Origin of the sequence: Micromonospora sp. NBC_00617 (assembly GCF_045161355.1) — a bacterium.
Lineage (GTDB): Bacteria > Actinomycetota > Actinomycetes > Mycobacteriales > Micromonosporaceae > Micromonospora.
Genome location: NZ_CP107751.1, coordinates 5,724,404 through 5,782,074, shown reverse-complemented (window position 1 = coordinate 5,782,074; position 57,671 = coordinate 5,724,404). Strand labels below are relative to the sequence as shown.

At 71.7% G+C, this 57,671-nt stretch carries 48 protein-coding genes, 2 tRNA genes, 2 pseudogenes and 1 riboswitch (2 of these 53 running past the window's edge); of the genes and pseudogenes, 31 read left to right on the top strand and 21 right to left on the bottom strand.

The features are described 5' to 3' along the window. Positions 1-380 carry the 5' portion of a hypothetical protein gene (locus OG505_RS26640; protein ID WP_405428647.1) on the bottom strand. The gene continues 220 nt to the left of window position 1, outside the view, so only the first 380 of its 600 coding nucleotides appear in the window; its start codon is at positions 378-380; its stop codon lies beyond the left edge, outside the window. 195 nt (positions 381-575) lie between these two features. Here OG505_RS26640 and OG505_RS26635 point away from each other — a divergent pair. Then, positions 576-1,220, top strand: a pseudogene (locus OG505_RS26635) (S8 family serine peptidase); the annotation flags it as partial. Positions 1,221-1,305: 85 nt separating this feature from the next. Here the strand turns inward: OG505_RS26635 and OG505_RS26630 are convergent. The 3 genes from OG505_RS26630 to OG505_RS26620 form a co-directional block, all read right to left on the bottom strand. Continuing rightward, positions 1,306-2,112 (bottom strand): WecB/TagA/CpsF family glycosyltransferase, encoded by an 807-nt coding sequence (locus OG505_RS26630; protein ID WP_405428645.1) that lies wholly within the window; start codon positions 2,110-2,112, stop codon positions 1,306-1,308. After that, complete coding sequence (locus tag OG505_RS26625) at positions 2,109-3,224, bottom strand: NAD-dependent epimerase/dehydratase family protein (protein WP_405428643.1); 1,116 nt, start codon at positions 3,222-3,224, stop codon at positions 2,109-2,111. The genes OG505_RS26630 and OG505_RS26625 overlap by 4 nt, the downstream gene beginning before the upstream one ends. A gap of 65 nt (positions 3,225-3,289) precedes the next feature. Then, positions 3,290-3,375, bottom strand: a tRNA-Leu gene (locus tag OG505_RS26620). A gap of 207 nt (positions 3,376-3,582) precedes the next feature. Here OG505_RS26620 and OG505_RS26615 point away from each other — a divergent pair. The 8 genes from OG505_RS26615 (at position 3,583) to OG505_RS26580 (ending at position 13,305) form a co-directional block, all read left to right on the top strand. After that, the gene (locus OG505_RS26615; protein ID WP_007454122.1) at positions 3,583-4,371 is read left to right on the top strand and encodes a DUF3662 and FHA domain-containing protein; all 789 of its coding nucleotides are present in this window, start codon (positions 3,583-3,585) and stop codon (positions 4,369-4,371) included. Between the two features lie 6 nt (positions 4,372-4,377). After that, the gene (locus OG505_RS26610; RefSeq protein ID WP_007454124.1) at positions 4,378-4,863 is read left to right on the top strand and encodes an FHA domain-containing protein; all 486 of its coding nucleotides are present in this window, start codon (positions 4,378-4,380) and stop codon (positions 4,861-4,863) included. Further along, entirely contained in the window at positions 4,860-6,326 is a 1,467-nt protein-coding gene (locus OG505_RS26605; protein ID WP_405428641.1) for a protein phosphatase 2C domain-containing protein, read from the top strand. Before OG505_RS26610 ends, OG505_RS26605 begins: the two co-directional genes overlap by 4 nt. Before the next feature lie 30 nt (positions 6,327-6,356). Continuing rightward, entirely contained in the window at positions 6,357-7,847 is a 1,491-nt protein-coding gene (locus OG505_RS26600) for an FtsW/RodA/SpoVE family cell cycle protein (RefSeq protein WP_405428640.1), read from the top strand. Continuing rightward, positions 7,844-9,349, top strand: coding sequence for a peptidoglycan D,D-transpeptidase FtsI family protein (locus OG505_RS26595; protein WP_405428638.1), 1,506 nt, complete (start codon positions 7,844-7,846; stop codon positions 9,347-9,349). The genes OG505_RS26600 and OG505_RS26595 overlap by 4 nt, the downstream gene beginning before the upstream one ends. A 1-nt stretch (position 9,350) precedes the next feature. Beyond that, positions 9,351-10,763, top strand: a complete 1,413-nt coding sequence (locus OG505_RS26590; RefSeq protein ID WP_405428636.1) for a protein kinase domain-containing protein — start codon at positions 9,351-9,353, stop codon at positions 10,761-10,763. Next, positions 10,760-12,583: a Stk1 family PASTA domain-containing Ser/Thr kinase gene (gene pknB / locus OG505_RS26585; RefSeq protein WP_405428634.1), complete on the top strand. Its 1,824-nt coding sequence runs from the start codon at positions 10,760-10,762 to the stop codon at positions 12,581-12,583. The genes OG505_RS26590 and pknB overlap by 4 nt, the downstream gene beginning before the upstream one ends. A 95-nt stretch (positions 12,584-12,678) precedes the next feature. Further along, a complete protein-coding gene (locus OG505_RS26580) occupies positions 12,679-13,305 on the top strand; it encodes a vancomycin high temperature exclusion protein (RefSeq protein ID WP_405428632.1) in 627 nt (208 codons plus the stop codon). A gap of 15 nt (positions 13,306-13,320) precedes the next feature. Here OG505_RS26580 and OG505_RS26575 read toward each other — a convergent pair whose 3' ends face one another. From OG505_RS26575 to OG505_RS26560, 4 genes are read right to left on the bottom strand one after another with little or no spacing between them, the layout of a single operon-like run. Next, the gene (locus OG505_RS26575) at positions 13,321-13,971 is read right to left on the bottom strand and encodes an aminodeoxychorismate/anthranilate synthase component II (RefSeq protein ID WP_405428631.1); all 651 of its coding nucleotides are present in this window, start codon (positions 13,969-13,971) and stop codon (positions 13,321-13,323) included. Positions 13,972-13,973: 2 nt separating this feature from the next. Further along, on the bottom strand, positions 13,974-14,258 hold the full coding sequence (locus tag OG505_RS26570; RefSeq protein WP_405428629.1) for a hypothetical protein: 285 nt from the start codon (positions 14,256-14,258) through the stop codon (positions 13,974-13,976). Between the two features lie 4 nt (positions 14,259-14,262). Then, positions 14,263-15,885: a class E sortase gene (locus tag OG505_RS26565; protein ID WP_405428627.1), complete on the bottom strand. Its 1,623-nt coding sequence runs from the start codon at positions 15,883-15,885 to the stop codon at positions 14,263-14,265. Next, positions 15,882-16,685 (bottom strand): DUF881 domain-containing protein, encoded by an 804-nt coding sequence (locus OG505_RS26560; RefSeq protein WP_405428626.1) that lies wholly within the window; start codon positions 16,683-16,685, stop codon positions 15,882-15,884. Before OG505_RS26560 ends, OG505_RS26565 begins: the two co-directional genes overlap by 4 nt. Positions 16,686-16,907: 222 nt before the next feature. On the opposite strand from OG505_RS26560, the gene OG505_RS26555 reads away from it, so the two are divergent. The 5 genes from OG505_RS26555 to OG505_RS26535 all read left to right on the top strand — a co-directional run bounded on the left by OG505_RS26555 (position 16,908) and on the right by OG505_RS26535 (position 23,291). Next, positions 16,908-17,171 (top strand): cell division protein CrgA, encoded by a 264-nt coding sequence (locus OG505_RS26555; protein ID WP_405428624.1) that lies wholly within the window; start codon positions 16,908-16,910, stop codon positions 17,169-17,171. A gap of 315 nt (positions 17,172-17,486) precedes the next feature. Beyond that, positions 17,487-19,685: a (Fe-S)-binding protein gene (locus tag OG505_RS26550; RefSeq protein WP_405428622.1), complete on the top strand. Its 2,199-nt coding sequence runs from the start codon at positions 17,487-17,489 to the stop codon at positions 19,683-19,685. A 105-nt stretch (positions 19,686-19,790) separates the two neighbouring features. Then, on the top strand, positions 19,791-21,116 hold the full coding sequence (locus tag OG505_RS26545; protein ID WP_405428620.1) for a hemolysin family protein: 1,326 nt from the start codon (positions 19,791-19,793) through the stop codon (positions 21,114-21,116). After that, entirely contained in the window at positions 21,109-22,110 is a 1,002-nt protein-coding gene (locus OG505_RS26540; RefSeq protein WP_405428618.1) for a hemolysin family protein, read from the top strand. Before OG505_RS26545 ends, OG505_RS26540 begins: the two co-directional genes overlap by 8 nt. 167 nt (positions 22,111-22,277) lie before the next feature. Further along, positions 22,278-23,291, top strand: coding sequence for an NlpC/P60 family protein (locus OG505_RS26535; protein WP_405428616.1), 1,014 nt, complete (start codon positions 22,278-22,280; stop codon positions 23,289-23,291). 56 nt (positions 23,292-23,347) lie between these two features. On the opposite strand, the gene OG505_RS26530 is transcribed toward OG505_RS26535, so the two are convergent. Then, the gene (locus OG505_RS26530) at positions 23,348-25,324 is read right to left on the bottom strand and encodes an N-acetylmuramoyl-L-alanine amidase (protein WP_405428615.1); all 1,977 of its coding nucleotides are present in this window, start codon (positions 25,322-25,324) and stop codon (positions 23,348-23,350) included. Positions 25,325-25,558: 234 nt separating this feature from the next. After that, positions 25,559-25,695, top strand: a riboswitch (cyclic di-AMP (ydaO/yuaA leader). A gap of 13 nt (positions 25,696-25,708) precedes the next feature. Between OG505_RS26530 and OG505_RS26525 the strand changes: the two genes are divergently transcribed. Then, a complete protein-coding gene (locus OG505_RS26525) occupies positions 25,709-26,749 on the top strand; it encodes an NlpC/P60 family protein (protein WP_405428613.1) in 1,041 nt (346 codons plus the stop codon). Between the two features lie 88 nt (positions 26,750-26,837). On the opposite strand, the gene dcd is transcribed toward OG505_RS26525, so the two are convergent. Next, positions 26,838-27,416 (bottom strand): dCTP deaminase, encoded by a 579-nt coding sequence (gene dcd / locus OG505_RS26520; RefSeq protein WP_405428611.1) that lies wholly within the window; start codon positions 27,414-27,416, stop codon positions 26,838-26,840. 99 nt (positions 27,417-27,515) lie between these two features. On the opposite strand from dcd, the gene OG505_RS26515 reads away from it, so the two are divergent. Continuing rightward, positions 27,516-28,073, top strand: coding sequence for a pyridoxamine 5'-phosphate oxidase family protein (locus OG505_RS26515; protein ID WP_405428609.1), 558 nt, complete (start codon positions 27,516-27,518; stop codon positions 28,071-28,073). A gap of 78 nt (positions 28,074-28,151) precedes the next feature. Here the strand turns inward: OG505_RS26515 and OG505_RS26510 are convergent, their stop codons facing one another. Continuing rightward, positions 28,152-29,135 carry a zinc metalloprotease gene (locus tag OG505_RS26510; protein ID WP_405428607.1) on the bottom strand — a complete coding sequence of 328 codons (984 nt, stop codon included), beginning with the start codon at positions 29,133-29,135 and terminating at the stop codon, positions 28,152-28,154. A gap of 245 nt (positions 29,136-29,380) precedes the next feature. On the opposite strand from OG505_RS26510, the gene OG505_RS26505 reads away from it, so the two are divergent. Further along, positions 29,381-29,454: transfer RNA gene (locus OG505_RS26505), tRNA-Gly, on the top strand. A 341-nt stretch (positions 29,455-29,795) separates the two neighbouring features. Here the strand turns inward: OG505_RS26505 and OG505_RS26500 are convergent. Beyond that, the gene (locus tag OG505_RS26500) at positions 29,796-31,655 is read right to left on the bottom strand and encodes a cell wall-binding repeat-containing protein (RefSeq protein ID WP_405428605.1); all 1,860 of its coding nucleotides are present in this window, start codon (positions 31,653-31,655) and stop codon (positions 29,796-29,798) included. A gap of 518 nt (positions 31,656-32,173) precedes the next feature. On the opposite strand from OG505_RS26500, the gene OG505_RS26495 reads away from it, so the two are divergent. Together OG505_RS26495 and OG505_RS26490 are read left to right on the top strand one after the other, a co-directional pair. Then, entirely contained in the window at positions 32,174-32,719 is a 546-nt protein-coding gene (locus tag OG505_RS26495; RefSeq protein WP_405428603.1) for a hypothetical protein, read from the top strand. 8 nt (positions 32,720-32,727) lie between these two features. Next, positions 32,728-33,192 (top strand): cell wall-binding repeat-containing protein, encoded by a 465-nt coding sequence (locus tag OG505_RS26490; protein ID WP_405428601.1) that lies wholly within the window; start codon positions 32,728-32,730, stop codon positions 33,190-33,192. A 73-nt stretch (positions 33,193-33,265) separates the two neighbouring features. On the opposite strand, the gene OG505_RS26485 is transcribed toward OG505_RS26490, so the two are convergent. Further along, complete coding sequence (locus OG505_RS26485) at positions 33,266-35,224, bottom strand: cell wall-binding repeat-containing protein (protein WP_405428600.1); 1,959 nt, start codon at positions 35,222-35,224, stop codon at positions 33,266-33,268. 351 nt (positions 35,225-35,575) lie between these two features. Here OG505_RS26485 and OG505_RS26480 point away from each other — a divergent pair, with 351 nt between their 5' ends. The 3 genes and pseudogenes from OG505_RS26480 to OG505_RS26470 all read left to right on the top strand — a co-directional run. Continuing rightward, entirely contained in the window at positions 35,576-37,594 is a 2,019-nt protein-coding gene (locus tag OG505_RS26480) for a cell wall-binding repeat-containing protein (protein WP_405428598.1), read from the top strand. Between the two features lie 328 nt (positions 37,595-37,922). Next, a complete protein-coding gene (locus tag OG505_RS26475) occupies positions 37,923-39,947 on the top strand; it encodes a cell wall-binding repeat-containing protein (protein WP_405428595.1) in 2,025 nt (674 codons plus the stop codon). Positions 39,948-40,034: 87 nt separating this feature from the next. After that, positions 40,035-40,172: pseudogene (locus tag OG505_RS26470) on the top strand (LLM class flavin-dependent oxidoreductase); the annotation flags it as partial. Between the two features lie 227 nt (positions 40,173-40,399). Here the strand turns inward: OG505_RS26470 and OG505_RS26465 are convergent. Beyond that, entirely contained in the window at positions 40,400-41,104 is a 705-nt protein-coding gene (locus OG505_RS26465) for a dihydrofolate reductase family protein (RefSeq protein WP_405428593.1), read from the bottom strand. 218 nt (positions 41,105-41,322) lie between these two features. Between OG505_RS26465 and OG505_RS26460 the strand changes: the two genes are divergently transcribed. Beyond that, complete coding sequence (locus tag OG505_RS26460) at positions 41,323-42,201, top strand: LLM class flavin-dependent oxidoreductase (protein WP_405428591.1); 879 nt, start codon at positions 41,323-41,325, stop codon at positions 42,199-42,201. A 7-nt stretch (positions 42,202-42,208) separates the two neighbouring features. On the opposite strand, the gene OG505_RS26455 is transcribed toward OG505_RS26460, so the two are convergent. Genes OG505_RS26455 through OG505_RS26445 form a run of 3 tightly spaced genes read right to left on the bottom strand, consistent with a single transcriptional unit; the run spans position 42,209 to position 44,344 of the window. Next, positions 42,209-42,640: an ASCH domain-containing protein gene (locus tag OG505_RS26455; protein ID WP_405428588.1), complete on the bottom strand. Its 432-nt coding sequence runs from the start codon at positions 42,638-42,640 to the stop codon at positions 42,209-42,211. Between the two features lie 57 nt (positions 42,641-42,697). Further along, complete coding sequence (locus tag OG505_RS26450; RefSeq protein WP_405428585.1) at positions 42,698-43,759, bottom strand: hypothetical protein; 1,062 nt, start codon at positions 43,757-43,759, stop codon at positions 42,698-42,700. 33 nt (positions 43,760-43,792) lie between these two features. Further along, positions 43,793-44,344, bottom strand: coding sequence for a phosphoribosyltransferase family protein (locus OG505_RS26445; RefSeq protein ID WP_405428583.1), 552 nt, complete (start codon positions 44,342-44,344; stop codon positions 43,793-43,795). Positions 44,345-44,531: 187 nt separating this feature from the next. Here OG505_RS26445 and OG505_RS26440 point away from each other — a divergent pair, with 187 nt between their 5' ends. From OG505_RS26440 to OG505_RS26425, 4 genes are all read left to right on the top strand, one after another. Beyond that, complete coding sequence (locus tag OG505_RS26440; RefSeq protein ID WP_405428581.1) at positions 44,532-45,176, top strand: septal ring lytic transglycosylase RlpA family protein; 645 nt, start codon at positions 44,532-44,534, stop codon at positions 45,174-45,176. Positions 45,177-45,277: 101 nt separating this feature from the next. Beyond that, positions 45,278-46,405, top strand: coding sequence for a PP2C family protein-serine/threonine phosphatase (locus OG505_RS26435; RefSeq protein WP_405428579.1), 1,128 nt, complete (start codon positions 45,278-45,280; stop codon positions 46,403-46,405). Positions 46,406-46,533: 128 nt separating this feature from the next. After that, on the top strand, positions 46,534-48,390 hold the full coding sequence (locus OG505_RS26430) for an acyl-CoA dehydrogenase (RefSeq protein WP_405428576.1): 1,857 nt from the start codon (positions 46,534-46,536) through the stop codon (positions 48,388-48,390). A gap of 209 nt (positions 48,391-48,599) precedes the next feature. Further along, entirely contained in the window at positions 48,600-48,869 is a 270-nt protein-coding gene (locus OG505_RS26425; protein WP_007454197.1) for a DUF6458 family protein, read from the top strand. A 55-nt stretch (positions 48,870-48,924) separates the two neighbouring features. Here the strand turns inward: OG505_RS26425 and OG505_RS26420 are convergent, their stop codons facing one another. Continuing rightward, positions 48,925-49,464: a SixA phosphatase family protein gene (locus OG505_RS26420; RefSeq protein WP_405428574.1), complete on the bottom strand. Its 540-nt coding sequence runs from the start codon at positions 49,462-49,464 to the stop codon at positions 48,925-48,927. A gap of 112 nt (positions 49,465-49,576) precedes the next feature. On the opposite strand from OG505_RS26420, the gene OG505_RS26415 reads away from it, so the two are divergent. Next, positions 49,577-49,864: a DUF6458 family protein gene (locus OG505_RS26415; RefSeq protein ID WP_405428572.1), complete on the top strand. Its 288-nt coding sequence runs from the start codon at positions 49,577-49,579 to the stop codon at positions 49,862-49,864. Positions 49,865-49,933: 69 nt separating this feature from the next. On the opposite strand, the gene OG505_RS26410 is transcribed toward OG505_RS26415, so the two are convergent. Next, a complete protein-coding gene (locus OG505_RS26410; protein ID WP_357491528.1) occupies positions 49,934-50,611 on the bottom strand; it encodes a hemolysin III family protein in 678 nt (225 codons plus the stop codon). A 106-nt stretch (positions 50,612-50,717) separates the two neighbouring features. On the opposite strand from OG505_RS26410, the gene OG505_RS26405 reads away from it, so the two are divergent. Genes OG505_RS26405 through OG505_RS26395 form a run of 3 tightly spaced genes read left to right on the top strand, consistent with a single transcriptional unit; the run spans position 50,718 to position 53,006 of the window. Further along, a complete protein-coding gene (locus tag OG505_RS26405; protein WP_405428570.1) occupies positions 50,718-51,410 on the top strand; it encodes an allophanate hydrolase subunit 1 in 693 nt (230 codons plus the stop codon). Beyond that, positions 51,407-52,270 carry a biotin-dependent carboxyltransferase family protein gene (locus OG505_RS26400; protein ID WP_405428568.1) on the top strand — a complete coding sequence of 288 codons (864 nt, stop codon included), beginning with the start codon at positions 51,407-51,409 and terminating at the stop codon, positions 52,268-52,270. The genes OG505_RS26405 and OG505_RS26400 overlap by 4 nt, the downstream gene beginning before the upstream one ends. Further along, positions 52,254-53,006, top strand: coding sequence for a LamB/YcsF family protein (locus tag OG505_RS26395; RefSeq protein WP_405428566.1), 753 nt, complete (start codon positions 52,254-52,256; stop codon positions 53,004-53,006). The genes OG505_RS26400 and OG505_RS26395 overlap by 17 nt, the downstream gene beginning before the upstream one ends. Here the strand turns inward: OG505_RS26395 and OG505_RS26390 are convergent. Beyond that, on the bottom strand, positions 53,003-54,841 hold the full coding sequence (locus OG505_RS26390) for an NHL domain-containing thioredoxin family protein (protein WP_405428564.1): 1,839 nt from the start codon (positions 54,839-54,841) through the stop codon (positions 53,003-53,005). The genes OG505_RS26395 and OG505_RS26390 overlap by 4 nt on opposite strands. Positions 54,842-55,226: 385 nt before the next feature. Further along, on the bottom strand, positions 55,227-57,671 hold the 3' portion of the coding sequence (locus OG505_RS26385; protein ID WP_405428561.1) for a hypothetical protein. 144 nt of this gene lie beyond the right edge of the window; only the last 2,445 of its 2,589 coding nucleotides appear in the window; the start codon falls outside the window, past its right edge; the stop codon is at positions 55,227-55,229.

Below are 57,671 nucleotides of genomic sequence, written 5' to 3'. Positions count from 1 at the left end.
GGCAACCCGATGAGCGGGTGTGCCGCGGCGGCGCGCAGCCCGTGCGGGGCGGGTGTCCCCGGTGCGGTGTCGAACGCGCCGGCCCCGGCCCGCAGGCGACGGATCCGTCGTACGGAGCAGACGGCCACCACGAGCGCCGGCCCGGTGGCGAGGGTGAGCCCGGCGGCGGCCCGGTCGAGCGGCGCGGTGCCGGCGCTCAGCAGCCCGCCGATGGACACGGCCGCGACCAGCGCCACGCCCGCCAGCGCGAGCGCCAGCAACCATCCGGTACGCCGACGAAGCGCACGCGCGTCGCGCAGCCGGGGCAGTCGATCGGCCAGGACCCCGGCGGCCAGCCAGACGGCGGCGACCGGCAACAGGATGGTGAGCTGACTCTCCATGTCGGAGAGTCTTTCCCGTCTCCGAGCGCGGCGAATCCGGGTTGGACCCCCGTTGCCCCCGGAAGCCGGGCCCGTAGGGGACATCCCATCAACCTGATGGACGTTTCGACATGTTCATCTGCCCGGCCTCATCGATCTACTCTCGGCTCGATCGGCAAGTGTCGATCAGTGTGGTGCCGGTGGTCGCGCTTCGCCGCCGGTCGGAGGGAGGTAGGGAGATGGGTCGGTGACACCGCACAGCGGCTGACCGGACGGCACGGCGGAAAGGTCGCCCGCACCTACGGGACGGCGCTGCGTGGCTTCGAAGTCACCGTCAGCGCGGGCGCGGCGGCACGGATCGCCGCCGACCCGGCCGTCGCGTACGTCGAGCAGAACCACACCGTGTCGATCTCCGGAACGCAGGCCAACCCGCCCTCCTGGGGCCTGGACCGCATCGACCAGCGCAACCTGCCGCCGGACAGCTCCTACACCTACCCCAACACGGCGAGCAACGTGCACGCCTACATCATCGACACCGGCATCCGCTTCAGCCACAACGACTTGGGCGGCCAGGCGACCTCCGGCTACGACGCCGTGGACGGCGGGTCGGCCGACGACTGCAACGGGCACGGCACGCACGTCGCCGGCACCGTCGGCGGATCCTCGTACGGGGTGGCCAAGGGCGTCCAGCTGGTCGGCGTACGGGTGCTGAACTGCTCCGGCAGTGGCACCAACGCCGGTGTGATCGCCGGCGTCGACTGGGTCACCCAGATCGCGAACGTGTCCGGGGAGGCCGCCGACGGCACCTGGCGACTCCAGGTGCGCGACATCTACTCGGCCGACACCGGCTACCTCAACAGCTGGACCCTGACCGTCTGACCGGCCCTCACGAGCGAGGCCCCACCCGGCTGTCCGGGTGGGGCCTCGTGTCGTACGGGATCGGGGGTCAGACCGCGAAGGTGGCCGGCCGCTCGGTGGCCGGGGCCGGCGGGCGGGCCTTCCACAGACCGGTCTTCTGACCGGCGAGCCGGGTCAGGTAGGCGGGGTTGAGGATCACATAGCGGCGCCAGAGTCGTTTCGGCTCCAGACCGAGCCGCCAGAACCACTCCAGGCCGGCGCGCTGCATCCACGGCGGGGGCTGGCGCAGCAGCCCGGCGTGGTAGTCGAAGGCCGCGCCGACCGCCATCAGCGGCATGTCGAGCAGCGGGCGCATGGCGTACGTGAAGACCTCCTGGCGCGGGCAGCCGAGCCCGACCAGGACGAGCCGGGCGCCGCTGGACCGGATCCGGTCGGCGATCTCGGCGTCCTCACCCGGCTGGACCGCACGGAACTTCGACGGCTCCACACCGGCGATCTTCAGCGCGGGGAACATCCGCTCCAGCGCCGGGATCAGCTTGGCCAACGTCTCCTCGGTCGAGCCGTACAGGTAGACCGGCAGCCCCTCGTCGGCGAAGCGGGAGAGCACGTGCAGGGTCAGCGTCGGCCCGTAGACGCGGTCGGTGAGCCCGGCGTGGTGCAGCAGGTTGAGCGCCCAGCGCACCGGCTGTCCGTCCGGGGTGACCACGTCGAAGGAGTTGAGCCGGGCGTTGTGCGCGGGGTCCAGCACACCGGTCATCACGCCGTGCACGGCCAACGCGGTCAGCGCGAGTGGCCGCCGCTCGTGCGCCGCGGTCACCACCGCGTCGGTCGCCGTGGTGTAGTCGGTGGCGTCGACGAGGACGCCGAGCACGTTGCGCTTGGTCTTGGCCGTCATGACTGTGGCACCCACTTGTCCACGTTGGCCTCGTAGATCTCCCGCAGGATCGTCGGCACGTCGTACGTGATCTTCCACTCCGGGTACTGCTCCTCGAACCGGGCCATGCTGCTCACGTACCACTGGTGGTCGCCGGTGCGGTTCTGCTCGACGTAGTTGATCTGCGCCTCGCGGCCGGTGATCTCCTGGGCGATCGCGAACGCCTCGATGTGCGAGGTGTTCGAGTGCCGGCCGCCGCCGAGGTTGTAGACCTCGGCGGAGCGGGGCGACCGGAAGAACGCCTCGAACGCGGTCAGCACGTCGTGGGAGTGGATCGCGTCGCGGACCATCTTGCCCTTGTAGCCGAACAGGTTGTACGTCCGGCCTTCCATCACGCAGCGCATCAGGTAGGCCAGGAACCCGTGCAGCTCGGCGGCCGAGTGGGCCGGGCCGGTCAGGGTGCCGCCCCGGAAACAGGCGGTCTTCATGTCGAAGTAGCGGCCGTACTCCTGCACCATCACGTCCGCGGCGACCTTGGAGGCGCCGAAGACCGAGTGCAGCGAGTGGTCGATCGACATCTCCTCGGTGATGCCCTGGTACCAGCGGTGGTCCTCGGGCAGCTCGTACCGGGTCTCCAGCTCGGTCAGCGGCAGGCTGTTGGGCCGGTCGCCGTAGACCTTGTTGGTCGAGCAGTGGATGAACGGCGCGTCGATCGCGTGGCGGCGGGTGTTCTCCAGGATGTTGAGCGTGCCCCCGGCGTTCACGTCGAAGTCCGTGTACGGCTCCTTGGCGGCCCAGTCGTGGCTCGGCTGGGCCGCGCTGTGGATCACCACGGCGATGTCCGAGCCGTACTTCTTGAACACCTGCTCCAGACCGTCCCGGTCCCGGATGTCCACAGCGAAGTGGGTGTAGGAGTTACCCAGGTCACGGCCGAGCCGTTCCAGGCTCCACGAGGTGGAGCCGTCCTCGCCGAAGAAGTACCGACGCATGTCGTTGTCGATGCCGACGACGTCCAGACCGAGGCCGGCGAAGTGCCGGACCGCCTCGGAGCCGATCAGACCGCCCGACCCGGTCACCAACGCGACACTCACACGCCACTCCTGGTCCATCGGAGGCAGAAACCATCGGAGCATAGCGTGACGCCCGGCCCGCCCCGATATGACGGAAGGGCCCCGCGATTCGCGGAGCCCTCGTCTTTTGGTGGGGATGGGGGGAGTTGAACCCCCACGCCCTTTCGGGCACACGGACCTGAACCGTGCGCGTCTGCCATTCCGCCACATCCCCGTGGCACGACCCGGGACACTGTACTCGCCCCGGACCCGCTGTCTCCAACAGGCCCCGGGAATACTACGCTGTCCCAGACGCTCGCCACGAGCGGTTACCGTTCGTGGCGGACGAAAGATTAGCACGGCGGTCCCGGTCCTTCCGAACGGGCCAGGAGCAGCCGGCCGAGCGGCGTGTGAGCTGCGCGCGCGCCGGCCGGATACCATCATGTCCTCGGGACCCGAGGAGGAGCCGGTGAGCGTGCTGCAACGCTTCGAGAAGCGTCTGGAAGGCCTGGTCGAGGGGGCCTTCGCCAAGGTCTTCAAAGGGGTGGTCCACCCCGTGGAGATCCTCAACGCCATGCAGCGGGAGGCCGAGGCGCACAAGGCGATCCTGGCCGGTGGGCGCACGTTGGTGCCCAACCGCTACGTGATCGATCTCTCGCCGTTCGACCACAGTCGTCTGGCGCCGTACGCCGCCGCGCTGGCCCAGGAGTTGGCCCAGTCGCAGGCGGAGTTCATCGGCGAGCAGGCCTGGACGGTCTACGGCGACGTGATCGTCGAGATCGAGCGGGGCGAGGGCCTGGACACGGGGATGTTCCGGGTCACCGCCGAGGTCTACACCGGCGGCGAGGTCGCCCCCGTGTCGGCACCCGGCTACGACGCCGGCCCGCCCGCCTACCCCGCGTACGACCAGGGTGGCGGCTACGGCCCGCCGCCCGGGCACGGTGGCGGCCGCAACGTGCGGCTGGTCTCCGGTGACGGCCGCACCTACCCGCTCCAGATGGGGTCGACGGTGATCGGTCGCGGCGACCAGGCGAACCTGCGCCTGCCCGACGTCGGCATCTCCCGGCGACACGCCCGGCTGGATTTTGATGGCGGCCAGGTTGTGCTGACCGATCTGGGCTCCACCAACGGCACCATGGTCAACGGGCAGCGGGTCTCCGCCGTCGCCCTCAACCCGGGTGACATGGTCCAGCTCGGCACCACGACGCTGACCTTCCGCGTGGACGGCTGAGCCGCCTTGCCGGCACTGGTCATCACCGTTGCCCGGTTCGGGTTCCTGATCCTGCTGTGGATCTTCGTGTTCACAGTGGTCGGCGTGATCCGTCGGGATCTCTTCGCGGGGGCCCGGTCCGGTCGCCTGGTGGCGGCACCACGCGCGGTTGGCGCCTCGACGGGGCAGGCGGCCAAACCGGCGAAGGTGAAGCGGGGCAGGGCGGCCCACCAGTTGGTGGTCACGGCAGGTCAGCTGGCCGGCACCCGCATCACCCTCGGTGAAGCGCAGATCACCATCGGTCGGGCCGAGGACTCCACCCTGGTCATCACCGACGACTACGCCTCCGCGCGGCACGCGAGACTCGTGCCGCGCGAGGGTCAGTGGTTCGTCGAGGACCTCGGCTCGACTAACGGCACGTACCTAGATCGCGCTAAGGTCACCGGACCAACCCCCGTACCCCTCGGCGTGCCGATCCGGATCGGCCGCACTTCCCTCGAATTACGGCCATGACTCTGACCCTGCGCTATGCGGCCCACAGCGACCGCGGTCTGATCCGTGACGGCAATCAAGACTCCGTCTACGCCGGGCCGCGGCTACTCGCCGTTGCCGACGGCATGGGCGGCATGGCCGCCGGTGACGTCGCCAGCAACATCGTCATCGGTGCCATGGCGCCGCTCGACGAGGACGTCCCAGGGGACGCTCTCGTCGACGCGTTGCGTTCGGCCGTGGGCACCGCCAACCAACAGCTCCGCGACACGGTGGACGCCAACCCGCAGTTGGAGGGGATGGGCACCACGCTGACGGCGACCCTCTTCTCCGGCAGCAAGCTGGGGATGGTCCACATCGGCGACTCGCGGGCCTATCTGCTGCGCAACGGTGAGTTCGCCCAGATCACCAAGGACGACACGTACGTCCAGATGCTCGTCGACGAGGGCCGCATCAGCGCCGAGGAGGCGAGCAGCCACCCGCAGCGGTCGCTGCTGACCCGGGCCCTGGACGGCCGGGACATCGACCCGGAGTACTCGGTGCGCCAGGTGCTGCCCGGCGACCGATACCTGATCTGCAGCGACGGCCTCTCCGGCGTGGTGAGCGCCGAGACCATCGGCGAGACCCTGCGGGAGTACACCGACCCGCAGCAGTGCGTCGAGCGGCTGGTGCAGCTCGCGCTGCGCGGCGGCGGTCCGGACAACATCACCGTGATCATCGCCGACGCCACCGACCACGACATCGTCGAGGCCACCCCGATCGTCGGCGGCGCCGCCGCCCGGGACCGGGGCATGGCCACCTCCGCCGACGACTCCACCCCGGCCGCCCGGGCCTCCGCGCTCTCCGCGCCGCGTCCCGCCGCGCCCGAGGAGCCCAACGCGTCGGACGACGAGCCGGAGCGGCCGAAGCGCCGGCCGGTGCGGACCGCCGCGATGGCGCTGGCCCTGTTGGTGATCGTCGGTGGTGCGGCCTTCGGCGGCTGGACGTACACCCAACGCCAGTACTACGTGGGCGCCACCGAGGAGGGGCAGGTCGCCGTCTTCCGTGGCATCCAGGGGCAGATCGCCGGGATGGACCTCTCGACCGTGCACCGCACCAGCGGCACCCGGTTGGACGACCTCACCGTCGCCGCTCAGGACACGGTCAAGGTGGGCATCCGGGCCAAGAACGAGCCGGACGCCGAGCGCCAGCTCGCCGAGCTGACCAGCGACACCCCGACCAACCCCAACCTGAAGCCGATCTGCCCGCCCGACACGGGCGCGGTGACCGGCACGCCGACGCCCACCCCGCCCCCGACCCCGCCCGCGACGTCCCCGACGCCGAACGCCAGCCCCAGCCCCGGCGCGTCGGTGAACGGGGTCGTCACCGCGAGCCCGACCAACGCGGCCACCGCCGGCGGGACCGATCCGACCACCACACCCGACGCCACGCCCTCCGACTCGGCCTCGCCGGCGCTCGACCCGGCCGGCTGCCGGTCTCCCGAGTGAGCGTCGGCTGAGATCCCAAGGACTCCACCCGTGACCGTAGCGGCCACACCGGCACCCTCGCCCGCCACCACGGGCGGGGAGTCCGGCGTACGTCTGGCCCGGTCCCGACGCAACGCCGAGCTGTCCCTGCTGCTGCTGGCCATGGTGCTGGTGGCCGCGTACATGGCGACCGTCGAGGCGAACCTTCTGGACACGGTCACCCCGGACTTCTGGATGCCCGCCGCCGCGCTCGGCGCGGTCTTCCTCGGCCTGCACCTGGTCATCCGATTCCTTGCCCCGTTCGCCGACCCGGCTCTGCTGCCGGCGGTGGCCCTGCTCAACGGCCTCGGGGTGGGCTTCCTGCGCCGGATCGACCTGGGCGAGGCCGCCCCGGTCGACCGGGAGGATCTGGCCACCTTCGCCGGCATCGGCGGCCGGCAGCTCGCGTGGACGCTCGTCTCGGTGATCCTCGCCGCGGGTCTGCTCGCCATCATGCGTGACCACCGTTCGGTCTCCCGGTACGCGTACACCCTGGGGCTTGCCGGCATCGTGCTGGTGATGCTCCCGGCGGTGCTGCCCAGCAGCATCTCGGAGATCAACGGCGCCAAGCTGTGGATCCGGGTCGGCGGCTTCTCGCTCCAGCCGGGTGAGTTCGCCAAGCTGGCGCTGCTGGTCTTCTTCGCGTACTACCTGGTGCGCAAGCGTGAGGTGCTCTCGCTGGCCAGCCGGCGGTTCCTCGGTATCGACTTCCCGCGCGGGCGGGACCTCGGCCCGGTGGTCGTGGTCTGGCTGATCAGCCTCCTGGTGTTGGTCTTCGAGAAGGACCTGGGCACCTCGCTGCTCTACTTCGGCATGTTCGTGGTGACGCTCTACATCGCCACCGAACGGGTCAGTTGGCTGCTCATCGGCCTGGTCCTCTTCTTCGGCGGCGCCTACCTCGCCTACGTCCTCGGCTCGACCGTCGGTGGGCCGTTCGCCAACTTCTACCTGCGTGCCGAGATCTGGCTGGATCCGTTCGCCGATCCGCACGCCAAGGGCTACCAGCTCGTCCAGGGCCTGCTCGCCCTCGGTACGGGCGGGCTCTTCGGCGCCGGGCCGGGCGGTGGTCAACCGGACATCCTGCCCGAGGTGCAGAACGACTTCATCTTCGCCGGCATCGGTGAGGAGATCGGCCTGTTCGGCCTCTCCGCGCTGCTGGTGGTCTACCTGCTGATCGTGGAGCGGGGCCTGCGCGCCGCCCTCGCGGTCCGCGACTCGTTCGGCAAGCTGCTCGCCGGCGGTCTCGCCTTCACTCTGGGCCTGCAGGTCTTCGTGATCGTCGGCGGCATCAGCAAGCTCATTCCGCTGACCGGCCAGACCACCCCGTTCCTGTCCGCCGGTGGTTCGTCGCTGATGGCCAACTGGCTGCTCATCGCGGTCCTGTTGCGGGTCTCCGACGGGGCCCGACGGCCGGTGACCGGCGGTGCCGGCAAGGCGACCCGGCCGGCGGGCGGGCCGCCCGAGCAGTTGCATGGTGCTCCCACGGAGGTGATCAAGCCGTGAACGCACCCCTGCGCCGTGTCGGCGTCGTCGTCATGGTCCTGTTCGGTCTGCTCTTCGCCAACCTCAACTGGATTCAGGCGTACAAGGCCGACGAGTACCGCACCAGCGACTACAACGGCCGGGTCCAGGTCGCCGACTACAAGCGCAAGCGCGGCAACATCGAGGCCGGCGGCACCGCGTTGGCCACCAGCAAGGAGACCACCGGCAAGCTGAAGTTCCAGCGCATCTACCCGGGCGGCGCCAAGTACGCCCACGTGCTCGGCTACAAGCCGGTCAACCTGGCCGACACCGGCATCGAGCAGGTGGAGAACGACTTCCTGGCCGGCACCAGCGACCAGTTGATCGGCGACCGGTTCAAGGACATGTTCACCGGCGACGAGACCGGTGGCGGCAACGTGCTGCTCACGCTCTCGAAGCGGGCGCAGGACGTGGCGTACGACCAGATGCGCAACAACCAGGTGGGTGCGAAGAGGGGCGCGGCGATCGCCATCGACCCGCGTTCCGGCGCGGTGCAGGCACTGGTCTCCATGCCCAGCTTCGATCCGAACCCCCTCGTCAGCCACAACACGACCGAGGCTTCGGCGGAGATCAACAAGCTGGAGCAGAACCCGGACGGTCCGCTGAAGAACCGCGCCCTGTCCGAGACGCTGCCCCCGGGCTCCACTTTCAAGATCGTGGTCGCCGCGGCGGCACTGGAGAACGGCGTCACCAAGACGACCCCCATCCCGGCCGGCTCCAGCTACACCCCGCCCACCTCGGGCAGCCCGATCCGCAACGCCGTCCCGTCGATCTGCCCCGAACCGCAGGTCACCCTGCTGGAGGCGGTCACCGAGTCCTGCAACACCGGCTTCGCGCAGCTCGGTGTGCGGCTCGGCGCCGACAAGGTCAAGGAGAAGGCCCGCCAGTTCGGCTTCGAGCAGGAGGACCTCACCGTCGGCCAGCTCGGCGAGGGTGGTCTGCGCACGGCGGCCAGCCGGACCGGCGACATGCAGAACCCGGACGGCAGCACCGACCCGGCCGCACTGGCCCAGTCCTCGATCGGCCAGAACAACGTCCGGATGACGCCGCTGCAGGGCGCGATGATCGCCGGGTCGGTCGCCAACGGCGGCAGCCAGATGCGGCCGTACCTGGTCCGGCAGCTGCTCGCCCCGGACCGGACCACCAGCTACTACACCGCCAAGGCGCGGGAGCTGCGTCAGCCGATCAGCGGTCCGGTCGCCGGCGACCTACGCGAGATGATGGTCAGCGTGGTCCAGAAGGGCACCGGCCAGAAGGCGGCGATCAGCGGCTACACCGTCGGCGGCAAGACGGGCACCGCGCAGTCCGCCCCGGACCGGCCCGACCACGGCTGGTTCATCGGTTTCGCGCTGGACAAGAACGGCAACCCGGTCTCCGCGGTGTGTGTCGTGCTGGAGCAGGCCGGCAGCGGCGGCAGTGCCGAGGCGGCCCGGATCGGCGGCCAGATCATGCGGGCCGCCATCGCCGATCCCGGGGGCCGCTGACATGCTCAGCCCCGGCGTCCAGCTCGGCAACCGCTACCGCCTCGACGAGCGGATCGCCAGCGGCGGCATGGGCGACGTCTGGCGTGGCACCGACCAGGTGCTCGGCCGGACGGTCGCGGTGAAGAGCCTGCTCCCCGCGCTGCTCGACGACCCCGACTTCGCCGAGCGGTTCCGGGGCGAGGCCCGGACCATGGCGACCATCAACCACCCCGGCGTGGTGGACGTCTACGACTTCGGCAACGACCAGCAGATCGCCTTCCTGGTCATGGAGTACGTCGAGGGCGACGCCCTGTCGTCCACGCTGAGCCGGGTCGGTCGACTCACCCCGGCCCGGACGATGGCGCTGGTCGCGCAGGCCGCCGACGCGCTGCACGCCGCGCACGAGAAGGGCATCGTGCACCGCGACGTGAAGCCGGGCAACCTGCTGGTCCGGCCGAACGGCACGCTGGTGCTGACCGACTTCGGCATCGCCCGCTCCGACATCGTCGGCCAGCTCACCGCCGCCGGCTCGGTGCTCGGCACCGCCTCGTACATCTCCCCGGAGCAGGCCACCGGTCAGGTGGCCACCCCGGCGTCCGACGTGTACGCGCTCGGCGTGGTCGCCTACCAGTGCCTCGCCGGCCGGCGACCGTTCGAGGGCGACAACCCGCTCGACATCGCGATGCGGCACGTCCGGGAAACGCCCCGGCCGCTGCCGTCCGACATCCCGCCGCAGGTCCGGGCGGTGGTGGAACGAGCGCTGGCCAAGGATCCGGCCGCCCGCTGGCCGAGCGCCGCCGCGCTCGCCGGGGTGGCCCGACAGCTCAAGGCCGCGCTGTCTCAGCAGGCCCGGGCCGGCGGTCACTCCGCGCCCATCTCCGGGGTGCCGTCCTCACCCGCCGCTCCCGGCCGCGCCCAGGTGCCGCAGGCGCAGCAGCTCCGCCCGCCGGCCGCCCCGCACCGGCAGCCTCCCGTCGGGCAGCGCCCGACGACTGTCGCGCCGGCCCAGCAGCCCCGCCCGACCGCTGTCGCACCGGCCGTACCGCACGCCCGCCCGCCGGTCGCTGCGGCCGGCTACCCGCGCGGCGCCGCGGCGGTGCCGCCGGCACCGACCCGGCAGGAACACCCACCGGCGTACGCCCGGCAGGCCGGCCCGGCGCTGCCGGCGCCCGAGCCCCGCGGGTCGCGACCCGGGATGGTGCTCCTCGCCGTCCTGCTGGCCTTACTGGTCCTACTCTGCTCCGGCGTGATTTCCTACAACCTGCGGAAGCAGTCGCAGGCCGGTGCGGCCGGGGCAGCTCCACAGACCGTGACGTCCGGCGCGCTGCGGCTCGACGGACGCGACGATGCGACCCGGACGTCGTACCGTCGTGAGGTACGACTCCGGCCGGATGACGGCGGGACGACGACGAGCGAAGGACGACAGACGCGATGACAGCGCAGGCCCGCCTGCTCGGTGGCAGGTACCAGGTCGGCGAGCTGCTCGGCTACGGCGGCATGGCCGAGGTGCACCGCGGTCGCGACCTCCGGCTCGGTCGGGACGTCGCGATCAAGATGCTCCGCACCGACCTCGCCCGGGACGCGACGTTCCAGATGCGCTTCCGCCGGGAGGCGCAGAACGCCGCATCGCTCAACCACCCGGCGATCGTGGCGGTCTACGACACCGGCGAGGAGACCGCGCCGACCGGCGAGACGCTGCCCTTCATCGTCATGGAGTTCGTCAACGGACGGACGTTGAAGGAGGTCCTCGGGGCCGAGGGCCGCCTGCAGCCGCGCCGTGCGCTGGAGATCTGCGCCGACATGTGCGCGGCGCTGGAGTTCAGCCACCGGCACGGCATCATCCACCGGGACATCAAGCCGGGCAACGTCATGCTCACCCAGACCGGCCAGGTCAAGGTGATGGACTTCGGCATCGCCCGGGCGCTGGCCAGCGGTGCGACCACCATGACGCAGACCAGCGCGGTGATCGGCACAGCTCAGTACCTGTCGCCCGAGCAGGCGCGCGGTGAGGCCGTGGACGCCCGCTCCGACGTGTACGCGGCCGGCTGCGTCCTCTTCGAGCTGGTCTGCGGGCACCCGCCGTTCGTCGGGGACAGCCCGGTCAGCGTCGCGTACCAGCACGTGCGGGAGACTCCGCCGACGCCGAGCGACATCAACCCGGACGTCACCCCGGCGGTCGACGCGATCGTGCTCAAGGCGCTGTCGAAGAACCCGCTCAACCGCTACCAGAGCGCCGGCGAGATGCGGGCCGACCTGCTGCGCGCCGCCGCCGGCCGGCCGGTGCTGGCCACTCCGGTGCTGCGCGAGGCCGAGACGGTGGCGATGGCCCCCGCCGGCGGCGGTGGCGGCTACCCGCCCGCCGCCTCCGGCCCGCAGACCCGGCAGATTCCGGCCCGGGTCGGCGATCCGCGTCAGCGCAAGGCGTCCTCCTGGCTGATCGCCCTGTTCAGCGCGGTCGGCGTGCTGGCGGTGATCGCCCTGGTCGCCGCCCTGCTGTGGAATCAGCAGCAGGGCAAGGACCTGAAGTCGGTCCCCACCCTCGCCGGAAAGACGCGGGACGTCGCGTTCGCCGAGATCAACAAAGCCGAGCTCAATCCGGTGGTCGGCGAGCCGGTCCTGAACAGCACCTGCGCCGAGGGCACGGTGGTCGGCCAGAACCCGCAGCCGAACGCTCGCCTGAAGCGGGCCAGCACGGTCACCATCCAGCTCTGTGGCGGCAAGCCCGACGTGGCTGTCCCGCCCGGCCTTGAGGGCAGCAAGGAGGAGAGCGCCGTCGCTCGCCTCAAGGAGGTGAATCTCGGCGCCACGATCAAGCCGGTCGACAGCCCGGAGAGCGAGGGCATCGTCGTCAAGGTCAGCCCGCCGGAGGGCCAGAAGGTGCCCGAGGGCACGAAGGTGGTCCTCGAGGTGTCGAAGGGCAACGTCCGTGAGGTGCCGGACGTCGTCGGGCTGAACGTGGACGAGGCCACCCGCAACCTGCGCAACGCCGGCTTCGTGGTGAGCGTCCAGCCTGGCCCGGAGGTACCGGCGGACCAGGCTGGCAAGGTCACCGACCAGAGCCCGAACGCCAAGGAGCTGAAGGCGAGCCGCACCAAGGTGACCATCAAGGTGAGCCAGCCGAAGGAGGTCGAGGAGACGGCCAGTCCGCCGGCGACGGCGACGCCGACGCCGAGCGGCACGCCGACGACGCCGGGCAGCGGCGGTGGCTCCGGCCAGCCGATCTTCCCGCCGCCGGTCCGGCTCTCCGAGGAGTAGCCGTCCGCGCCTGGGTGCGGAGCCTCCGGCCGGGCTCCGCCGTCGATCGTCCGAGGACGGGCCGGTGGCGTCGGCATCTGCTGCGCGGGGTTGCCGTGGGCGTGGTCGTGCTCGTCCTGAGCAGCGTCCCGTGGCTGTGGACGACGTTCCGAGCGCGCGGGCACACGTACGGCGAGGCGGACGCTCCCGCTGCCGACGTCGTGATCGTCCTGGGTACCGCCGTGACTGCGGACGGGCGGCAGCCGGGCGAACGGCTGGTCGGCCGCCTGGAGACCGCCGCCGAGCTGGTGCGTACCGGGCGGGCCCGGGTGGTGCTGGTCTCCGGCGACGGGGGCGGCACCTCCGGCGACGAGCCGACGGTGATGACCGCGTATCTGACCGAGAAGCTCGGCGTGGATCCCCGGCGGCTGGTGGCGGACCCGTTCGGCCTGGACACGTACGACAGCTGCGCCCGCGCGAAAGACGTGTACGGCGTCGAGCGCGCACTGGTCGTGACGCAGTCGTATCACCTGTCCCGGGCGGTGACGCTCTGTCGACACCTCGGCCTCGACGTCGACGGGGTGGCCGCCCGCTGCGATGGTTGCGGGCGCGGTCTGCTCGCCCGCAAGGCGGCCCGCGACTACGTCGCCAGCGGCAAGGCGGCCTGGGACGCGGTGCGCGACCGGCCGCCCGCGGTCCGGTCGTCGGTGAGCCCCGCCGTGCGGGACGCCCTGCGAAGCTGACCGGCCGGTGCCGGTCTACGCGGTGGCGAAGGCAGCGAGTCGCCGGGCGTCGACCTCGGCGGCCAGCGCGGGGGCACGCTCCAGCGCCTCCGGGTGGCCGCAACCGGCCAGCCAGTTGGCGAGCATCAGGTGACCGCCCTCGGTGAGCACCGACTCCGGGTGGAACTGCACGCCCTCGATGGGCAGGGTCCGGTGCCGCATCGCCATCACCACACCGGAGCCGGTCCAGCCGGTGACCTCCAGCTCGTCGGGCAGCGTCTCGGGGAGCACGGCGAGCGAGTGGTAGCGGGTGGCGGTGAAGGGGTCGGGCAGGCCGGCGAGCACGCCGACCGAGTGGTGCCGCACCTCGGAGGTCTTGCCGTGCAACAACTCGGGGGCCCGGGTCACGGTCGCCCCGAAGGCCTCGCCGATGGCCTGGTGGCCGAGGCAGACGCCGAAGATCGGCAGCTCGCCCGCGTACTCGCGGATGACGTCCGGGCAGATGCCGGCGCGGTCGGGGCTCCCCGGCCCGGGTGAGAGCAGGATGCCTGCCGCGCCCACCCGGCCGACCTCGGCGACGTCGATCTCGTCGTTGCGGCGGACGTCGCAGTCCACGCCGAGCTGGCCCAGGTACTGCACCAGGTTGAACACAAAAGAGTCGTAGTTGTCGATCACCAGAACGCGCATGGTCACCTGCTCGGGGAGGGCGGCGCGGAGTTGTTCTGGTCGGTGTCGTACGGCAGCTCGTGCTCGTCGCCGGTGGGGGTATCCCCGGTCACCGCGTCTCCGCCGCCCGTGTCGCCGGGGACGCCCGAGTCCTGGGTGACCTGCACGTCGTCGAAGGGCAGCAGCGGCTCGGCCCACGGGAAGGCCACGTACCAGAGCAGGGCCACCGTGGCGGCCGCGAGCAGCACCGAACCGATCAGCTTGCCGGCCAGGCCGAACGGGAACTTGCGCCAGATGAAGGCGTACATCGGGTCAGCCCCCCAGCTCCGCCGGGCGGCCCGCCGACTTGGGCTGGGTCCGGTCCAACTCGGCGTGGATGATCAGGCGCTGGTAGTTGTCGAACTTCGGGTTGCAGGTGGTCAGCGTGAGCATCCGCTTGGTCGCCTTCTTGCTCGGCTCGCCGGGCACGGGTGCCACCACCTCGACCTGCGTGGGCTTGACGATCCGGGTCTGCGACACGCGATAGACGTACCAGTCGGTCTTGCCCTCGACCACGATCGGATCGCCCTCGTCCAGCTCGTCCAGTCGCCAGAACGTGGCCCGGTTACGGTGGCCGGCGACGGAGAAGTTGCCGATCTGGCCGGGCAGCGCGCTGGTCGGGTAGTGACCCGGAGCGTATCGGATGTCCTTCTGGGTGACCCCCTCGACCACCACCCAGTTCTTGTCGAGCTTGGGGATGTAGAGGCCCGCGATCGGCTTGCCGTGCACCGGCGGGGACGGCTTGGCGCTCGGGGCGGCTGACGGGGCGACCGTGGGGTCGTCGTTGGGACCCCAGACCTGGGCGAGCTCGTTGCTGAGGTCGTTCTGGTGGGCGTCGACGATGGCCGACTTGCCCCAGATCTCGTAGCCGGCGAAGAGCAGCACCACCAGGCCGAAGGTGATCAGCACCTCGCCGGTGACGCGGATGCCGGTGCGCAGCCGGGAGGCGAGCGACGGGCGGGTGAGCTCCGAGTAGACGCTCTTGTAGCCCTCGCCGGTCTGGTGCGGCCGGAGTTGGATCACCCGCTCGCCCCGACGGGGTCGGGGAGGCTCGCCGGCGCTGTCGTCCGCGCTGGCCGGCTCATCCGGCGTCGACGTACGGGGGACGGCGCCCATCAGCGCCGTGGAGTCCATGGCCGGAGGCCGGGGCGCCGGCCCGGACGGTACGGCGGGGATGAGGGCGGTGGCATTCGGGTCGGCGGGACGGCCCGGCCCGGTTGGAGAGACCGGGGCGCCCGCCGCGCTGCTCGGGCGTGCGGGACCCGCGCCAACCTTCGGGAGGAACGCGGTCGGCGCATCGCCACCGGACTGGGTCGCACCGCCGGGAGGAGTCGAGGCGCCGACCGGGCCGCTGGCGGTCGCCGGGGGGGTCGGCGCGGCGCCGGGCGCTGGGACGCGCGTGGGGTCGTTGCCCGGGTCAGCCGGCCGGACCGGCCCCTGCGAGGGGGACGCGGTCGGTCGGCCGGGAGCGGCGGCGGGGGGCTGGCCGGACCCGCCGTGCGGAGCTGGGCCGGTCGCCGCGGCGCCGGGCCAGGGCGGCGGCGCCGCCGGGCGCGGGTGGTGTGCAGCGCGCTGCGGGTCGGGCCGGCCGGCGCTGGGCGGGGCCGGGTGGTCGGCGCGCGGGCCGGAGCCGGGACGGCCCACCTGCGGCGGGGCGGAGCGGTCGGCCGGGGGCGGGCCGGCGGCGCTCGGCGGCTCGGGAGCTGCCGCCGGACGGGGCGCCCGTGACCGGCTGGGCAGCACCGGCTCGGGCCAGTTGCCGGTCCGCGCCCGGCCCGGCGTCGGCTCGGGTCGCTCCGGCGTCGGCTCGGGTCGGTCGACCTTGGGCAGGAAGGCGGTCGGGTCGTCCGCCTGATCCCGGTGTCGCCCGTCGCGGCGGTCGTCCGGGCTGCTCACCTGGGCACCGTCGCCGAGCGCAGCGCGGTCGAGTCCTCGAAGGCCTTGATGGTCACCGTGGAGACGGACTCCTTGTAGCCGAGTTGGTAGTCGTCGACTGCGTCCTTGAACAACCGGACTCCCTCAGAGCTGGCGAGGGCCTGCTGGAGGGCAGCGGGATCGCCGATTGCTACGATCTTGAACGGTGGGGAGTACACCCGACCGTGGAGCAGCAGGGTGTTACCGACGCAGCGTACCGCGCTGGTTGCGAGCACGCGGACGTTCATGATTGACATGGCCTCCGCTCCACCTGCCCAGAGCGCGTTGACCACGGCCTGTACGTCGCCCTGGTGTACGACCAGGTCGTCGTTGGTGGCGTCGGAGTGTGCCTCGTTGTCGTGCTGGGGCGCGTCGTTCAGCTCGACAGTCACGGCTGTGCCGGTGACGGCGGTGAACCCGGCCGCCTTGAGGCTGCCCTGGGCGCGGGCCTGCTGGGCCTTGATCGGGGCGTCCGAGTCGGCGAGTGTGTCGGTGCGTTGCTGGACCTCGTCGCGCAGGGTGGCAGCGCGACGTTCGCTCGCCTCGACCTGCTGCTCGCGTTCCTCGATGAGCTGGTTGAGCTGGGGCCGTCGGTCCTCCCGGAGAGCGGTGCCGCCCGCCGTGGTCGCGGTGGTGGTGAAGAGCAGCCCCGCCGCGGCGGCGATCAGGGGCACGCCGATCGACCAGCCGGGGCGCCGCTGGCGTGGCCGCCGGGGCAGCAGCCCGGCGACGGCCCGTCGGAGGACCTTCTGCCAGGAGGCGGCGCCGGATGTGTACTCCACCGAGCGTTCCTTCCGCGTGTCGGGGATCGGTTCGTGCCGGCCGGGCCGGGGATGCGAACAGTCCCGCCCTTTTCGGTCACTCCATGTACCTGCCTGACCCCATTCGTGGTCCAGGCGGCCGTTCGGGACTACGCTAGCTGTCGAACATTATTGGCCATGAACCGTCGCCTCCGCGTCCGGTTGTCAGGCCGGACGAGGTCGTCACCCCCTCTGGAGAGCGCCGTGCCCAAGTCTCAGGTCCGCAAGAAGAAGGTGTACACCCCGCCGACGGACGTCCGTCCGACGACGACGGCGGCGTCGCGCAAGCCTAGCCCGGTGTGGCTGCCGGTCACCGCGGTCGCCCTGATCGTCGCGGGCATCGGCTGGCTGGTCGTCTACTACCTCTCCGAGCAGGAGTACCCGGTCGCCTCGTGGCACTACTGGAACCTCGCGGTCGGCTTCGGCGCGATGGTCGCGTCGCTGGTGCTGCTCTCGCGCTGGCGCTGAGCCTCTCCCGCTGACGCTGACGCTGGGCCTGGCTTGGGCGCCGCCGCGCCGAAGGATCCAGGTCACCCGCCACGCCCCTGCCCGGCGAGACCGGGCGGGGCACCCTATGGTGTCCGCAGGCAGCGTGGCCTACTGCGAGATGACTCACGTTACTGCTGGGTAACCTTGCGCGTAGGCTGCACTGCATGACCGAGCGGAGCGAGGTCATCGACCGGTCCGGTCGCAGGTGTGGCAGCGGCGCGACGCTGGCTTCGTCCTGCTCCGGTCCCGGTTGCTGAACCGCTCGACAGGCAGCAGACCGGGGAGGCCAACTCGATGGGCAGCGTCCAGATCGTCACCACGATCCTCGCGGCCGGCATCACCGCCGTGGCGGTGTGGCTGGCGGTGCGCGCGGTCATGAAGATGACGGCCGTCATCCGGCTGGGGCAACCCGCTCCGGAGCGGTTCGCCGACAAGGGCGCCCGCACCAGGAAGATGCTGGTGGAGACCGCTGGTCACACCCGCATGCTCAAGTGGGGCGTGGTGGGTGCCGCGCACTGGTTCGTGATGGTCGGCTTCATCGTGCTGTCGCTGCTGGTGCTCGAGGCGTACTTCGAGGTGGTCACCCCGACCGGCGGCCTGCCGATCATCGGGAACTGGACGATCTTCGGCCTGGCCACCGAGGTCATCACCGTGCTGGGCCTGGTCGGCATCCTGGTGCTGATGGCGATCCGGCTCCGCAACCGGCCGAACCGGCCGGGCGGGCGGTCCCGGTTCACCGGATCGACCATGTGGCAGGGCTACTTCGTCGAGTGGATCGTGCTGCTGGTCCTGATCTTCGGATTGGTGATCCGCGGCTTCAAGGTCGCCACCGACCATTTCGAGTACCCGTTCTGGGCCACCCCGGTCAGCCACGCCGTCGGCGCGGTGCTGCCCGACTGGTCGGACGGGGCCAGCGTCGCCGCGCTGATCAAGATCGCCATCTCGATGACCTGGCTGATCGTCATCTCGCTGAACGTCACCATGGGCGTCGCCTGGCACCGCTTCCTGGCCTTCCCCAACATCTTCTTCAAGCGCGAGCCGGCCAAGTCGGCCGGTTCCGGCCTCGGCGCGCTGCGCCCGATGACGAGCCAGGGCAAGCCGCTCGACTTCGAGGAGGCCGACCCGGAGAAGGACCAGTTCGGCGTCGCCCACGTCGAGCAGTTCAGCTGGAAGGGCCTGCTGGACTTCAGCACCTGCACCGAGTGCGGTCGCTGTCAGTCGCAGTGCCCGGCCTGGAACACCGGCAAGCCGCTGTCGCCCAAGCTGCTCGTGCTGAGCCTGCGCGACCACGCGTACGCCAAGGCGCCCTACCTGCTGGCCGGTGGCGGCAAGGACCTGACCGGCGAGGAGAAGGCCACCCAGGCGCAGCTCGCGCACCTGGACGTGCTGGCCCTGGCCGAGGCCGACAAGCCGTTGATCGGCACCGCGGAGGAGGGCGGTGTCATCGACCCGGACGTCCTCTGGTCCTGCACCACCTGCGGGGCCTGCGTCGAGCAGTGCCCGGTGGACATCGAGCACGTCGACCACATCGTCGACATGCGCCGCTACCAGGTGCTGATCGAGTCGAGCTTCCCCTCCGAGGCCGGCGTGATGCTGCGCAACCTGGAGAACAAGGGCAACCCGTGGGGCGCCCCGCAGAACACCCGCGAGGACTGGACCAAGGGCTTGGACTTCGAGGTGCCCCGGGTCGGCGAGGTGGACGACTTCGAGTACCTGTTCTGGGTCGGCTGCGCCGGCGCGTTCGAGGACCGGGCCAAGAAGACCACCCGCGCGGTGGCGACGCTGCTCAACGAGGCCGGCGTGAAGTTCGCGATCCTCGGCGAGGGCGAGACCTGCTCCGGTGACCCGGCGCGGCGGATCGGCAACGAGTTCGTCTTCCAGATGCTCGCCCAGCAGAACGTGGAGACGCTGAACGAGGCGTTCGAGGGTCGGGAGAAGGCCAAGCGCAAGATCGTCGCGACCTGTCCGCACTGCTTCAACACCCTGGGCAACGAGTACGGTCAGCTCGGCGGCGAGTTCGAGGTGGTCCACCACACCCAGCTGCTGGCCCACCTGGTGTCCACCGGCAAGCTGACGCCGGTGCAGCCCGTCGACGGCGGCGTGACGTACCACGACCCCTGCTACCTGGGCCGGCACAACCGGATCTTCGCGGCCCCTCGCGAGGTCCTCGGGGACGCCATCGAGGGCGAGATCACCGAGATGCCGCGCAACAGCGAGCGCTCCTTCTGCTGCGGCGCCGGCGGCGCCCGGATGTGGATGGAGGAGAAGATCGGCAAGCGGATCAACGTGGACCGGGTCGAGGAGGCCATGGCCACCGGGGCGAAGACCGTCGCCGTCGGTTGTCCGTTCTGCTCGACGATGCTCAACGACGGGGTCAACGGCAAGGGTGCCGGCGAGCAGGTCGAGGTGATCGACGTGGCGAGCGTCCTGCTGCGCTCGGTCAAGCCGGAGCAGCCGCGGGGCGACAAGGAGTCCGCGCCGGTCGCCGGCTGAGGCGCATACACCTCGGATCTGAACATCGACGGCGGTGGCCCCTCCAGGGGCCGCCGCCGTCGTGCAAGAATCTCGCCGAGGTGAGGCGACATCGACGGCCTGCTCTTGACCACGCTGCTGCCGCTGGTCGGCTTCGTTGCGCTGACCGCCGGCAACGCGTTCTTCGTCGCGGCCGAGTTCGCCCTGGTCACGGTGGACCGGGCGGAGATCGACCGCCGGGCCGCCGCCGGCGACCAGGCCGCCCTGACGGTCCGCACCGCGCTGCGTGAGCTGTCCTTCCAGCTCTCCGGGGCGCAGCTCGGCATCACCATCACGGCGCTGCTCACCGGCTACCTGGCCGAGCCCGCCCTGGCCCGGATCTTCACCCCGCTGCTGCGCCCGGTCGCCGGGGACAGCACCGAGCGTTTCACCCCGTTCCTGGCGCTGGCTCTCGCCACGCTCATCTCCATGCTCTTCGGCGAGTTGGTGCCCAAGAACGCGGCGCTGGCCCGACCGATGCCCGCCGCGCTGGCCACCGCCGGGCCGATGCACACCTTCTCCCGGACGTTCGGCTGGGTGATCCGGGGCCTGAACGGCTCGGCGAACCGGCTGGTCCGGGCGCTCGGCGTGGAGCCGCAGGAGGAACTGGCCAGCGCCCGCTCACCGGAGGAGCTGGGCCTGCTGGCCGCCATCTCGGCCCGCGCGGGCGCGCTGCCGACGGACACGGCGATGCTGCTGCGCCGCACCATCCGGTTCGGCGACAAGCGGGCGGCCGAGGCGATGACGCCGCGGGTCGACGTGGTGGCGCTGCGTGCCACCGCCACCGTGGCTGAGCTGCTCGAGGAGTCCCGGCGGACCGGACGGACCCGCTTCCCGGTGTACGAGGAAACCCTGGACCTGGTCACCGGTGTGGCCGGCGTGCCGGACGCGCTGGGCGTGCCGTTGGCCGCGCGGGCGTCGACCATGGTCGGGTCGGTGGCCCGGGAGCCGGTGTACGTGCCGGAGAGCCTGGACCTGGACGGCGTGCTGGCGGCGTTGAAGGCGGCCGGGGCCGACCTGGCCATCGTGGTCGACGAGTACGGCGGCACCGACGGCGTGGTGACGATCGAGGACCTGGTCGAGGAATTGGTCGGGGAGATCGCCGACGAGTTCGACCCGGCCAGTGTGGACGACACCGGGCCGGTCGAGCTGACCGTGCCGGGCGGGGAGCGCACGGTGCTGGTCGACGGGGTGCTGCGCTCCGACGAGTTGGCCGAGCAGACGGGCTTCCGGCTGCCCGAGGGGCCGTACGAGACGTTGGCCGGCTTCCTGCTGGCGCGACTGGGGCACATCCCGCTGGCTGGCGAGACCGTCGACGCGGACGGCTGGGAGTTCACCGTGGTGGAGGTGGAGCGGCACCGGATCGAGCAGGTCCGGGTGCTGCGACCGGCAGAGCCGGACACCGATGACTGAGCTGCTGGTGACCGTGCTGTTGCTGCTCGGCAACGGGTTCTTCGTGGGGAGCGAGTTCGCGCTGATCGCGTCCCGGCGGACGGTGATCGAACCCCTGGCGATCGGTTCGAAGCGGGCCCGCTGGGCGCTGTCGGCGATGAACCAGATCCCGTTGATGATCGCCGGCGCGCAGCTCGGCATCACGGTCTGCTCGCTGGGCCTCGGGGCGATCGCCGAGCCGGCGCTGGCCCATCTGCTGGAGTCGCCGTTTCACGCCGTCGGCCTGCCCGAGCGCGCGGTGCACCCGGTGGCGTTCGTGCTGGCGCTCGGCATCGTCGTCTTCCTGCACACGGTGGTCGGCGAGATGGTGCCGAAGAACATCACGCTGGCCGGTCCGGAGGTCTCCGCGCTCTGGCTGGGTCCGGCCATGCTGGCCTTCTGCGTGGCCACCAAGCCGTTGCTGCTGGCGATGAAGTGGGCGGCCCGCCGGGTGCTGGCGTTCTGGCGGATCGAGGCGACCGAGGCCGTGAAGACGGTGTTCACGGCCGAGGAATTGGCTGGGCTGGTGTCGCAGGCGCGTACGGAGGGGCTGCTCGACGCCGAGGAGCACGCCCGCATCACCGGGGCCCTGGCCCTGCACACCCGGACGGCTGCGGACGCGTTGCAGCCGTGGTCGACGGTGGTCACGGTGGCTGAGGACGTCTCCCCGGCGTCGCTGGAGGTGCTGGCGACCAGGACCGGCCGGTCCCGGTTCCCGGTGGTGCAGCGGTCCACCCGGCGTGTACTGGGCTTCGTGCACGTCAAGGACGTGCTCGGGTACGCCGGGCAGGGTCGTCGGGCGCCGGTGCCGGCCCAGGTGTACCGACCGCTGGCGGTGGTGCCGCCGGAACGTACGCTGGCGGATCTGCTGCTGGCCATGCGCCGCGAACGGCGACACATGGTGCTGGTCAGCGACGGTCGGCGTCCGCTCGGTGTGGTCACGCTCGACGATGTATTGACCGCAATCGTTGGCTAATTGACCAACACCCTTGGTGTGCAAGAGGTTGCGCGACAGTGACGGTGGCTCGGCTCGCCTTGATTCCGGCCCAACGCTTCCCTAATGTGGGGCACCGACCGCTGTGGGTCGTCTGCCTCGGCCCTTCCCTCACGCGAGGCGCCCGGCGGTCGGTTGCAAAGGAGTCGGTGCCGGTGGCAACCATGCCCCCTCATCGTCACGCCCCGGGACTGTCCGTTCGGCCGGGCGGTCTGCGTCGGGTCGCCCACCGTCTGCTCGTGCTGGTCGCCGCTGCCGCGGTCGGCGCCGGAATGCTCGCCGTGCCGGCCCAGGCCGAGCCCACGGTCGACGAGATCGAGGCGCAGATCGACAAGAAGTGGGAGCAGCTGGAGCCCACCATCGAGCAGTACAACAAGGTGCGGGCGCAGCTGAAGGTCAACCGGAAGAAGTCGTCCGACCTGCAGAAGAAGATCGAGCCGCTGGCCCTGCAGAGCGAGTTGGCGCTCAACCGGGTCGGTGACCTCGCGTCCCGCTACTACATGTCGGGCCCGTCGCAGGAGATCGGCGCGCTGCTGGTCAGCGCCAAGCCGGACACGCTCACCGAGCAGCTCACCCTCCTCGACCGGCTGGCCGCGCAGGAGCGCAAGCAGGTCGAGGGCGTGCTGGCCGTGCGGGCCAAGTACGACAACGAGAAGCAGAAGCTCGACGCGTTGATCGTCACCCAGACCAAGCAGCAGAACGAGCTGGCGGCCAAGAAGAAGCAGATCGACGTCGAGATCAAGCAGCTTGAGGCGTCGATGCCCAAGACCACGGTCAAGACCGTCGGCTGCCCGACCATCAACGGTGTGCTCGCCGTGGCCGCCCAGAAGGCGATCAAGACCGCCTGCCAGCAGGTCGGCGATCCGTACGTCTGGGGCGCCACCGGCCCGAACTCGTTCGACTGCTCGGGGCTGACCCAGTACGCCTACAAGTCGGCCGGGATCTACCTGACCCACCACACGGGCGACCAGTGGAACGAGGGTAAGGCCGTCTCACGAGCCGACGCCCGCCCCGGTGACCTGGTCTTCTTCTTCTCCGGCCTGAGTCATGTCGGGCTGTATCTGGGCAACAACCAGATGGTGCACGCCCCCCGGGCCGGCAAACCGGTGCAGGTGTCCAGCATCAACACCATGCCGGTCGCCGGGTTCCGCAGACCCGGCTGATCCCCACAGGCACGACGACGGCCCCCGGTCACCCGACCGGGGGCCGTCGTGGTCTCTCAGCGGGGTGCGCCCACCGGGGACGGCAGCAACTGCACGTCGGCGAGGTCGACGTACATGATGCGGTGGCCGAACTGGATCTGCGCGTACCGCTTCTCGCCCCGGATCACCGTCCAGTCGCCGGGCGAGGAGCCGTCGAAGGTGCTGGCCCGGTAGTACTCGCCGGCCAGCACCGCGCCGACGGCGTAGCGCTGACCGGCGGCCAGCGTGTACTGCAGCGGTGAGATCGTCTGGTAGGGCACGCCGGCCGGGTAGGCCGCCTGCTCCGGGTACGCCCGCCCGTACACCCCGATGGTGGCCCGGCCGGCCTTCGGGGTGGCCACCACACCCACGGTCCAGGTGGCGGTCGGCGCGGACGCCGGGTTGTGGAACCAGGCGCGTTGCCCGAGGTACCAGATGGCCGTCCAGTCGCCGTGGCGCCGGGCCAGGGCGTACGTCTGGCCGGCGGAGGCCCGGGCCCCGTGGTCCGACACGTCCATCGTGTTCGGGGTGCCGTCCGGGCGGAGCCCGATGTCGTTGACCAGCGGCGCGTCCGCGGACGGCGCGGTGTGCAGCACCACCGACGAGGAGCCGCGCGGCGCGCACGGCGTTGCGGGGGTGACGCAACCGGTGAACGCCGGTCGGTTGGTCGCGTAGTCGGGGTCGATCCGGACCAGCCCGGTGGCCGGGGTGCCGGTGTCCAGTCGCGGTGCGTGCAGCAGGTCGAAGTAGTGCGTCCAGTCCCAGTACGGCCCCGGGTCCCAGTGCATCCCGCGCACGGTCGACGCGATGGTGCCGGGCACGTTGTCGTGGCCGATGATGTGCTGGCGGTCCAGCGGGATGCCGTACCGCAGCGCGAGGTGCCGGACGAGCTTCGCCGAGGTCCGGTACATCGCCTCGGTGTACCAGGTGCCCTGTGCGGCGAAGCCCTCGTGTTCCAGGCCGATCGACTTCGCGTTGACGTACCAGTTGCCGGCGTGCCAGGCGACGTCCTTGGTCTTGACGTGCTGGGCGATGTGCCCGTCCACCGAGCGCAGCGAGTAGTGCCAGCTCACGTAGGTCGGGTCCTGGACGAGTTTCAGGGTGGTCGCCCAACTCGCCTCGGTGTCGTGGATGACGATGTACTCGATCTTCTGCCGGGCGGGCCGGTCGGAGAGATCGTGGTTGCCGTAGTCGCCGTCACCGAACGCCTCGTAGGGTGCCGGGATCCACTCACAGGAGACGGTCCGCGGGCACTCCAGCCCGTCCGGGTGGGCGAGTCGTCGCAGGCCCAGCCGGTCCAACCAGGACCGCTGGGGTTGGACCGCACGGGCCGGCAACGTCACCCGCTGGCCGTCGTCGGTCACGCGGGACTCGCCGGCGCCGATGGTGGTGAAGACCTCGTCGGCGAAGGTCGCCGCGGCGTCGGCGCTGTCCGCGCCGGCGTAGCGGGCCACCGCGCCGTACCAGGTGGCGGGGTCGGTGCCGGCACCGACCGGGGCACCCACCTCCCGTTGGTACGCGGCCAGCAGCGCCGCGCCGCCCCGGATGTTGGTCGTCGCGTCGCTGCGCAGCGCCTCGGGGGTGGCGCCGGTCAGCGCGGCGGCGGCGTCGACGGTCTGCATCGCGGCGGTGGGCGGCGCGGGATCCGTGGCCGGTGCGGGTGCCAGGACGGCACGGGAGTCGTCGCCGCGCGGATCCTCGGTGCCGGCGTCGTGGTGGCCGCGCGCGGGTAGGGCGGCCACGTGGCGGGCATCGGTCAGGTGCATCGGTCCGTAGCCGCCGCTGGTGCTCGGGGTGCCGGCGTTGCTGTCCCAGCGGGACTCCAGGTAGGAGACCCCGAGCAGCACGGCGGTCGGCACGCCGTACTCGGTCGATGCGGCGGCGTACTGCTGCTGACGGTCGGCGGCAGGTGCGGCGGAGGCGGGGCCGGCGGTCAGCGGTACGGCGGCCGTGGCGATGACCACCGCGACCGCGAGCGATGCGCGCCGGCCGGCGGACAGGGTTGGACGTTCCATCGAACCCCCTAGATTTGACTGGTAACTGCGTGGTCACCTTCGCGCCGGTCGGGAGTCCGCGTCAATACCTTTCCATATATAAAACTGCGTCGAAAGAAACCTTCACACACGCTCGGTGATCCCCTCCAACCGGTACGGAGTGTCACGGCCGAACGGGTTGCGGATCGGTAACGGCCGTCTCTACTCTGGTCATTTGTCGGCCCGGTAGCAGGTCTGCCCATCCCGGGCGGTAACGGACCGACACCGCCGAGTCGCTTTCGAGCGAGCCGGGGACCCAGGTTCCCCCGGGGTGAATCCGCAGCCAGTGCGGTAGGGCGTCAACTTCCCGCCCGAACCCGTCAGCTAACCCGGTAGGCGGTCAGGAAGAAGGAGTGCGGAACCCCGGTGGCCCTCCATGCCCCGCGGCCGTCGTCCGAACGGTCGGCCTCGGCCGACCCGACGTCGACCGTGCCGCGTCCACGCTGGTCCCGCTTCACCACCGCCCTCGCCGCCCTGGTCGGCGTTGCCGTCGTCCTGACGGGCAGCGCCACGGCGGCCCACGCGGACCCGTCCGTCGCCGAGATCGAGAGCCAGATCGACGCCGACTGGAACAAGCTCGAACCGGTCATCGAACGGCACAACGCCACCCGCGCGGACCTGGCCGTCAAGCGCAAGCAGGCCGACGCGCTCGCCGCCCGCATCGCGCCCCTGGAGCGCCAGGTCGACGCCGCGATGGACAAGGTCAGCGCGCTGGCCGTGCGCGCGTACATGGGCGAGAACCTGTCGACCGTCAACACGATGCTCGGCAGCCGGTCGCCCGGCGAGATGGTCGGGCAGCTCGAGATGCTCGACCGGTTCGCCCACAACCAGCAGCAGGACGTTCGGCAGGTCGCTGATCTCCGCGACGAGCTGGCCCGGCAGAAGGCGCCGCTCGACGAGATGGTGGCCCAGCTGACCCGGACCGAGGCGCAGCTGGCGGCGAAGAAGAAGCAGATCAACGACGAGATCGACCGGCTGCAGAAGCTGCGCCTCAAGGTGTACGGCAACGGCGGCGGCGGTCCGCTGCGTCCGGCGCCCTGCCCGGCCAGCTACCCGGGCGGCGGCGCGGGCACGGCGGTCAAGTTCGCCTGCGCCCAGATCGGCAAGCCGTACGTGTGGGGCGCCGAGGGTCCGAACTCGTACGACTGTTCCGGGCTGATGCTCGCCGCGTGGGCGAAGGCCGGCGTGTCGCTGCCGCACAACGCCGCCGCGCAGAGCCGGGTGACCAAGAACGTCAGCAGGGGCGATCTGCGCCCCGGTGACCTGGTCTTCTACTACAGCGACATCCACCATGTCGGCATGTACGTCGGCAATGGCTGGGTGGTGCACGCCTCCCAGGCCGGTCAGCCCATCAAGATGAAGAAGGTCGACGACGGGCCGATCCACAGCTACGGCCGCCCCGGCTGAGATGTAAGGAGGGGCCCCTTATTAACGCCTCCGGTATAGAAGGGGCCCCTTATTAACAGCCGGTGGGTGCAATGCCCGACGACTGGCTTCAGCGGGTCGGCCAGGTACGCCAGTGCTGCCAGGCGCGGCTCGGGGTCGGGCCGCGCTGCCCCTGGTAGCGCGAGCCGTAGACCACCGAGCCGTACGGGTGCTCGGCCGGCGAGGAGAGCCGGAAGATGCAGAGCTGGCCGATCTTCATTCCCGGCCAGAGGGTGATCGGGAGGTTCGCCACGTTGGACAGCTCCAGCGTCACGTGACCGGAGAAGCCCGGGTCGATGAACCCGGCGGTGGAGTGGGTGAGCAGGCCGAGGCGGCCCAGTGAGCTCTTTCCCTCCAGCCGGCCGGCGAGCTGGTCGCCGAGCGAGATCACTTCCATCGTCGAGGCGAGCACGAACTCCCCCGGGTGCAGCACGAACGGCTCGCCGTCGGGCACCTCGACCATCGAGGTCAGGTCGTCCTGCTGCATGGCCGGGTCGATGTGGGTGTAGAGATGGTTGTTGAAGACCCGGAACAGCCGGTCGAGTCGTACGTCGATGCTGGACGGTTGAACCAGAGTGGGCTCGAAAGGCTCCAGGCCCAGCGTGCCGGCCTTGATCTCGGTGACCAGGTCGCGGTCGGAGAGCAGCATCGGACCACCATAGCCGCGTCGGCCGGACCGGCCGGATTCGGTGCCGGTGACCAGCGCGTCGAGGTCGCTGCTCGTACATTTGTTCGATAGAATGCCGGCATGGCTTCCTGGTCCGAATTCGCCGCCGACGAGCCCCGCCTCGCCGACGGGATCCGCGTTCTCCTGCAGCAGTACGGGCCGGGCTTCGGCTACCTGGCCACGGTCCGCGCCGACGGCGGGCCCCGGGTCCATCCGGTCTCCCCGGTCATCACCGACGAGGGTCTCTTCTGCTTCATCATCGACTCGCCGAAGCGCCGCGACCTCGAACGGGACGGCCGCTACGCGCTGCACTCGTTCCCTCCGGAGGAGAGCGACGACGAGGCGTACGTGGCGGGCCACGCCTGGCCGGTCACCGACCCGGTTCAGGTGGCCCGACTGGCGCAGAGCGCCCGGGCCGAGCCGCAGGTCGACTGGCGGCTGTTCGAGTTCACCGTCGACGTGGCGATGTTGACCCGTCGCGAGCAGCACGCCGCCGGCGTCCCGGGTGTCACCCCGAGCCGCCCGGCCGTGCGGGTCTGGCTGGACCCGCAAGCCCCGCCCGCACCGGCCGCGCCTGTCGCCGTACCGCAGACGCGCCCGGCCCGCCGCAGCCGTGACGTGCAGTGCACGGCCGCCTGACCACGACCCTCTTGTCCACCAAAACGCCGGTGCCGGCTCCGTCGCGACGAAGCCGGCACCAGATGTACGCGAGGAGAGCTACGCCGCGCGGTACGCGTTCCACGCGGTCAGCATGCGGCTCGCCTGTCCCGGGGTGAACTGGTACATGCACGAGTCGTAGGTGTAGTCCATGAAGTTGGTGATCGGGTCCAGGCCGGTCGCCGAGCAGGTGTCCCGTCCGGTCGGGCACTGGTACGCCGGCGACGCCTCGGCCGGGGTGTCGCTGACGCCGTCACCGGAGCCGCCGCAGCCACCCTGGAAGGTGTGGTAGAGGTTCAGCCAGTGACCGATCTCGTGGGTGCCGGTGTCGCCCTGGTTGTAGTTGGTGGCGCTGCCGCCCGGCAGGGACTCGTTCAGCACGACCACGCCGTCCATGCTGCTGAGCTTGCGCTGCGGGAAGGTCGCCCAGCCCAGCAGGTCGTCGCTCAGCTCACCGAGGTAGATGTTGAGGGTGCTCTTGCCGCCCACCCGCAGCGACGACTTCATCGACCGCTCCGCCGACGAGCCGTCGACGATCGGGTACCAGGACGGGTTCGTTACTCGGTTGATCTTGTCGAGCCGGAAGGCGAACGCGGTGGCCGCGCCGCCCGTGCCGCCCGCGTAGGCCTGGTTGAGCACGCTGATCTGCGAGGTGATCATCGAATCCGGGATGTTGCCGCCGGCCCGGGTGCTGTCCCGCTGGATCACGTGCACCACCACCGGGATGGTGACGGTGGCCAGCGTCGTGGCGCCGGCGCCGGCCCGGAAGTTGGCGCGCTCGCGCAACGACGCCGCCAGGTCGGCGTCGCGCTCGCGGACCTGCTTCGCGGTCAGCTCGTTCGGCTCGTGCTTGGCCCCGGCGCCGGGCTTCACCCGGGCGTTGGCGTGGCTGTCGGCCGGCTCCGCGCAGGCGCCGCTCGGCGCCGCGGAGAATGCCGAGGCAGCCGGAACTACGCCCACCGCCGCCGTGCTCAGCAGCAGCGCGAGGGTCGTCGACGCGACGCCGGCGACACGCCGGGTCAGCAGGTTGGGACGAGGTCCCATGGGCCCACCTCTTTCTAACGGCGCGGCAGGGGGTGTGTCACGCCGTGGCTGGAAACGTGGGGCAGACGTTACAACCCATCGACGCATTTGAGAACGGACACGTGTTGCCGCGCGGAAACTTTTTCGTGTGTGCAGGTGGCGCGGAGGCGACCTGCCGTCATCTCCCGGCCTCGGCGGGTGGCGGGACGGGTGCGCGGGGTACCTGGGTGCACCGGCGCGGTGACTCAGGTACAGTGGTGCCGCTTGCGGGTGTAGTTCAATGGCAGAACATCAGCTTCCCAAGCTGACAGTGCGGGTTCGATTCCCGTCACCCGCTCCAACGTGAGGCCCCAGCTCAGGACCGGTTCCTGGCTGGGGCCTCGTTCGTGTGGCGCGAGTGAGTCCTTTCGTAGCGACCGCCGCCAGGAGTCACGTGGCCGCACAGCGCGTGTCGCCGTCGCCGCTGAACGCTCACCTTCGGCTTGGCAGCGGCTGCGGCCTCTGTAGCCAGCGAAGCATCGGTGACATGTGGTCAATGCTCATGATCGTCGAACTCGCCGGTGGGCCACGTCGTTTCCGTGAACGCCAGCGCGCTGCCCTTCGGGCCGTCGGCCGGAGCCCGAGAGAGAGGAAAGGGCCCGGCACATTCGCCGGGCCCTTCCGATCGTTCGCGGGATGCCGCTACTTCAGGTAGGTCCCGTTGGTGGCCATCGAGCTGCCCATCGGGCCGCTGATCCAGCTGCCGAGCTCGACCGGCTGCGGCTCGCTGACCACGCCCGCCGAGCCGAAGACGACGGCGGTGTCAACCGCGCCGCTGAGCAGGTCGGCGTACTCCTTCGCCTTCGGGTGCAGCGTGTCCTGGGTGCCGACGGTCAGCATGAGGGGGCCGTTCAGGGTCGCCATCAGGGCGCCGCCGGCGAGCGCGTCCGGCCAGTTCATCCCGGTGGCCAGACCGACGGTGCCGCCCCTGCCGAAGAAGTGGACGTTGACGGCGTGGGCGGTCTCGAACCGGTCCTGGCCGGCAAAGTTGATTGTCAGGTACGGGTCGATCGCAGTGGCTGCCTGCTTGCCGACCGCGATGAGCTGGCTGCCCCCGGCCGCACGGGCGTCGAGGTAGGTCCTGGTCCCCGACGGCAGCTTGTCGTCGTTGGTCAGCACCACCACAGCGGAAGTGTCGGTGCCGGGCCGGCTGCGCGATCCGGCCGCGGCCCCGGCGGCCAGCGCGTCGGGGAAGTTCATGCCGGTCGCGACGAGGACCTGCTCCGGGGTCGGGTCGATGGCGTTGGCGATCGCGATCGAGGTGGCGAAGCGGTCGGCGCCGGCCAGTCGGACGACCGTGAAGCCGAGACCCTCGACGGCGGTGCGCACGGTGTTGGACAGTGCACCCTCGCTGCCGAGCAGGTAGACGGTGCCACCGGCCGGGAGCACCCGGCGGATCTCGTCGGCGGTCTGCGGCTGGAGCGCGGTGGGCGGGGTCAGCAGCAGCGGCCCCTTCTTGGCCGCGGCGAGCGCGGAGCCGCCGAGCGCGTCGGCGTACGTGTCGGAACGCGACAGCACGACGGCGCCGGCCCGCGGTCGGACGTCGGCCGGGTCGTCGTACTTCCCCCAGTGCGACTGGGATGCGGCCACCGCGGTGCCGAACCGGTCCTGGCCGGCGACCCGCACCGTGCGGTCCCGGAGTTGCGGCTGGTACGCCGGCACGCCGCTGAGCCCGTCGAGGGGGTAGACCTTGTCCTGCATTCCCCCGACGGCGTAGACCCTCACCACGGACGGGCTGGCGGACCCCTCCACGCGCTGGTTGGCCATCGCGAAGTCGCCGCCCGGCGCGAAGTGGGGGTTGTCGTAGCTGGCGCCGTCCGGCGTGACGCGGTTCTCGAGCCCGCTGTAGAGGTTGATGTTCCAGAGGTGGCCGTCCCGGACGAACGCCACCCAGCGCCCGTCCGGCGAGATGGTCGGGTTGCTGGCGTTGGTCGCGATCTCCTCGAAGCGCTGGGAGGTGACCACCCCGATCGCCGGGACGCCGGTCGGCTTGCCGCTGCCGTCACTCTGCTGACGTTGGGCGACGATGGTACCGGCGTTGTCGCTGTCCGGGTTCGTGTAGTTCCAGCCGTCGTCCGGGGTGATGGCGTCGGTCTCGATGCCGTTCAGGTTTAAGGTGTGCTCCAGCCGCCAGGGACGGCCCAGCGGCTTGGCCGCCCAGACCAGTTCATCGGTGCGCCTGATCCACTGCGGGTCACGGCGTTGGGTGTCGGTCTCGGGCCAGACCGCCTTGTGGACATCGTCCGGGTCGTCGTGGCGCAGGGTGAGGATCGCGCCTTCCTGGTTGACGAAGGCGGCGCGGCTGCCGTCGGGAGACCAGGAGGCGTAGTTGATCTTTTCTCCGGCGGAGCTGGTCAGGACCCGACCGTCGGCGAAGGTGATGGAACTGCTGCCGTTGCTGGCCGTAGGCGCGAAGGGGTTGGCGTTGAGGCCGGTGGAGGCGGTGGCCGGGGTCGGGGCGACGGCGAACGCCACGGCAACGGTGGCGAGAACCGGTGCCATCGTCGCGGCGAGCGGCCGTCGGAGCTGGTGTCCAGGCAAGGGGATCCCCTCGGAGGAAGTAGACGGGACGGCCGGGCCAGGCGGACGATCACGTCTGCGGCACGCCGCGGCAGGTGCACGATACGTCCTCAGGACCAGTGTCGACAGCCCGCCCTCGGCGTGCCGTCAGCTCGGCCGGAGGAGGGTCCGCGCCTGCGAAGCCGAGCCGGGAGCGGTCCACATCGTGGAGCCGATGCTGGTGACAAGCCGGCGTCGGCGGTACGTGCCGGTGGGTAACCGACGCACCGTCGATCATGGGAACCACGAAGTCGGCCGTTGGCTCTAGAGTCTCCCGTGCGTGCCGCCCTCGTCTGAAGCAACGACGCACGGAGTGAGCGCGCTTCCCAGCAAGGAGTGTCCACGTGCCTCGATCTTTGATTCGGGGGCCGGTCGCTGCGGCGTCGGCCCTCGCAATCACCACGACCGTTCTGCTGACCGGCGGTACACCTGCGACAGCCAGCTTCCCTGGCTCGGGCAGCGTGCTGACCAGCAGTAACGGCGGCACCGCCATCACGTTCCACGGGGATCCGTCCCGGACCTCCCTCAGCTCGCCGGACACCATCACGGACGCCGCCTGGTCCCCGGATGGCAGCCAGGCGGTCTACCTCGACCAGCAGGCGGGCATCAAACGTATCCGGTTCAACGATGGTGCGACCCGCTACACGGTCAACTCGCCGCCGGATGACGGGGTTCGACGCGGCAGCCCGACCTGGTGGGCCGACGGTAGCGCTGTCGCGTGGTCGGAGAAGAACTCAGCCAGCTCCCTCTGGCGGGTGGCGACGGAGCAGGTCGGAGGGCTACTGGGCAACAGTTGGCTCTCGCCCAAGGACGGGAAGCACTATCTGAATCCGGATGGCGGCCCCGGCCAGCTGGTGGCGTTCCAGCGTCAGGACGACAACGGTTCGGGTCTGCCGACCGGCCAGCCGGCCGTCATGCTGTACGACGGCGCGCCGCAGCCGGTGCCACCAACGCGGGCTTCGAGCGCTACGAGGCCGCCGTGGTGTTGCTCACCCGGGACGAGGTGATTCCACCGGTGACGAAGGCGTTCCTCGACTCGCAGCCGAAGGACCAACGAATGCTGTACGGCATCGGGAAGCAGGGCGGGGCAGCGGCCTACGCCTACGACCCGGTCGGTCCGTACGTTCGTGGCGTCTGGGGCGAGAGCCGGTACGAGACGGCACACGACGTCGCCCTGGAATTCTTCGAGGGCCAGCGGTACACGGGCTTCGCCACCGGGACCAACTGGCCGGATGCGTTGACCGGCGGCGCGCTGATGGGCGTGCTCGGTGGCCCGTTGATGCTCACCCCGGGCACCGACGCCACCCTCGCGACCCACGGGGTGTCGCTGCTCAAGGAGTTCAGCGGGTCGGTGCACACCGGCTTGGTCTTCGGCTCGTCCGCGGTGGTGAGCACGTCGCAGCAGACGCAGATCGGGACCTGGCTCGGTGGGCCGCTCGGGGCGACTTCGTTGAGCAACCCCACCAACATCGGGCGTTAGTCCGCAGAGCGGAAACGACACAGCCCCTGCTCGGACGAACCCGTCCAAGCAGGGGCTGTGTCGTGCCTGGGGTCTACCGGCTGAGGCGCTTCTGTCCGGCCACCACCGCCGCCTTGATCTCGGCAGCCGACCGGGCAGGCCCGGGCGCCGCCGTACGCGCACCAGCGGGCGGGCCGGTCCGCACGGCTGAAGTGTTGTTCTCGGACAGGTAGCCTGCCGGGCCGCTCAGCAGCGCGCCCGCCGCGCTCTGCTGCTCTGCCCAGACCACCGGCTCACTGCCGAAGATGAGCCCCGTGTGCACCGAGCCGCTGAACTCGTCGAGTACCTCCGAGGCTTCCGGGCTGAGCTGGGTGCTGGTCCCCGGGGTGAGCATCAGCGGCCCGCCCAGCGAACCCATCAGGGCCCCACCGGCGAGCGCGTCCGGCCAGTCGCTGCCGGTGGCGATACCGACGTGGTTCTCGCCGCCGAAGAAAGCCCACGCGGTCAGCGCTGCTGTCTCGTACCGACTGTCACCAACCACCGGCACCGAGCCGTACGCCTCGCTGGCCTGGGCCGCGTACAGGCCGATGCCGTACATCTCGGTGCCGGCCGGCAGCGCGTCGAGGTAGGTCTTCGTGGCCGGCGCGAGCGTGGCGTTGTTGGTCAGCACCAGGACGGCCGTCTTTCCGTTCGCACGGACGCCGCCGGTGGCGGCACCCGCGGCGAGCGCGTCCGGATAGTCCATGCCGGTCGCCGTGAGCACCACGTCGGGCCTGGTGTCGATGGCATTGGCGACGGCGATGGAGGTGCTGAACCGGTCGGCACCGGCCAGCCGGACCGTCTGGTAGCCGAGCGCCTTGATCTGGTCCTGCACGCTCTGGCTCAGCGCGCCGGTGCTGCCGAGCAGGTAGACGGTCCCCCCTGGTGGGAGGATCCGCTGGATCTCCGCCTTGGCATTGGGGTCGAGCGAGGTGGGCGGGGTGAGTAGCAGTGGGCCCTGCTTGGCCACGGCCAGCGCCGCGCCGCCGAGCCCGTCCGCGAACACGTCCGAACGGGACAGGACGACCGACCTGGCCTCCGCCTGCTGGCCACCGATCGTCCCGACGCCCCGCCAGAGCGACTGGGAGATCTTCACGGCGGTGGTGTGCCGGTCGGCGCCGGAGAGCCGGACCACCCGGTCCCGCCGCAGCGGCTGGTACGCCGGCCGGCCGGCTTTTGCGGTGATGGTCGGGGTGTCGGCGGTGCTGCCGCTCGCCGTGACCTCGGCCACCGTGTCGCCCTGACTGAAGGCGATCACCTGGCCGCTCGGGGACCAGGTCGGGTTGTCGTGGTCGACCGGGTTGCTGGTGACCTGCACCAGGTTGCCGCCGGACAGGTTGCTGACCCAGATCTGCCGGTGGGTGCCGTCCGACCGGACGAAGGCGACCCGGGTGCCGTCCGGCGAGATCGACGGGTTGCTGGCGTCAGTGGTGATCCGTTGGAAGTTGCCGAAGTTGATGATGCCGATCTCCGGCGTTCCGGTCGGAGCGCCACCGCTGTCGGCCTGGCGCTGAACGACCAGGCGGAAGCTGAGGTTGGTGTCCGGATTGAGGTAGTGCATGCCGTCGTCGGGAGTGACCCGGACTGGCTGGTACCCGAACGAGCTGACACTCTGCTCGATTCGCGACGGCTTGCCGGCCGTCTTCTCCGCCCAGATCACCCGGTCGCCGTTGCCGACCCACTGCACGTCGGTGCGTTGGGCGGTCGGGTCGGTGTCCGGGTCGAGGATGGGATAGACGTTCTCGCCGTCGTTCCACCTGACGGTGGCCACGTAACCGTCGTCGGTGACGAAGACACCCCGGCTGCCATCCGGGGACCAGGTGATCTGGTCGATCGGATAGGACGTCGTCAGGGGTACCTGGCCGTGCACTGTGGTGCTGCCGTCGGCGATGGTCAGTCGGCCGCCGGTGCTCGGCAGCGCCGCGTGCGCCGGGCTCGCGACCGTGATCCCGGCCGCGCCGACGACGAGCACTGCGGCCGCGACGGCCGGGCGACGGATGAGATGTTGAAGCAAAAGGAGACTCCCGAGTAAAGAGGCGCGATCTCTCCGGTGGGGCGGCCGGATTCTCCCGGCTGCCCCGGGGCGCTCGGATGGACCCTACTGTGATCGCCGACGATGCGATGTACCGTCCGTCCTCCTTCGGGGACGACATCACGCGTTCGCCCAGGACGGCCCGGATCGTCGCCGGCAGACCGGTCGGCCGATCGAGCCTCCTCTGTATGGTCAATTCACCCGACCGACCCGCCCTCGGGGCGACGTGGAAGCAAAGGATCTCTTAAGGTTCTCGCATCTGCGCCGCCCCGCCCCGGATCAGCCGGTGGACGGGTGGAAACCTACGGCGTTCTCTTTCAGCAGGGAGTTCCCTTGCCTTCATCTTCCCTTCGCAGGTCCGCCGCGCTTGCCTCGGCCCTCGCAGTCGGCTCCACCGCGCTCATCGCGGGCGCGCCGGCCGCCAACGCCAGTCTGCCGGGCTCCGGCGAGGTCCTGACGATCAGCAACAACAGCACGTCGATCAAGTTCATCGGTGACGCATCGCGCACCGTGCTCAACAACCCGTTCGGCGAGACGATGGGTAACGCCTCCTGGTCTCCGGACGGCAGCCGGGCCGCCTACATCGATCCGGACGGCGGCATCACGTCGATCCGCTTCGACGGCAAGGGCGACCTGTGGTACGTCGCTCCGCCAGAGGACGGGGTGACCCGCACCAGCCCCTCCTACCGGGGCGACGGCAACAGCCTCGTCTGGAGCGAGAAGGCCGGTTCGAGCGGCAAGTGGGTCGTCCGGATCGCGCCCAGCAGCTCCGGCTCCTACGGCGGTCAGCTCTCGCCGGAGGACGGCCAGCACTACCTCAACCCGGACGGCGGCCCGGGTCAGAAGGTCGTCTTCCAGCGGCAGGCCGACAACGGTTCCGGTCTGCCGACCGGCGCCTCCGCCGTGATCCTCTACGACTACAGCAGGCCCGAAGCCGAGCGGGTGACCCTGGTCGACAACAACGGGGCCAATCCGTCGATCTCCCCCCAGGGGGACCGGATCGCCTTCGTGCGCAACGGTCAGATCATCGTCTCGGACCTGACCGGCGAGGGTGAGGTGGTGGTGACCAGCAACGCCGCCTCGCACGACAATCCGACCTGGTCGCCGGACGGTAAGAAGATCGCCTTCAGCCAGGGCTCGCAGGTGGCCACCTCGGCGGCCGACGGCTCGACGGCGGCCAACCCGACGGTGGTCTCCACCACCGGTGGCGTCCCGGCCTACCAGCCGCGGCGCAAGGACCGCGCGGTCCGGCTCGCCGGATCGTCCCGGTTCGGCACCGCTGCCGCCGTGTCCCAGTCGCACTGGAAGTCGGTGAGCGACGCTAGCGACACGCGGGAGCAGGCCGGCGCGGTGGTGCTGTCCCGTTCGGACACCTTCGCGGACGCGCTCAGTGGCTCCGCGCTGGCGGCCGCCAAGCGGGCGCCGCTGCTGCTGACCCCGTCGACCAGCCTGGAGGCGACCACCAAGGCCGAGCTTCAGCGGGTGCTGGCGCCGGGTGGCGTCGTCTACCTGCTGGGCAGCGCGGGTGCCCTCTCCACCTCGGTGGAGAACGAGGTCAAGGGGCTCGGCTACACCGTGCGGCGGCTGGCGGGTGCCGACCGCTTCGGCACGTCGGTCGAGATCTCCAAGGCCATCGACCCGACGCCGGACCTGGTGCTGCTCGCCACCGGGATGAACTTCCCGGACGCGCTCGCCGCGGGTGCGGCGGCCGGCTCCTTCGGCGCTCCCGGCAGCGGAACCAGCGCCGTGGTGGTGCTCACCAACGACGCCAAGCTGCCGACCGCGACCAAGGGCTTCCTGGACTCGCTGTCGAACACCGACCGCGTCATCTTCGGCATCGGACGCGGCGCCGCCGCGGCCGCCGAGGCGTACGACCCGTCCGCGTATCCCCTCTTTGGTGCGGGGCGCTACGAGACCGCGCTCCTGACCAGCTACGTGTTCTTCGGTGGGGCGTCGCACATCGGCCTCGCCACCGGCACCAACTGGCCGGACGCTCTCGCCGGCGGTGCGCTGATGGGGCTGCTCAACGGCCCCCTGATGCTCACCCCGGGCACCAGCGGCACGCTGGGCATCGAGGCGCAGTGGCTGCTGGACGAGAACAGCGCCTCGGCGCACACCGCATTGATCTTCGGATCGACGGCGGTCGTGACGTACAGCCAGCAGACCCAGGCTGGCACGTGGATCGGCGGCCCGCTCGGCTTCGGCCGGGTCGACAACCCGACCAACGTCCGCATCGCTGCGGGTGCCCGCTCCACGGCGGGGCTGCGCACCACCGACGGTGCCGGCGTCCGTACGCCCGAGCAGGCGATCGCCGCGGCGAAGGCGCTGACGGAGCAGAAGACCCGCCGCTAGGCGGTACACATCCGCCGGTCCGCCGGCGTTGCGCAATGGAGGAGCCCGGTCGTTTCGACCGGGCTCCTCCTGTCTCTGCCGCGGTCGATGACTGACTGGACTGCCATCCGCACCACTGTCGAACGAGTCTGGACCGTATGACCCCGCTTTGCCGGACAACTCGGTCGGCGGTGAGTCGCTAAGCTGTGGCCGCAGCGTTGCCGCGCGCCCCATTCGGGCCCGCCCGCTCCGCCCTTCCGATCGACGCGAGACCTTCCCACCGTCACGTCAACCGGTCCTTCGCCCGTCTCCTCCGACGGGCGCACGGCACGAAACGGGGAGTTCCACTTTGTCATTCACGTCTCCACGCCGAACGCTCGCGATCGCCTCGGCGCTCGCGATCGGCGCCACCGGCCTGGTGGTCGCCACGCCGGCCGCTCACGCCAGCCTGCCCGGCAGCGGCCAGGTCCTGACCATCAGCAACGGCAGCAGCTCGGTCCAGGTCATCAGCGGCACGACCCGATCCACGTTGAAGAACCCCGACGGTGAGGCGATGCGGGACGTGTCCTGGTCGCCGGACGGCAGTCGGCTGATCTACCCCGCCTCCGACGGCCAGATCAAGTCCCTCCGGTACACCGGCGCGGACACGGTCCGGGAGGTCAACTTCTTCGCTCCCAGCGACATCGAGCGGGCGAGCACATCCTGGCTCGGCGACGGTAGCAGCGTGGTCTGGGCGGAGATGTGGAACACCTCCGCGTACTCGAGGTGGACCATCCGGATCGCGGAGAGCACCTGGAACGGGTCGTTCGAGTCGACCTATGTCGGCGACTCGACCAAGCACTACCGGAACCCGGATGGCGGGCCCGGTCGCACTGTCGTCTTCCAGCGGGAGGACGACGACGGCAGCGGCCACCCAACCGGCCAGCCGGCCGTGCTGCTCTACGACGGTGCCAAGCCGGAGCTCAACCGGGTCACCGTGGTGGACGAGCACGGCGCCAACCCGGCGCTGTCGCCGGACGGCCGCCGGGTCGCGTTCGTCCGGGACGGCCAGATCATCACCTCCGACCTCACTGGCGGTAACGAGGTGGTGGTCACCAGCAACGCGGCCGTCCATGACAACCCGACCTGGTCCCCGGACGGCTGGACGATCGCCTTCAGCCAGGGTTCGACGGTGGCCACCGCACCGGCCGACGGCTCCCGGGCCACCTCGCCGACAGTCGTCTCCACCGTCGGTGGGGTGCCGGCGTACCAGCCGCAGAAGAAGGACCGGATTGCCCGGCTCGCCGGCGACAGTCGCTTCACGACGGCGGCCCGAGTGTCCCAGTCACACTGGGCGACGGCCGCCGACGCGTCGGACAAGCGGCGGCGTGCCGCCAGCGTGACGCTCTCCCGTTCGGACACGTTCGCCGACGCTCTGGGTGGCTCGGCGTTGGCGGCGGCGAAGCACGGCCCACTGTTGATGACCCCGACCGCCAGCCTTCAGGCGGACACCCGCGCCGAATTGCAGCGGGTGCTGGCACCGGGCGGCGTGGTCTATGTCCTGGGCAGCCCGGGTGCCCTCTCCAGCGAGGTCGAGTCCGCCGTCCTGGCGCTCGGCTACCAGGTGCGTCGGCTCGCCGGAGCCGATCGGTTCGCCACCGCCGTGGCGATCGCCAAGGAGATGCGATCGGACGGCGGCGCGATCTTCGTCGCGACCGGAATGGACTTCCCGGACGCGCTCGCCGCCGGCGCCGCCGCCGGAGTCGAATACTCGTTCGCACCCATCCCGAGGGGCGTCGTGGTGCTGACCAACGACGCGGTGATGCCGGCGGCGACGAAGGCGTACCTCGACTCCCTGTCCAGCAAGACCATCTTCGCCGTCGGTCGGGCGGCGGCCGCGGCTGCCCAGGCCTACGACGACGAGTCGCTCTCCATTGTGGGCACCGACCGATACGACACCTCACGCCAGGTCGCGCGGATTTTCTTCTCGGGTCACGGCTATGCGGGGCTGGCTACCGGGGCCGACTGGCCGGATGCTCTCGCCGGGGGTGCCCTGATGGGTGAGCTGAACGGCCCGTTGCTGCTGACCCCGGGCACTGCTGCCGACCTCGGTGTGGCCGCCCGGGACGCCTTCGACGAGACCAGTGGCGCCGTACACACCGGTCTGGTCTTCGGCTCGAAGCCGGTGCTGGTCCCCACGCAGATGACCCAGGCCGGCACCTGGCTCGGTGGCCCGCTCGGGTCGACCGAGGTGAGCAATCCGACGGACATCGGGCGGCTCACCGGCGCGGGCGCCACGCTTCGCTCCTCCGGGCCGGCCGACGACGACATCCGACGGGCGGAAGAGCGGGTGGCGGCTGAGGCCCGCGCGCTCGGAAAGCACGCCGGCCGCTGATCAACAACGCAACGAGGGACTCGGCCGAGTGTGGCCGGGTCCCTCGTTTCGTGTAACGGGGATGGCGACGGGCCGACGGGCCGACGGGGCTTCGACCACGCCTGGACGTACGACCACCTGGGCTGGCGTGATCTCGTCGACGGTCCCTGGTTCGACTCGATGACCACGCTGACCGCCGCCGCCACGGTGACCTCCCGGATGCGGTTGGGCCCCCTGGTGGTGTCGCGGGTCAGGTAGTCGTCCAGGCCGCGGGTGCCGCCGGGCTCGGTGCGGTACACGAAGCTGGCGGTGGCGGAACGCCAGGAGAACAGCGGGGTGGGGTCCGCGTGGCCGAAGGGCCGTTCCAGGCTCTGCCCCTCCCCGGTGCCGAACCCGTCGCGTGAGACGTTGAAGCACTGCACCCGCAACAGCTGCGGCATGAAAAGCTCCTCGTGAGGCTGATGAAGTGCGGGTCACTTCGTGGTCGCCGTCGGCCCTCCGCCGCGGCCCCGGTCGTCGAGCACGAGTGGGGCGCGGCCATTTACCGCGTACCGGATGTGGGTGACCTGCGGGGTGGGGATGACCCGGGTCGGCGTCAGTTCGATCGCCTCCTTGTCGGCGAGGTCGAGGTCCGCGTCGAACAGCCGCAGGCCGGTGCCGAGCACGACCGGTACGACGTGCAGTTCCAACTCGTCGAGCAGCCCGGCCTTGAGCACCTGCCGCACCAGGCTGCCGCCTCCGGCCACGGCGACGTTCCGACCGCCGGCCGCTGCGCGTGCCTGCTCGACGGCGCTGGCCACGCCGTCGGTGACGTAGGTGAAGCTGGTGCCGCCACCGCGCAGCAGGGTCTCGCGGGGTCGGTGCGTGACGACGAAGACCGGCGCGCGGAACGGCGGCTCCTCGCCCCAGGGCACCTCACCGCCGTCGGCCATCCGCCGGCCCATGACGTACGCGCCGGCCGCATCGAACGTCTCGGCCATCACGTCGGAGTTGGCGTCCTGCTCGCCGCCGGCGAAGCCCTGCCGCTCGCGCCACGCCATCGCGTCGGTCGCCCAGCGGGTGACTCGGAAGAAGGCTGCGCTCTCGGCCGAGTCGATCCAGTCGCCGTCGCCGTCGAACAGCGGGCCGGCGTAGAAGCCGTCCACCGACACCGACAGCTGTGCGGTCACCTTCGTCATGTCGATTCGTCCCTCTCGTTGGGCGGCACCCACCGGGTGCCTGCTCGCAACGAGGTCGGAGCCGATCAGGACGCCCCTACCACGGCCAACTGTGACGTGGGACACATGGGAGGGGGGCTATGGCCTGCGGTCGACGATCGCCGCCTCGATCCGCAGACCGATGCCGGTCAGGATGAGGAAGGCGGCCAGGTGTAGCGGACGCGGCTAGGCTGGCGATCATGCGGATTGGCATCGTGATCCTCCCGGACCAGCGTTGGGCGGAGTCGCAGCGGCGCTGGCGGCAGGCCGACGAGTGGGGCTTCGACCACGCCTGGACGTACGACCACCTGGGCTGGCGGGACCTGGTCGACGGCCCGTGGTTCGACTCGATGACCACGCTGACCGCCGCCGCCACGGTGACGTCCCGGATCCGGCTGGGCACGCTCGTGGCGTCGCCGAATTTCCGGCACCCGGCCGCCTTCGCCCGGCAGATCACCACTGTGGACGACGTCTCGGGCGGCCGGCTGCTGCTCGGCCTGGGCGCGGGCGGCATCGGCTTCGACTCGGCGGTGCTGGGCGGCGAGACGCTGCCGCCGCGCCAGCGGGTCGACCGGTTCGCCGAGTTCACCGAACTGCTGGACCTGGTCCTGCGGGAGGACGGCACGACCTGGCGCGGTGACTGGTTCGCTGCGGTGGACGCCCGCAACAACCCCGGCTGTGTGCAGCGGCCCCGCGTGCCGTTCGTGGTGGCGGCGAACGGTCCACGGTCGATGCGGCTGGTGGCCCGGTTCGGTCAGGGTTGGGTGACCACCGGCACCGAGGCCGACGACGTGGAGGGCTGGTGGGGCACGGTGTCGGCGCTGTCGGCCCGGATGGACCGGACGCTGGACGAGGCCGGCCGCGACCCCGCGACGCTGGACCGCTACCTGTCGATGGACGCGGCGCCGGTGTTCTCGCTCAGCAGCGCGCAGTTCTTCGCCGACCAGGTCGGCCGGGCCGCCGAACTCGGCTTCACCGACGTGGTGACGCACTGGCCGCGGGCGAGCAGTTGGTACGCCGGCGACGAGGCCGTCCTGGCCGACGTGGCGACGCGACTGCTGCCCGAGCTGCGCGGATAGCGCCGGCTCAGGTGCCGAGGTCTCCGGTGGCCACGCCGCCCTCGCCGCCGGAGACCAGTCGCAGGCGCAGGCAGACGATCGGGGTGTCGTCGTCGACGGGGGTGCCGAGCCGCGCCCAGTAGGCCGAGTGCCCGGCCCGCCACTCCTCGATCGAGCGGTCACCCTCGCCCTCGGCGCGGGCGAACTCCCAGGGCACGTCGCCGAAGCGCACCACCTCGACCCCGGTGATCTCCACGACGCCGGCCAGCGCGTCGTCGTCGTCGACCAGCGCCAGCCGTTCGCCGACCTGCTCCAACTCCTCGCCCTCCTGGGCGTACTCGGCGAGCCGGCCGGCCGTCGCGGTCTTCACGCCGGCCAGCACCAGGGTGTTCAGGGTCGTCCGCAGGTCGCCGGGGGTGCCGAGGGCGAGCGTACGCAGATCACCGATCCGAGGCCACATCCTGCCGAGGCTAGGCCAGCGCGGCCGGCAGTGCCGCCGCAATTCGTCCGGCGCTGCTCAGATCAGCTGCCCGGCGTAGCCCGCGGCGTCGAGCAGCCGCTGGTCACCGCTGGCCGCGTGGGCGTCGAGGACCGCGTCGGCGAGTTTGACCACATGCGCGTCGCCGTGTCGGGCCGCGCGGGCAAAGACCTCCGCCGGGGTCGCGGCGGTCACCGACGGCGGGGCGATCCCGTCGGTCGGGGCGTACACCGAGGTCACGGCCGCCGTCGCGGCCCAGGCCGCGGCGAGGCTCGGCGCCCACAGCGCCCGGTCCAGTGCCGGCAGGGTACGCAGCACGGCGGTCGGTGCGGTGACCGCGTGCACCAGCATGACCGGCTCCGCGTGCCCGAAGCGCAGGTAGTCGAGGCCGGCGCGGTGCACAAGCGAGACGAGCCCGCGCTCCGCCTCGGCCGGCGTCCGCGCGGGGCGCAGCGCCGCGAGCGCCGGTTCCCATCGGGGTACGCCCACCAGCCGACCCAGCCGATCCCGGATGCCTCCGGTCTGGTCGTCGATCCGGGGCACCCCGGCCAGCGCGGCGGCCACGTCCGGTCCGGCGGCGTCCGGGTGGGCCTCGGGTGGGTTCGCCGGGACCGAGGCGAGCAGCCGGTCGGCGCCCGGCACCGGCTGCCAGCGGGCCGCCCAGTAGCCGAGGGCCTGACCCAGCTCGGTGAGCCGCTGCGGGTTCGCGTCGTGCAGGTGCAGGGCGCGTACGGCGTGCCCGACCCGGATCACCCCGTGCGTGGCGCCGGCGGCGATGCCGGGCAGCAGTCGGGGCCACCAGGTGCCGAGCACGTCCCGCCACGGCTGCTCGCGCAGGTGCCGGTCGAAGTACGCCAGCCAGTCACCGGCCCGCTTCGCGTCGCCCAGCGCCGCCCGCCAGTCGTCGATCGGGCGCAGGCCGCGGGGCAGCTCGTCGAGCCGGGTGAGGTAGTCGTCCAGCCAGCGGTGCACCCGTTGCTCGTGTCCGTGCCGGGCCAGCGCCTCGACGGTCATCGGGCCGTGGTTGGAGAGCCAGCCCTCGTATTCGGGTCCGGTGCGGTGCAGCCGGTCGTACGCCTCGTCGAGAATTCCGTCGCTCATGCGTCGATCGTCGAAGGTGAAGTGGGCTTCAGGTCAATCCGGCAGATCCGTGCCGGCGATCAGGCCGGTGATCCGCAGTGCGGTGGCAGTCTCGGGCGGGCAGTCGACGGCCACCACGGCGGTGCCGAGCACCTGCGCGCCGCGCTTGGCGCAGATGTCGTAGAGGGCGTGGAGCTGTGCGCCCGTGCGTACCCAGTCGTCCACCACCAGAACGCGGTCGCTGGGGCCGAGGTGCCGGTCCCGGACGGCCAGGTCCACCTGCCGGCCCCGGTAGTCCGGCGGGCTCTGCGCCCAGGTGAGCGGGCCGGCCGGCAACCTTCCGTCGCCGGGCTTGTGCGCGGCCACGAAGCCGACCCCGAGGGCGGTGGCGGCCAGTGGCCCGAGCAGCAGGCCGGTGACCGCCGGGGCGAGCACCACGGTCGGTCGGGCGGCCCGGTACGGCGCCACCAGGGCCGGTCCCAGTTCGGCCAGCACGGTGGGGTCGCGCCACCAGCCGGAGATGTCGCTGACCAGGTGGCTGGCGTCCGGGCCGGGGTCGATCCACTGGAACAGGGCGGCCAGGCGTTCGGTCAGCTCAGCGGGCATCCGTCCATCGTGCGGCACGGGCGGGCGGCGCGTCCGCACCTGGGCCGGTCGACCCACCCCGGCTCGGATGATCGGCTATACGTACCAGGGCAAATACCAGCATACCGCCATGATCACGTTGACTTCGGAAGTGCTTCTCTCGTTACGGTCCGACCCGGTTTGTTCAGTCGACGAAAGGACCGGGCCGGTGGCAGGCAGGCACTCCCGTACCCGCATCTTCTCCTCCCCGGCGGGCATCGCGGCCACCGCGGCGGTCGGCGTCGCCCTCGCCGTCGGTGGCACCGTCGGCGCCGTCCAACTGACCTCGGGCGCCGGGCAGTCGGGTCCGGCGACTCTCGACCTCACCCCGACCACAGCCCCCGCCAGCCTCGCCCCCAGCTCCCCGACCGCGTCACCGAGCGCCAGCGCCTCGCCGAGCGTGACGGCCAGCCCGTCCGCCAGCCCGTCCGCCAGCCGGTCGCCGCAGGCCGCCTCCCGGGCTAAGGCCCGCACCGAGTCGCCGAAGCCGCGCCCGACCGCGAAGAAGACCACGGCGGCGGCGAAGGTGCTGGAGAGCGGCTCGTGTGGCGCCTCCTTCTACTCCGACGGGCAGCTCACCGCCAACGGCGAGTCGTTCAACCCGAACGAGTTGACCGCGGCGCACAAGACGCTGCCGTTCAACACCAAGGTCCGGGTGACCAACCCGAGCAGCGGCAAGTCGGTCGTCGTGCGCATCAACGACCGTGGCCCGTTCATCGGCGGTCGCTGCCTGGACCTGTCCCGCGCCGCGTTCGCGACCATCGCCTCGACCGACGTGGGCGCGCTCACCGTCCGCTACGAGGTGCTGGGCTGAGCGCAGCCGGAAGCGCCGATCCGGCCGCGAGCCTGGGCCGGCCGGACAGAACCTCCTCAGACGACGGGCCAGGTTCATTCACCGGTTCACGTGGATCAGGCATGCTGTCCCTCGTACCCACGCGACTCCTCCAGTCGGGCCGTAGCCCGCTGAGCCCCGGATCCCGCGCCGGCCTCGGCGCGGCCCTCGCCCTGCTCGCGATCGTCTCGGGGCTGGAGTTGGCCGACGGCCGTCGGGCGCACTACGTCGCGCTGCTGGTGGCCGCCCCGCTCCTGGCCGCCGCCCTGGCGGCCTGGCGGGTGGTGCTGGGTGTCGGTGCCGCGGCGACCCTGATCGGGGTGGGCTTCGCCCTGGTCGACCCGAGGATGATGCTGGTGACCTCGGTCAATGTGATCGGCGTCGCGGTCGCGAGCGCGCTGGCCGTGGCGGTGGCCTCGATCCGCCAGCGGCAGGCGGAGCAGATCGCCGAGTTGACCAAGCTGGCCTCGGTGGCCCAGCAGGCGGTGCTGCGCCCGCTCGGGCCGCAGGTCGGCATGCTCTCGGTGGCCGGTCGCTACATCTCCTCCACCGCCACGGCCGAGATCGGCGGCGACCTGTACGAGGCGATCGACACCCCGTACGGCGTCCGCATGATCATTGGTGACGTTCGCGGCAAGGGCCTCGATGCGGTTCGACTGGCCAGCATCGTCCTCGGCTCGTACCGGCACGTGGCCTACGAGCGGGCCGACCTACGCGCCGTTGTCGCTGACCTGGACCGCGCGGTGGCCCGCAACGTCGGCGACGAGGACTTCGTGACCGCCGCGCTGGTGGAGGAGCGGGGCGGAACGCTCACGATCGTCAACTGCGGACACCCGTCGCCGCTGCTGCTGCGTCGGGGCGCGGTGATCCCGCTGGAGCCGCCGGCGCCGGCGCCGCCCCTCGGGTTCATGCCGGTGGTGCGCCCCCGCGTGGAACGCCTGGAGCCCGGCGACCGCCTGCTGCTGTTCACCGACGGTCTCGGCGAGGCCCGGCGGGACGGCGAATTCTTCCCCACCGCCGACCGGGCGTGGCGGCTGCTCGGGCACGGCACGGTCGCCGACGGGCTCGCGTCGCTGGAGACGGCCCTCGTCGAGTGGGTGCACGGGCACCTGGACGACGACATCGCCCTGGTCCTGATGGAGTACGTCGGTGCCCGCACGGGCGCGACGTCGGCGGTGCCGAGCTGGGAAGTCGGCGCCGCCGAGAGCTGACCGGGGCGTCCGGCACGCAACTGTGTAATCGCCGTCACTTACGTGATCGGCTTGTCGCTGCCTACCCGCGAGTAATACAGTCGGGGTTACTGATCGGTAACACCTGTCCGGAAGCGGGGCCAGCGAGCATGACCCACTACAAGAGCAACCTTCGGGACCTCGAGTTCAACCTGTTCGAGGTCTTCGGGGCGGACCGGACGTTCGGCCAGGAGCCGTACTCGGACCTCGACACCGACACCGCCCGGAGCTTCCTCGCCGAGGTGGACCGTCTCGCCCGCGAGGACCTGGCCGCCAGCTACACGGACAGCGACCGTAACCCGCCCGTCTTCGACCCGGCCACGCACACCGCGCCGCTGCCGGAGTCGTTCAAGAAGTCCTACCAGGCGTTCATGGACTCCGAGTTCTGGCGACTGGACCTGCCGCCCGCGCTGGGTGGCACCAACGCCCCGCGCGCCCTCTGGTGGGCCCTCGCCGAGTTGGTGCTCGGCTCGAACGCGCCGGTCTGGATGTACGCCTCCGGCCCGTCCTTCGCGCACGTGCTGCACGTCGAGGGCACCGAGCGGCAGAAGGCCTGGGCCAAGCTCTTCATCGACAAGCAGTGGGGCTCGACGATGGTGCTCACCGAGCCGGACGCCGGTTCGGACGTGGGCGCCGGCCGCACCCGCGCCATCCAGCAGCCGGACGGCACCTGGCACATCGAGGGCGTCAAGCGGTTCATCACCTCGGGCGAGCACGACCTGAGCGACAACATCGTCCACTACGTGCTGGCCCGCCCGGTGGGCGTCGAGGGCGTCGGCGGCCCGGGCACCAAGGGCCTGTCCCTCTTCGTGGTGCCCAAGTTCCACTTCGACGAGACCACCGGTGAGCTGGGCGAGCGCAACGGCGTCTACGCGACCAACGTCGAGCACAAGATGGGCCTGAAGGTCTCCAACACCTGCGAGGTGACCTTCGGCGAGCACGGCGTACCCGCCAAGGGCTGGCTGCTGGGTGACAAGCACGACGGCATCCGGCAGATGTTCATGATCATCGAGTACGCCCGGATGATGGTCGGCACCAAGGCGATCGCCACCCTCTCCACCGGCTACCTCAACGCCCTGGAGTACGCGAAGAACCGGGTGCAGGGCGCCGACCTGGTCCAGCAGGCCGACAAGACCGCGCCGCGCGTCACCATCACCCACCACCCGGACGTCCGCCGCTCGCTGCTGCTGCAGAAGTCGTACGCCGAGGGTCTGCGCGCCCTGGTTCTCTACACCGCCACCTGGCAGGACCGGGTCGCCATCGCCGAGGCGGCCGGCGACGAGAAGGCCACCAAGCTGGCCAAGCGGGTCAACGACCTGCTGCTGCCGCTGGTCAAGGGCGTCGGCTCGGAGCGGGCGTACGAGCTGCTCGGCCACGAGGCCCTGCAGACCTTCGGTGGCTCCGGCTTCCTGCAGGACTACCCCCTAGAGCAGTACGTCCGGGACGCCAAGATCGACACCCTGTACGAGGGCACCACGGCCATCCAGAGCCTGGACCTGATCTTCCGCAAGATCGTCCGGGACAACGGCAAGGCGCTGATGGCGGTCGCCGGCGAGATCCAGGAGTTCATCTCCTCCGAGGCGGGCAACGGCCAGCTCAAGGAGGAGCGGCAGGCGCTCGGCAAGGCGCTCGCCGAGATCCAGAACATCCTCGGCACGCTGACCGGCTGGCTGGGCGAGGCGCAGGGCGGCGACACCCGCGCGCTCTACAAGGTCGGCCTGAGCAGCCGACGGTTCCTGCTGGCCATCGGCGACCTGGTCGTCGGCTGGCTGCTGCAGAAGCAGGCCGACGTCGCGCTCAAGGCGCTGGCCGGCGAGGTCTCCGCCACCGACAAGGCGTTCTACACCGGCAAGGTGGCCGCCGCCCGATTCTTCGCCCGTGAGGTGCTGCCGCGCATCGGCGCCGACCGGCGGATCATCGAGGGCGCCGACCTCGACATCATGGACCTCCCGGAGGAGGCCTTCTGACCGTGCCACGGCACGCCTGAGCGGTTCCGGGTCGCACCACCCGGCGCCGACACCGACGGCCGGTGGGGCAACCGCCCCGCCGGCCGTCGCCGGCTTCACGTCCGAGACATTGGCTGAGCCCGGTCGGGTATGCCGGTGCCGTGGCGGGTAACCCGCCGTGACCACGAAAGGGAACGCCCAGAGCCACCGCACGGGGGAGTGCAGCGCACATGGGTGTAGGAAGCGGCATTTTTCTCATCGCGCTCGGCGCGATCATGACCTTCGCGATCAGGGCCAACGTCTGGTGGATAGACCTGCGCGCGGTCGGCTGGGTGTTCATCCTGGCCGGGCTGGCCGTGCTGCTGACCACCCTCTGGTTCTGGCAGGACCGGCGCAAGCGGGCCCGGACCCTCATCGTGGAGGAGAACCGGCTGTCCCATCCGACGGCGATGATGCCGCCGCCGCCGGACCCGCCGCCGCCAACCGCGCCGCCGTCCTGACCTGCGCACGCCTGAGCACGTACGCCTGAGCCACCCGTCGCGCCCGCCGGGTGGCTCAGCCGCGTGCCGGGTGCCGCTGCGCGACCGGCGCCCCGCCTCTGCCCCACTCCGCCCAGGCGGACACGCTGCGGTGCACCGCCAGCTCGGCGGTCCGTAAACCCTCCTCGTCCGAGGTCTCCGGGTCGAGAAACGCGGACAGCAGCGAGACACCCGGATTGTGGGCGATCAGCAGCACGACCCGAGCCGCCGAATCAGCGGTACGGATCAGCGACAACAGCTCCTCGGGGTGGGCGTCGTACGCGCCGGGCTCGTAGCGGACGGTCGGGCGGGGACCGGTCGGCCCACCCTCCGGCGGCGAACCGGCCATCCCCATCGCCACCTGATGCCAGGTCTGGCGGGTGCGTCGGGCCGTCGAGCAGATCACCACGTCGGGCAGCAGGTCGTGGTGGGCCAGCCACGCGCCAGCCGCCGCCGCGTCGGCCTCCCCGCGGGCGCTGAGCGCGCGCTCGGCGTCGTCCGTACCCTCGCTGCCCTGCTCGGCCTTGGCGTGCCGGAGCAACACCAGTGTCCGTGTCTCGGCGTGGCTGTCCGTCATACCACCAGCTTGCCCGATTGGCGATCTTCCTGCCGGGGTAAGTCCAGGGATGCCGCACCCCTACCAACGGCCGCGGCGGACCGTACGCCAGGTTAGAGCCGAGGAGCGAGACATGGGCATTGGTGGCAGCATCTTCCTGATCGCGCTGGGCGCGATCTTCGCGTTCGCCGTGGAGGCCGACCTGGGTTGGCTGAACCTGTCCGTGGTCGGCTGGGTGTTGATGCTCGCCGGTGTCGCCGGCCTGCTCACCACCCTCTACTTCTGGAACAACCGCCGTCGCACCGTGGTCGCCGCCCCGGTCCGGGAGGAGCGCGTGGTGGCCGACCGGGTCGTTCCCGTCCAGAACGACCAGGTCGTGCAGGAGTACCGCGAGGTGCGTCGGCCGGGTCACCCCGTCTGATCCTTCGCTCGCACACTCCGGGGTCCCGCAGCGTGGCGGGGCCCCGGCTCGCGTCTGTGGGGGTGTGCCTCAGGCGAACAGCGCGAAGTAGATCGCGATGTGGTGGCAGAGCGCCGCCAGCAGCGTGCACGCGTGGAAGAACTCGTGGTGGCCGAAGACGGTGGGCCACGGGTTGGGGCGGCGCAGCGCGTAGAAGACCGCGCCGACGCTGTAGATGGCCCCACCGACGATCAGCAGCACCAGCGCCGCGACCCCGCCGCCGTGCAGGATCTGCGGCAGCATGGCCACCGCCACCCAGCCCAGCGCCAGGTAGAGCGGCGCGGAAACCCAGCGCGGCGCGTGTGGCCAGATCACCTTGAGCGCCACACCGGCCAGTGCACCACCCCAGACCAGGGCCAGCATGAGAGTGGCCTGCCCGGTCGAGAGGAGCATGACGCAGAGCGGGGTGTACGTGCCGGCGATGAACACGAAGATCATGCAGTGGTCCATCCGGCGCATCACCTGGTAGCCGCGCTCCGACCACACGCGACGGTGGTACAGGGCGCTCGTGCCGAACAGCCCGCAGACCGTCAGGCTGTAGATGACGCAGCTCACCAGGGGTGCCCAGCCCGGTCGGGTGGCGGCGATCGAGCAGAGCACGATGCCGCCGACCACGGCGACGAAGAAGGCGTACGTGTGCAGCCAGCCGCGCATCCGGGGCTTGCCGATGTCGACCGGCTTCAGTCGAAGCGGGGCGGAGGTGGTCACGACATCAGGTTACGGCACCGTAGGTTACTTTCAAGTAGTCACGCCGGTGACACCGAGCACCGTCACCGTGAACACATGCCGGCACGGCATCGGCGAGGATGAGCGGATGCGGATCCGAACCGCCGGTGCGCACGCTCTGCTGCTCGACTGCACCGCCCCGGCCGACATTCCCGAGGCGGCCCTGGTCGAAGCGTGGCGGGCCGAGTTGTGGCGCCGCCGCGAGCAGGGTGACCTGAGCGCGGTCGAGATCGTGCCGGCGGCCCGCACCGTCCTGCTCGACGGCCTGCCCGACCCCACCGCCACCGCCGACCTGCTGTCCCAATGGGCGCCAGCGGTCACCGCCGCGGCTGCCGCCACTGAGCGCGACGGCGTCCCGGCCGGCACCGCGGGCCGCGACACGGCCATCGGCAGCGGCCACGGCGCGGAGGTCGTCGTCCCGGTCGAGTTCGACGGACCGGACCTGCCGGTCGTCGCCGACCACTGGGGCGTCGACGTGCCGGCCGTGCTCCGCCGCCTGACCGGCACCCGGTTCCGGGTCGCGTTCTGCGGGTTCGCCCCCGGATTCCCCTACCTGACCGGGCTCCCCACCGACCTGGCGCTGCCCCGGCTGCCCACGCCCCGCCCCCGGGTGCCGGCCGGCTCGGTCGCCCTGGCCGGCCCGTACGCCGGCATCTACCCCAGCGCGTCCCCCGGCGGCTGGCAGCTGGTCGGCCGGACCGACCTGCCCCTCTTCGACGTCGACGGCGACCCGCCCGCCCGGCTCGGCCCCGGCACCCGCGTCCGGATGGTGGCGACGTGACCCGACCCGCCGAGATCGAGGTGCTCCGCGCGGGCGCGCTCACCACCGTGCAGGATCTGGGCCGACCCGGTTGGGCGCACCTCGGCGTGCCCCGCTCCGGTGCTCTCGACCCGACCGCCCTGCGGCTCGCCAACCGGCTGGTCGGCAACGCCGAGCACGCCGCCGGCCTGGAGATCACTCTGACCGGCTGCACACTGCGGCTGACCCACGCCGCCACCGTGGCGATCACCGGCGCCGAGGTGGCGGTCCGCGCCGGGGACCGGCCGGGCGACATCGGCCGCCCGCTCACCGTGCCGGCCGGAACCGTGCTGCGCGTCGGCCCCGCCCGTCGGGGCGTACGGAACTGGCTCGCCGTGGCCGGTGGAATCGACGTGCCGCAGGTGCTCGGCAGCCGCGCCACCGACACCCTCGCCGGGCTCGGCCCGCCTGTGCTGCGCGACGGCGACCGGCTGCCGCTGGGCGTGCCGTTGGCCGAACCCGCGCCGGTGGACGTGACCGTCGGCCCGGCACCCGCGCCCGAACTGCACCTGAGCGTGCGCCTCGGCCCCCGCGACGACTGGTTCACCCCGAGCGCGCTCGACCTGCTGTTCGGCACCGCGTACACCGTCAGCCCGGTCAGCAACCGGGTCGGATCGCGACTCTCCGGCGCGGCCCTGCCCCGCGCGGTCGCCGGCGAACTCCCCAGCGAGGGCATCGTGCTCGGGGCGGTACAGGTGCCTGCCGACGGCCAACCCCTGATCTTCCTCGCCGACCATCCGACCACCGGCGGCTACCCGGTCCTCGGGGTGGTCACCGACGTGACCCCGCTCGCGCAGGCCCGGCCAGGTACTACCGTCAGATTCCATGGACCTCAACGCTGACCTGGGCGAAGGATTCGGCATCTGGCGGCTCGGTGACGACGACGCGCTGCTGGACCTGGTGACCTCGGCCAACGTGGCCTGTGGCTTCCACGGCGGTGACCCGTCCACCATGCGGCGGGTCTGCGAGGGCGCGGCGCAGCGCGGCGTCGCGGTGGGCGCGCAGGTCGGCTACCGGGACCTGGCCGGCTTCGGCCGGCGACGCATCGCGTACGACTTCGCCGAGCTGCGCGACGAGATCACCTACCAGTTGGGCGCGCTGGACGCCTTCTGCCGGCTCTTTCGCACCCGGGTCCGCTACCTCAAGCCGCACGGGGCGCTCTACCACGCGGCCGCCACCGACGAGTCCCAGGCGGCGGCGGTGGTCGCCGCCGTCAGCGGCCACGACCCCGAGATGCCCGTGCTCTGCCTGCCCGGCTCGGTGCTCGCCCAGCTCGCCGTCGGCGCGGGCCTGCCGGTGGTCGCCGAAGCGTTCGCCGACCGTGGCTACCTGCCAAACGGGTCGCTGGTGCCGCGCGGCGCACCCGGCGCGCTGATCACCGACCCGGAGGAGGTGGCCGCCCGGGCGGTACGGATGGCCACCGAACGGACCGTCGTGGCGGTGGACGGCACCGTGATCCCCTGCCCGGTGGAGTCGATCTGCGTACACGGGGACACTCCGGGGGCGGTCTCCGCCACCGAGCTGGTCCGCGCCTCCCTGGTCGACGCCGCCGTCCCGCTCGCCCCGTTCGCGGCTTAGGCGTCCAAGCCGCGTAGGACCAGCGCCAGCCGGGACACCGCACCGTCGACCACCCGCACCGGGACGCCCCAGTCCTGCCGGGTCAGGTGGCAGGCCGCGTGCTCGACGTCCGCGTCACAGGTCGCCGCCTGGGCGGTCACCTGGAGCACCCCGCCGGTCGCCTCGCTGTTGAGCACCAGCCGACGGGACAGCTCGGTGCCGGTGCCGGCGCCCTCCACCAGCAGCTCCGGCGGGGACGCGGACACCACCAGCCGGGTCGACGGCCCGTACGTCTCGTCCAGCTTCTGCCCCGGCGCGGGCGTGAAGACGATGTCCAGGATGACCTCGCCCGCCGCCACGTCGGTCGGCTTCCGCTCGGTGCGGTGCCGGGGGCCGTCCACGGTGCTCGCACCGGCCGCCGACAGCGCGCCGGGCGCCAGCCGGGTCAGGCGGTGCGCGGCGGACTCCACCACCAGCACCTCACCGGCCGGGGTGAGCACCAGGTCGCTCGGCTCGGCCAGCCCGTCCGCGACCGTCGACACCTGGCCGGTGGCCGGGTCGAAGCGGCGCACCGCGCCGTTGTAGGTGTCCGCGATCAGCACCGAGCCGTCCGGCAGCGCGCACACCCCCAGCGGGTGCTGAAGCAGCGCCGACTCGGCCGGCCCGTCCACGTGCCCGAAGTCGAAGAGCCCCTGCCCGACGGCGGTGCCCAGCACCTCGTTCTCGACGTACCGAACGGCACTGGTCTCGCTGTCGGCGATCCAGAGCCGGGCACCGTCGGCGGAGACGGACAGCCCCGACGGCTGCGCCATCCACGCCTCGGCCAGCGGGCCGTCGCGCAGTGCCTCCACAGTGGTGCCCGCGTACATGCCGGCGGTCCGCTTGATCGGGTCGAACCACCAGAGCTGGTGGATGCCCGCCATCGCGATGATCAGCTTGTCGTCGTACCAGGCCAGGTCCCACGGGGACGACAGGTCCACGGCGAGCGCGTCGTGCGCGTGGTCGTCGACCGAGGCACGCCACTGCCGGCCGCTGCCGGCCACGGTGACCACCTCGCCGGACGCCAGCCGTACGCCGCGCAGCAGGTGGTTGACGGTGTCGGCGACCACCAGGTCGTAGCCGGCCACCTCGGCGACGTGCGTGGGCAGCAGGCAGAGGCCCTGCGGCTCGGAGAAGGTCGCCGCCTCGGCCGGCCCGTCGGCCCGACCCCGCTCGCCCGAGCCGATGCGGCGAACCGGCGTCTCGCCGTCCGGAGCCACCTCGACCAGGGAGTGCCGGGCCGAGTCCGAAACCAGCAGGTTGCCGTCCGGCAGCAGCACCGCCTTGCCCGGGAAGCGCAGCGCGGTCTCCGGGGCGGGCGGCGGGACGTACGGGCCGGTGCCCCGGTGCAGGGTGCCCTTCGCCTCGTGGGTGGCGATCAGCTCGTCGATCAGTCGGGCCAGCCCTTCGGCGTGGCCCTCGCCGGCCATCGTGGCCACCACGTAACCCTCCGGGTCGATCACCGACAGGGTCGGCCAGGCCCGGGCCGCGTACTGCTGCCACATGTCCAGCTCGGGGTCATCGAGTACGGGGTGGTGCACGCCATACCGCTCGACGGCGGCGGCCAGCGCGTCGGCGTCCTTCTCGTGCTCGAACTTCGGCGAGTGCACGCCGATCACGACGAGCACGTCGCCGTACTTCTCCTCCAGCGGCCGCAGTTCGTCGAGCACGTGCAGGCAGTTGATGCAGCAGAAGGTCCAAAAATCAGCGAGGACGATCTTGCCGCGCAGATCCTGCAAGGTCAGGTCCTTGCCGCCGGTGTTGAGCCACTGCCGGCCCCGTAGTTCGGGTGCCCGTACGCGCGCTGTCGTTCCCATGCCTGCCAGCCTGCCACGCCTCGCGGGCCGGCCCGCCGTGACCCGGACGACAGGCGGTTGCGGGGGCACGCTGCCTGTGGTGCGGGCCGACCGAGACGGGTGCGGCGGATGGCCTTGGTGTGTCGGCCCACGGGACAGGCACCGCTTCACCACCCGTCACCTGTCGAGCTGCCCCATATCTGGGGCGAGGGGGGCGGCCGTCGCGGGAGTGTTGCACAGCAGCGTGTGGGGTTGGTCCGCCCCACATTCGGGGCAGCTCTACAGGCAACAACCAAGGCGCGGGCCGGGAGGCGGCTCCTCGAAGCGGTGTCGACACCCCCGGACGCCCGCGTCCGAACAGAGAACGGCGGAGCCACGGTTGCCCGTGGCTCCGCCGTCGATGCGTCTACTTGGTGGCCGGCTTGAGGCAGAGCACCCGGTTGGTGCCCTCGCCGGGCAGCACCACGTGGGGCTGAGCAGGGTCGGCGCACTTGTCCTTCGCGTCCACCTTGGAAACGATCGTGAACGCGCCCGCCTCGCCGCAGTCCACCGCCGATGCGCCCTGGCCGGCCTGCTTCACGCAGGTGCCGACCGCCGGGTCGAAGGCCGATGAGTCGTCCCCACCGCCGAACTTGCCGAGCAGCATCAGCAGGCCGAGCGGCACCGCCAGGATCAGCACGGCGGCGATCAACACCGCGGCCAGGACACGACCGTTGCGCACCTTCGGCACCGGAGGCTCCGCCTTGGGCTCGTCCGCCTCCGGCTTGAACGAGTCGAAGCGACCCTGGTCCGATTCGGTGGCCTCCTGGCCCCAGGACGGCGGCTGCTGGGGCGGCGGGAAGGCCGCGAACTGACCACCCGGCGCCTGCTCGATGGCCGGGCCACCGAAGCCCGGCGCTCCGTTCACCGCGGCGGCGCCGGCGGCCGGTGCGCCGAAGCGGTCGGCTGGGCGCTCACCGCCGGACTGCGGTCGAACGCCGTTCACCGGCCGGTTGTTGCCGGGCGCGTCGACGAAGGACGGCACGCCGGGTGGGAACGCCGGCGGCGCGGCAGCGGCCAAGGGGGGCTCGCCGAACCCGTTGGGCGCCGACGACCGTTCCCGGTCGTCGAACTGCGGCTCGGACGGCGAATCGTCGCCCCAACCGGGGAAGCCCTGCCGATCCGGCCCGTTCTGCCAGTCCGGCGGGCCCGGACGCTCCGGGGCTTGCTGCCAGTCGGGCGTGGCCGGGCGGCCAGCGTCCTGCTGCCAGTCCGGTGCGGCCGGGCGCTCCGGTGCCTGCTGCCAGTCGGGCGTGCCCTGGCGGCCGGCGTCCTGCTGCCAGTCGGGCATGCCCGAACGCTCGGGCGCCGGGTCGGCCTGCAACGCCTCCGGGGCCGCCTGCTCCGGCTCGTTGTCCGGCTCGGGTTGGGCCGGGCGGCCGTACACCCGGGGTTGTGGCGTGGCGGCGCTGGTCGGCCGCATGGCCTGGTCGGCCGGGGGCATCACCCGGCTGGCCAGCGGCACCGAGGCACTCGCCGAAGCGCGGCCCGCCGCGCTGGCCGCCGACTCGGCATCCGAGACGGGTACGACCGCGCGGCCCGCCCCCGACTCCGGGGAGGTACGCGGAGCGGGCACCGCGGCGGCGCTCGCCGACGCCTCCTCGGCCCGGCCCCAGCCGGCCGGCTCGGCCTCGTACTGTGCGGCGGCTTCCGGGGTGTCCCGCTCGGAGTACGCCGGCTGCTCGGGGATCGGGGGGTACTGCGTCGACGGCGCGTAGTCGGCCGGCGGGGCGGCGGCGAGGCTGGCGCCCGGCACGCGCTGCTCCTGCGGCGGTAGCGGCACGGCGTTGGCGGGTGAGATGCCGGGCGCGGGCGCGGGCTGGTAGACCGGCGGCTCGTCGGCCCGGTCGGCGTCCCAGCCGCCTCGCGACTGGGCTTCCGCCTCGGCGCGGCCCCACACCTCGCCCGGCGCCCACGGCTGAACCTCCGCGACGCCGGGGTTGGCCGGCACCGGGTTGTCCGGGCCGGCGGCGGCCCAGCCGGGCGTCGCGTCGCTGCTGGGCACGCTGACGCTGGCGCGGGCGGCCGCGGGGCCGGCCTGCTCGGCCTGGGGCCAGGCGGTCGGTTCCGGACGCTCGGTCGGCTGGTCCTGGGGTGCGAGCACCCAGTCCGGCTGCTGCGGGCGGCCCTCGGCGCCACCCCAGGCGGCGGGCTGCGGGGCCTCCTCCTGCGCGGGCCAGTTGGCTGCCGGGACCTGGGCCGCGCCACGGGAACCGGCCGACTCGGCCTGCCCCCAGCCGGGGGACGGCTGCTCGGCCGGCTCGGCGGACTGGCCCCAGGCCTGCGGGGCCTGCTCGGCTGGCGTCCAGACGGGCTGGTCATCCCGCGCGGCGGCAGCGCCGACGGCCCAGCCACCGGACCCGGCCGGGTCGTCCTGCGGGCCGGGTGCGCCAGACCGGCCGGCGGGCTGCGCCGGCTCGGCGTGCCACTCACCGGCAGGCGGGTTGGCCTGCCCCGCGCCAGCCCATCCGCCGGAGCGGGACGGGTCGTCCTGGGCGGCGGGCCACGCGGCGGTGGCCGGGGGCACCTGCGCGGCGCCCCGGGCGGCCGGCTGGGCCTGTGCCCAGTCGGGCTGCTCGGCGGAACCGCCGGACCAGGCGGGCGCGGCCTGCTCGGGCGGCGTCCAACCCTGCTGCGGGGGAGTCCATGCGGCGGGCTGCCCCTGCTCCGGCGCGGCGCCGCCGGTGGCCCACGCGGGCTGTGCCGGGTCGCTGGACTGCGGTGCGGCGGCGGCACCCCAGGCGGGGTTCGGCTGCTGCTCGGACTGGGTCGCCCAGGCCGGGGCGGACGGGTTCGGCCGCGCGGGTGGCGG

Bases quoted from the DNA above. Each gene is read 5' to 3' on its own strand.
- OG505_RS26590 (WP_405428636.1), top strand. From the start codon at position 9,351: ATGCTCAGCCCCGGCGTCCAGCTCGGCAACCGCTACCGCCTCGACGAG.
- OG505_RS26450 (WP_405428585.1), bottom strand. From the start codon at position 43,759: ATGAGCGACGGAATTCTCGACGAGGCGTACGACCGGCTGCACCGCACC.
- OG505_RS26625 (WP_405428643.1), bottom strand. From the start codon at position 3,224: ATGCTCCGATGGTTTCTGCCTCCGATGGACCAGGAGTGGCGTGTGAGT.
- OG505_RS26550 (WP_405428622.1), top strand. From the start codon at position 17,487: ATGGGCAGCGTCCAGATCGTCACCACGATCCTCGCGGCCGGCATCACC.
- OG505_RS26460 (WP_405428591.1), top strand. From the start codon at position 41,323: ATGCGGATTGGCATCGTGATCCTCCCGGACCAGCGTTGGGCGGAGTCG.
- OG505_RS26515 (WP_405428609.1), top strand. From the start codon at position 27,516: ATGGCTTCCTGGTCCGAATTCGCCGCCGACGAGCCCCGCCTCGCCGAC.
- dcd (WP_405428611.1), bottom strand. From the start codon at position 27,416: ATGCTGCTCTCCGACCGCGACCTGGTCACCGAGATCAAGGCCGGCACG.
- OG505_RS26420 (WP_405428574.1), bottom strand. From the start codon at position 49,464: ATGACGGACAGCCACGCCGAGACACGGACACTGGTGTTGCTCCGGCAC.
- OG505_RS26395 (WP_405428566.1), top strand. From the start codon at position 52,254: ATGGACCTCAACGCTGACCTGGGCGAAGGATTCGGCATCTGGCGGCTC.
- OG505_RS26615 (WP_007454122.1), top strand. From the start codon at position 3,583: ATGTCCTCGGGACCCGAGGAGGAGCCGGTGAGCGTGCTGCAACGCTTC.
- OG505_RS26405 (WP_405428570.1), top strand. From the start codon at position 50,718: ATGCGGATCCGAACCGCCGGTGCGCACGCTCTGCTGCTCGACTGCACC.
- OG505_RS26415 (WP_405428572.1), top strand. From the start codon at position 49,577: ATGGGCATTGGTGGCAGCATCTTCCTGATCGCGCTGGGCGCGATCTTC.
- OG505_RS26570 (WP_405428629.1), bottom strand. From the start codon at position 14,258: ATGTACGCCTTCATCTGGCGCAAGTTCCCGTTCGGCCTGGCCGGCAAG.
- OG505_RS26465 (WP_405428593.1), bottom strand. From the start codon at position 41,104: ATGACGAAGGTGACCGCACAGCTGTCGGTGTCGGTGGACGGCTTCTAC.
- OG505_RS26455 (WP_405428588.1), bottom strand. From the start codon at position 42,640: ATGTGGCCTCGGATCGGTGATCTGCGTACGCTCGCCCTCGGCACCCCC.
- OG505_RS26425 (WP_007454197.1), top strand. From the start codon at position 48,600: ATGGGTGTAGGAAGCGGCATTTTTCTCATCGCGCTCGGCGCGATCATG.
- OG505_RS26445 (WP_405428583.1), bottom strand. From the start codon at position 44,344: ATGCCCGCTGAGCTGACCGAACGCCTGGCCGCCCTGTTCCAGTGGATC.
- OG505_RS26500 (WP_405428605.1), bottom strand. From the start codon at position 31,655: ATGGCACCGGTTCTCGCCACCGTTGCCGTGGCGTTCGCCGTCGCCCCG.
- OG505_RS26530 (WP_405428615.1), bottom strand. From the start codon at position 25,324: ATGGAACGTCCAACCCTGTCCGCCGGCCGGCGCGCATCGCTCGCGGTC.
- OG505_RS26435 (WP_405428579.1), top strand. From the start codon at position 45,278: ATGCTGTCCCTCGTACCCACGCGACTCCTCCAGTCGGGCCGTAGCCCG.
- OG505_RS26605 (WP_405428641.1), top strand. From the start codon at position 4,860: ATGACTCTGACCCTGCGCTATGCGGCCCACAGCGACCGCGGTCTGATC.
- OG505_RS26575 (WP_405428631.1), bottom strand. From the start codon at position 13,971: ATGCGCGTTCTGGTGATCGACAACTACGACTCTTTTGTGTTCAACCTG.
- OG505_RS26630 (WP_405428645.1), bottom strand. From the start codon at position 2,112: ATGACGGCCAAGACCAAGCGCAACGTGCTCGGCGTCCTCGTCGACGCC.
- OG505_RS26430 (WP_405428576.1), top strand. From the start codon at position 46,534: ATGACCCACTACAAGAGCAACCTTCGGGACCTCGAGTTCAACCTGTTC.
- OG505_RS26390 (WP_405428564.1), bottom strand. From the start codon at position 54,841: ATGGGAACGACAGCGCGCGTACGGGCACCCGAACTACGGGGCCGGCAG.
- OG505_RS26540 (WP_405428618.1), top strand. From the start codon at position 21,109: ATGACTGAGCTGCTGGTGACCGTGCTGTTGCTGCTCGGCAACGGGTTC.
- pknB (WP_405428634.1), top strand. From the start codon at position 10,760: ATGACAGCGCAGGCCCGCCTGCTCGGTGGCAGGTACCAGGTCGGCGAG.
- OG505_RS26510 (WP_405428607.1), bottom strand. From the start codon at position 29,135: ATGGGACCTCGTCCCAACCTGCTGACCCGGCGTGTCGCCGGCGTCGCG.